Origin of the sequence: Streptomyces sp. NPDC001502 (genome assembly GCF_042894785.1) — a bacterium.
Taxonomy (GTDB): domain Bacteria; phylum Actinomycetota; class Actinomycetes; order Streptomycetales; family Streptomycetaceae; genus Streptomyces; species Streptomyces kutzneri.
In genome coordinates this window covers 452,907-502,157 of sequence record NZ_JBIAVW010000002.1, presented here as the reverse complement: position 1 = coordinate 502,157, position 49,251 = coordinate 452,907, and the positions used below count along the sequence as shown (strand labels likewise).

Genomic DNA, 49,251 nt, shown 5'->3' with positions numbered 1-49,251 from the left:
GGTCCCCGCGCGGTGGGCCTGGCCGCGGAGCGGGCGGCCTACGCTGGGGCGGGTGAAGGTGCCCGGGGGGGGGGCCCCGCCCCGGGGGGGGGGCCCGCCCCCCGGGGGGGGGGGCCCGCGGGCGGCGCGGGGGTCGGTGGTGGAGGACATCAGGAGAGGGCCTTGTCCCACTTCTCGGCGAGGGTGGCCTTGGCCTTGTCGAGCTCTTCGGAGGCGGGGAAGGCCGGGGTGCCCTGGACCTGCGGGAGCTTGGCGACGGCGGCCTTGTCGGCGGTGCCGTCCTGGGTCATGCCGGGCAGCAGGACCGGGCGGGCGTATCCCCCGAGCCAGAGGTTCTGGCCCTCGGCGCTGTAGAGGAACTCCAGCCACAGGCGGGCGGCCGCCGGGTTCGGGGCCTCCTTGTTGATGGCCTGCGAGTAGTACTGGGCGTAGACGCCGTCGGTGGGGACGGCGACCTTCCAGTCGACGCCCTTGCCCTTGAACTGGTCGGCGTAGCCGGCGTTCAGGTAGTCCCAGTCGATGGAGATGGGCGTCTCGCCCTTCTCGACGGTGGCCGGCGTGGACTCGACCGGGATGAAGTTCCCGCTCTTCTTCAGCTGGCCGAAGAAGTCGATGCCGGGCTGGATGTCGGCGAAGGAGCCCTTGTTGGCGAGGGAGGCCGCGTAGACGCCGCCGAAGGCCGAGCCGGACTTGGTGGGGTTGCCGTTGAGGGCGACCTTGCCCTTGTACTCGGGCTTGAGGAGATCCGCGAAGGTCTGGGGGCAGGTGGGGATGCGGGCGGCGTCGCAGCCGATGGAGACATAGCCGCCGTAGTCGTTGGTCCAGCGGCCGTCCGCGTCCTTCTGGGCGGCGGGGATCTTGTCCCAGGCGGTGACCTTGTACGGGGCGAAGAGGTTCTCGGCCGCGCCGCTGCGGGCGAAGGCGATCCCGAGGTCCAGGACGTCGGGGGCGCGCTTTTGGCCCTTGCGGGACTTGACGGCGGCGATCTCGTCGGAGCTGGAGGCGTCCGGGTTCTCGCTGTTCACCTTGATCTTGTACTTGGCCTCGAAGGCCTTGATGATCTCGCCGTAGTTCGCCCAGTCCGGCGGCAGCGCGATCACGTTGAGCTCGCCCTCCTTCTGCGCGGCGGCGGCGAGGGCCTCCAAGGAGCCGAAGTCGGCGACCGAGGTCGCGGCGCCCGGCTGCACGCCCTTCTTGGCGCCGTCGGCGCCGCCGGACTTCTGGTCGGGGGCGGCACCACATGCGCTGAGCGTGGTGAGTACGGCGGCGCTGAGCAGAACGGCCGCACCGCGACGGGCGGAGGAACTGAGCACGGTCTCTCCCGGAGACGAAGGTGGGTTCACTTGTCTGAACAAGTTGGCTCCAGTTCGCCCGGGCCCGCTGTACGGACGGTGAACGGCGCCTGTCCCCGGGAGCACAGCTCGAAGAAGAGAGAAGAATGACCGGAAGAAGCCGTGACAGAACCTGTTGCAATGATCATGGGAGACCGGTGCACAGCGATTCCGGCACGGCACCGCCGGCACACGGCGATCAGGGGGCGAAGGGCATGAGTACGAGCGCGGGAACGGCCAGGTACCTGGAGATCGCCGAGGCGCTGCGGCGGGAGATCCTCTCGGGCGAGCTCCCGGTGGGGGCGCACCTGCCCTCGGAGAGCGACCTGGCCGCACGCTGGTCCGCATCGCGCGGGACGGTCCGCCAGGCGGTCGCCACCCTCGCCGCGGAGGGGCTGATCGGCTCCCGCCAGGGCGCGCGGCGCATCGTCCTGCGCCGGGAGCGCCGGCACAGCTTCGGCGAGCTGAACAGCTTCGCCCAGTGGGCCGAGGGGCTCGGGCACCGGGCCGCCAGCCGCTTCCTGGCCCGCACCCGCAGGCCCGCCACGGCCGAGGAGGCGGACCGGCTCGCGCTGGCCCCCGGTACGGAGATCCTGGCCGTACTGCGGCTGCGGCTGCTCGACGGGGAGCCCACCATGGTGGAGCGGACCGCCTACGCCGACTGGGTCGCGGCGGCCGTCGAGGCGCTGCCGGCGGACTGCCGCTCCGTCATGGACAGCCTGGCCGAGGGTTCGGGGGTCACGGCCCACTACGGCGAGCACCTCATCGACGCGCTTCCGGCCGGCAGCGAGGACGCCCGGCTGCTGGAGATCCGGCGCGGCAGCCCGCTGCTGCGCCAGCGGCATGTCTCCGCGACGGCAACCGGCCGCCCGATCGAGTGGTCCGACGACCGTTACCGGGCCGGCAGCGTGACCTTCAGTGTGAGCAACTCTTCGGTAGCAACTCCCTTGGAGCGGCGCGTCGGAGACCAGTGACGGCGTCAGCCGGCGGCGCGCGCGGTCTCGGCGATCGCCCCGGGCAGCCAGTCGGTGACGCGGCCGAAGCCGAAGCCCAGGGCCGAGGCCCGGCCGTTGTCCATGGCGTAGGCGCGGTCGAATGAGAAGGGCGAGGCGGCGGCGCCCGCCCCGACCACCCGGTACCGCGGCCGTTGCCCGATCTGCGCCGCGACCGCCTCGCAGAGCGCGATCACGTCGGGCGCGCCGTGCGAGGCCGCGTTGACGGGTCCGGTGAAGGTCTGTTCCGCCGTCCAGTGCAGGAATTCGGCCATCTCGTGGTGATGGATGAACGAGGTGGCGTACGGGGCTTTGTGGACGTCGACGGGGGTCCTGGCGCCGATCCGCCCGACGTAGTGCGCGAGCCGCCCGGTGAACTCCGCCGCGCCGCCGCCGAGGACGTGCGCGGCGCGCACGCTGACGTACGGGAAGGCCGGGTCCCGCAGGAAGACGGCCTCGGCCTGCCGCTTCCCCTCGGCGTAGACGTACGCGGGCCAGGGCCCGGGCGCGCGGCCCGCCGCCCCGGCGAGCGGCAGCAGCGCGGGGTCGAGCGAAGCCTCGGTGACCGGGCCGGGGACGGAGCCGGAGGCGGGGGTGGCGCCGGGGGCGGGGGTGGCGTTGGGGGCGGGCGTGGCGTTGGGGGCGAGGGTGGCGCCGGGGGCGGGGAGACCGGCGGGGAGCGTGGCCGGGTCGTAGACCTCCATCGTCGAGGTCATGACGTAGCGCCCGGTCCGCCCGGCGAACACCCGCCGGGCGACGGCGGCCTGGAGCGGTGTGTAGCAGACCTGGTCCACGACCACGTCGAAGTCGCGCGGGCCCAATGCCACCCGCAGCGCTTCCTCGTCGTCGCGGTCGGCGACGAGAGCGCCCACGCCGGACGGTGGTGCGCCGGAGCCCCGGTTGAGCACGGTCACCTCGTCGCCCGCCTCGCGCGCCCGGGTGACCAGGGTCTTTCCGAAGTACCGGCTGCCGCCGATGACAAGAATCCGCTTCATGCGTTCGACTCTGCCGTTGTACCGTCCCCAGCGGTACTGACCAGCTGCTGAACGCGTCGTAAGGAAAACTGATGATCGATGTGCAGCGGCTTCGTGTCCTTCGGGCGGTGGCCGAGCACGGCAGCTTCAACCGGGCGGCCGGTGCGCTGATGTTGACCCCGTCGGCCGTCTCGCAGCACATCGCGGCGCTGGAGCGCACGGTCGGCCACCCCGTGGCGGTGCGCAGCACGCGCGGGGTCACCCTCACCGAGCCCGGGCGGCTGCTGGTGGAGGCCGCCGAGTCGATCTCCGCCGAGCTGGACCAGGTCCGCCACGCGATCGACCGGCTCACGGCGGAGCGGCCTCGCCTCACCGTCGCCACCTTCACCAGCGGGGGCCGGCACCTGCTGCCCGCTGCGCTGGCCCGGTTCGTGGACGCGCATCCGGAGGTGGAGCTGACGGTGCTGGAGAGCGAGCCGGAGGCCGCGGCGGCGATGGTGCGCTCCGGCGCGGCCGATCTCGCGCTGGCCTACCACTTCGACGGGCCGCCGCCCGTGCGTCCGGGTGAGCGACCGGGACTCGACTGGGTTCCGCTGATGGAGGATCCGCTGTGGCTGGTGCTGCCGCCCGGCCATCGCCTCGCGGACCGGCCGTCGGTCGGCCTGGCCGAACTGGGGGCCGACCGCTGGGTGCTGGGCTGCCTCAAGACGGAGGCCTACCTGCGCCGGTACGCGGAGCTGGCCGGTTTCGGCCTCCGGGTGGCGGCCTCCACCACCGACTACTTCTTCGCGCAGACCCTGGTCGCGGCCGGGGTCGGAGTCTCCCTGGTCCCGCATATCTCGCTGACCACGGCAGGGCAGTTGACCGCGATCCGCGTCGAACCCCCGCGTCCCGCCCGGCACATCGGACTGGTCCTGCCCCGGCGGCGACGCCCGCACCCCCATGCCCAGGCGCTGGCCGCCGCTCTGACCGCTGCAGCCGCCTCGCCCCACACACCGACCGGAGAGCGCCCTTGAACCACCTCCTGTGCGGACTGGCAGCCAATCCGGCGCTGCCGCCCGAACTGGTCGACCGACTGCTGACGCTCGCGCTGAAGGAGGCGGGGGCCGAGCCCGAGTGCGAGCGGGACTACGCCGACGAACTGCTCCGCGATCTGGCCGGCCGCACCGATCTGCGCCGCGACCAGGTGCGGGCGCTCGCCGCGTACGAGGAGGGCACCGCTGTGTCCCTCGCCTACCACGGGACGCTCACCGCCGCCGACTTGGATCCCGTGTCCACGCCGTACGCGGCCGTCGCCCTGATCGACGAGGGCCGCGGGCACCCCGAGTGGCCCCGCCTCCTCGCGGCGCACCCGGACTCCGGGATCCGCTGGAAGCTGGCCTCCTGCCCCGGCCTGCCGCCCGACGTCGTGGACCTGCTCGCCGCCGACCCGGATGTGGAGGTCGTGGTGGAAGTGGCCCTCTGCACGGACTCACCCGTGACCGCCCGCCTCGCACTCCACCCGGATCCCCGGGTCCGCTGCGCGGTGGCGTCCAACCACGCCACCCCGCTCGAAGCCGTGGTCGCCCTGGCCGAGGACCCCGAACTGACCCTGAGATGGGCACTGTCCGAACGAACCGATCTGCCACAGGCGCTCTACGCCCGGCTCGCCGCCGACCCGCTGCCCGGGGTCCGGGCCGCGTACGCCCGCAACCCCGGCATCGGCCAGGAGCTGATCCGCGTCCTGGCCGCCGATCCGGAGAACCAGGTGCGGCGCGCCGTCGCGGAGCATCCCCACGTGCCGCTCGACCTGCTGACCGAGCTGGTGGTCGGCGACCGGGCCGCGTGGAATGCGCTGCCGCGGATCGCCGCCGCCACGCCCGCCGAACTCACCGAGCTGGCCGGGTCCCGCCACGCGGCCGTACGGATGCTCGTGGCACGGCGGCGCGACCTGCCCCCGCATCTGCGCGACGCGCTGGCGGTCGATCCGGCTGCGGCCGTGGCCAGGGCCGTCGCTCCGCACCCGGGCCTGCCCGAGGAGCTGCTGCGCTCCATGGTCGCGCGGCACGGGGCGCAGGTCCTCGCCGCGGTGGCCGCCAACCCGGACGCGTCCGGCCCGCTGCTGGAGTACCTGACGCAGCATCGGCCGGGCGTGCGGAGCGTGTTCAAGGAGGTCGCCAAGCACCCACACGCGACCGGCCCGGCCTTGCTCGCCTGCCTGGCGGACCGTACGTCCCGGCCGCTGGCCGCCGCTCACCCGGCGCTGCCGCCCGAGGCCATCACCGGGCTGCTCGCCGACGAGGACCGATGGGTGGCGGAGGAGGCGGCGGGCAACCCCTCGCTGCCGCGTGCCGTGATGGTGGAGCTGATGCCCTGACGGTCCGTCGGCCGGGTCACCCCGCCGGCGCCGGAGGGGGTCCCGGACGCGGAGCAGCGACCGAGCCGGGGGTCACCAGGCCCGTCTCGTAGGCGAGGACGACGGCCTGGGCCCGGTCGCGCAGCGACAACTTCGCGAAGATGCGGGCCACATGGGTCTTCACCGTGGCCTCGCTCAGCGTGAACTCGCGTGCCAGCTCGGCGTTGGAGAGCCCCTGCCCCATCAGGGTCAGCACCTCGCGCTCGCGCGGGGTCAGCGCGGCCAGCTCCTGGTGGACGGCGGCCGCCGGGGCCTGGTCCGCGGCGGCCGCGCCCGGACCGCAGCGCTCCACCAGGCGGCGGGTGATCGACGGGGCCAGCAGCGCGTCGCCGGTGCTGACCAGGCGGACGGCGGCGGCGAGGTGTTCGGGGGTCACGTCCTTGAGCAGGAAGCCGCTGGCCCCGGCGGCGAGGGCGGCGTACACGTACTGGTCGAGGTCGAAGGTGGTCAGCATGATCACCCGGCAGTACGGTGCTTCGGCGAGGATGCGCCGGGCGGCCTCCAGGCCGTCCATGTTCGGCATCCGGATGTCGAGCAGCACGACGTCGGGGTGCAGTCGGCGCACCGCGGCGACGGCCTCCACCCCGTCGGCGGCCACGCCGACCACGTCGATCCCGCGGGCCGTCAGGATCAGCCGGAAGCCGGTGCGGACCAGGTCCTGGTCGTCGGCGATCACCACACGGGGCGCGGGCGCGGCAGGCACGTTCGGCACAGCAGCCGCGTCCGGCACGGCAGGCACGTCCGGCGTGGTCACGGCCGCTCCAGCGGAAGCCGGGCGCGCACCCGGTAGCCGCCACCGAGGCGGCGGCGGGCGTCGAGGTCGCCGCCGTAGACGGCGACGCGCTCGCGCAGGCCGAGCAGTCCGCGCCCGGTGCCCTCGGCCTTCGGCCGGTCCCGGCCTCCGGCGGGCGCCGGTGCGGGCGCGTCCCCCGTCAGCACGCTGGGTCCGCGGCCCAGCACCTCCACGCGCAGCGCGTGCTCCTGGTACCGCACGGTCACCTCGGTCCTGCCTCCGTCCCCGTGTTTGAGCGCGTTCGTGAGCGCCTCCTGGATGATCCGGTACGCCGTGACGTCGATCCCGGCCGGGAGCGGGCGCGGTTCCCCCGATATCCGTACGTCCACCTGCAGCCCGGCGAAGGCGAACCGGTCGATCAGCGGGCTGAGCCGGGCGAGGGTCGGCTGCGGCGCCAACCGGGTGGCGGCCGAGGCCTCGTACGGTGCGTCGGCGCCGTCCTGGGCGGGGGCGAGCAGGCCCAGCAGGTGCCGCAGTTCGGTCATCGTGTTCCGCCCGGCCCGCTCCACGGCGCCCATCGCCGCCGCGGCCTCCTCGGGCAGGGTGGCGAGCACCTCGCGGGCGGCTCCGGCCTGGACCACCATCAGGCTCACGTTGTGGCTGACGATGTCGTGGAGCTCCGCCGCGATCCTGGCCCGTTCGGCGTCGACGGCACTGCGGGCCGCGCCCTCGCGCTCCCGCTCCAGCAGCCAGCCACGCTCCTCCAGCGCCACGCGGTGGCCGCGCCGGGCGCGCAGCAGGGCCACGCCGAGCGCGCCGGCCACGGCCGCCGCCACGCAGGCCGCGACCACGGCGATGACCAACCCCACCCCGAACTCCCCCGCCCCGTAAGCCTGGACGCCATTGTGCCGGACGGTCGGCATACATCCCCAGGATGACCTGCCCGTACGGTTACATCCGGGGGCCGACGCCCCGCCCGCGGGCTCCGCCTTAGGTTCGGGCCATGACAACTGATCATGACACTGGGCGGCAGGTCGTCGTACGGCTGGACCGTGTGCACAAGGAGTACGGCGACGCGAAGGCTCTGGACGGTCTGTCACTGGAGATCCGGGCCGGGGACGCGGTGGCCGTGATGGGCCCGTCCGGCTGCGGCAAGTCCACGCTGCTCAACATGGTGGCCGGGCTCGACCGGCCGACCTCGGGCACCGTCGAGGTGCGGGGACAGGACCTGGGCGGGCTGAACGAGACCGGGCTGGCGCTCTTCCGGCGCCGGCACATCGGCATGATCTTCCAGTTCTTCAACCTGATCGACGACCTGCCGGTCCTGGACAACGTGGCGCTGGCCGCCCAGCTGACGGGCGCCCCGGCCCGGCAGGCGCGCCGCCGGGCCCTGGAACTCCTCGACGAGCTCGGTGTGGCGGACCGCCGCAACAACTATCCGGCGACGCTCAGCGGTGGTGAGCGCCAACGGGCCGCCGTGGCACGTGCCCTGATGAACCGTCCGGCGCTGCTCCTGGCCGACGAGCCGACCGGCGCCCTCGACAGCCGGGCGGGCGAGCAGGTGATGGACCTGCTGATCGACCTCAACCAGATCGGCCAGACCCTGCTGATCGTCACGCACGACCCGCAGTTGGCCACCCGGTGCGCGAGCAGGCTGGTCGAGGTCGCCGACGGCCGGGTCGCCCGGCAGAGCGCGCTGGAGGCGACCGCGTGAGCGCCGTGTGGCGGGCCTCGCGCGCGGCAGTGAAGCGCCGCAGGCTCCAGACGTTCGTCATCGGGCTCGTCGTGCTCTGCTCGACCACGACCGTCCTCCTCGCGCTGGGACTGCTCGACGCCGCCTCCAGCCCCTTCGACAAGGCGTACGCCGCCCAGCGCGGCCCGCACACCGTGGCGACCTTCGACACCGAGAAGGCATCGCCGGAGCAGCTCGCGCGGACGGCCCGCCGGCCCGGGGTGGAGGTCGCGGCCGGGCCGTTCGAGCAGAGCGTCCTGGACGTTCCCGCAGGCTGGCTGTGGATGGCTGGCGGCTCCCTCACGGTGGTGGGCCGGGCCGGCCCGGGGGGCCCGGTGGACCGGATCGAGCTCCTGGAGGGCCACTGGGCGACCGCGCCCGGCGAGATCGTCGTCAGCTGGAATTCGAACGGCTCCCCCGGACCCCGGGTACTGGGAACCAAGCTGGAAGTGCCCGGCTCCGCCCCGCTGACCGTCGTCGGGGTCGCGGCCGGCGTGAGCAGGTCGGCGGGCGCCTGGGTCTCGCCCGAGCAGATGACCGCGCTGCGTCCGTCCGCCGCGCAGATGCTCTACCGCTTCACGCACTCCTCGACGGACGCCGAGCTGGCCGCCGCGCTGGCCGGGGCGACCACCGAACTGCCCGAGGGGGCGGTGACCGGCGCGCAGACCCATCTCGCCCTGCAGCAGGCCTTCTCGGCCCTGGCCGATGCCTATCTCCCCTTCATGACGCTGTTCGGTGTCCTCGGCCTCCTGGTCTCCGCCCTGATCGTCGGGAACGTCGTCAGCGGGGCGGTGGTGTCCGGGTACCGGCACATCGGCGTGCTCAAGGCCCTGGGCTTCACCCCGAACCAGGTCGTCACCGTGTACCTGACGATGACGGCCGTACCCGCGGTCGTCGGCACCGTCCTCGGCACCCTGCTCGGCAACGCGCTGGCCGAGCCCGTCCTCAGGGTCGCGTTCTCCGGCGTCGAGACCGGCCGGGCCGCCGTCGGCGACGTCGGTGCGTGGGTGTCCGTCGTCTGCCTGCTGGGGATGCCCGCCCTCGTCCTGCTCACCGCCCTGGTCCCCGCGCTGCGGGCGCACCGGCTCCCCGCCGCCCGGGCGATCAGCGCCGGTGGCGCCCTGCGGACCGGGCGCGGTCTGCGCGTGCAGCGCCTGCTCGGCGGCACCCGGCTGCCGCGCCCGGTCAGCCTGGGCCTGGGCCAGCCGTTCGCCCGGCCCGCCCGCACCCTGCTGACCATGGCGGCCATCGTCCTCGGCGTCACCACGGTGACCCTGGCGACCGGGCTGACCAGCACGATGCTCGCGTTCGGCGAGGCCGGCCGGGGCGGCGGCGGTGCCCGGATCCATGTGGAGGCCGGCGGGCCGCTCAACGACCGGCCCGCTCCCGTGCTCGGTGACGGCCCGACCGAGGACCGGCTGAGGTCCCTGCCCGGTGCGACGGGGGTACGGGCCCGCGGGCTGGCCCAGGTGAGCCTGGTCGGGCAGGTCCGGCCCGTCTTCGCCAACTTCTACCGCGGGGACGACCCCGCGGCTCCGGGCCGGATCGCCCGGGGCCGGGAGGCGAGGGCGGTCGGCGAGATCACGGCCGGGCCCGCCTTCCTGACCCAGAACGGGCTGAAGGTCGACGACCGGGTCACCCTGGCGATGAACGGCCGGCAGGTGGCGGTGACCGTCGTGGGTGAGCTCGTGGAGGGCGACGCGCGGGCCCTGGACGCCACCTGGCAGACCTTCCTCCGGCTGTCGCCGGAGGCCGGCGCGGCCGAGTACGAGGTGCGCCTGGCGGCCGGGGCCGACGCAGGGGCGTACGTGGCGGCGGCCGAGGCGATCGACCCGGGCCTGCGCGTGTCGGTGCTGGACGGCCGGAACGCCGGCACCATCACCGTCGTCGCCTTCTCGTCGGTGTTCACCGTCCTGCTGAGCATCGTGGCGGCGCTCGGCGTCTTCAACACGGTCCTGCTGAACGTCCGGGAGCGCCGCCGGGACCTCGGCATGCTCAAGTCGATCGGGATGACCCCGCGGCAGGTCGTGGCGATGACCGTGACCTCGGTGGCGGGTGTGGGCGCGGTCGGCGGGCTGCTCGGCGTCCCGCTCGGGCTGGTCGCACACCGGCTGGTCGTGGACCACGTCGGGGTGGTCACCTTCCCGGAGTCGATGAAGGACGTCTGGGACGCCCCGCTGCTGGCCGGCCTGCTGCTGGCGGGGGTCGCGATCGCCGTCCTCGGCGCGCTGGTCCCGGCCCGGTCGGCGGCCCGGATGACGATCGCGTCGGCCCTGCACACCGAATAGGGCCGTGCTCCGGGGCGGGCTGTCCGTTCGTCCGTTCGCGTCCTCGGTGACCGGGCGGGTAGTTTCCGAAGCCATGCGAACACGTCCGGTCGGTGCGCCGCCCCTCACGCTTGCCCTGGTGGTGTCCTGATGCCCCGTCCTTCTGACAAGGCCCGGCGTCTCGTGGTGGACGGGGACACGTACACGTGGTCGGTGCGGCACGCCCACCACCGGCCGGCCGGCGGCCCGGCCGAGGACTGCCGCGAGACCGTCACCGTCCACCTCGCCGGGGCCCCGGGGTGCCTGCGCGTCGTCTTCCGGAAGAGGGAGCCCGGACGGTATTCGCCGAGCGGCTATCTGGGGCAGTCCGGAGAGGTCGCCCGGATGGACGGCGGCAGCCTGAACCTGTACGAACCGGGAACCGCCCTGGCCCTGATGGCAGCGGCCCGGGCCCAGGGGTGGCGGCCCGCCGGTGCCTCGATGGAGTTCGACGGCTGGACCCTCTTCGACGCCGCGGTCGCGGCACGGCCGTCCGCCTGAGAGGGCGGTGGCCGACGCCGTCCGCCTGAACTCCCTGTGAACTCCCGCTGACGCCCCGCCCCCCGGCCCGTCCCGAGTGAATTCGTCACTTCCCCGGGCCGGGGGTCGTTAGGGCCTGGGGGTTGACTCGGGGGCGAAGGGATGACGGAATGCGGCAGTTTCCTCTGGAGATGCACCACATGGCACCCGGCCGGGTGGTCGAGTGGCGGCTCAGGTCCACGGCGGCGGAGGCCGCAGACACGGGTGACCCGGTGGGCAGGAAGGCGTCCTTCAACCAGGACAAGCACTTCACCGTCGCCGAGGAGAGCAGGGCCGCCGACGACCCGGTCGCGTCCTGGGTCGCGGTGACCTTCGAAGTGACCGGGCCGCTGGACGAGCAGGCGCTGGCGCAGTCCCTGCTCTCCTTCGTGCAGCGGCACGAGGTCCTGCGGTGTGCGTTCCGCCGTCTGGCGGGCGAGGTGGCCTGTGAGCCGTTCGACCCCGCCGGACTGTCCCTCGAACCCCGGCAGGTGGGCACCTTCGAGACCTCCGGCCTGCTGCGCGACTTCCTCGTCGAGCGGTTCAAGCGGAGCATCGACACCCTCTCCTGGCCGCTGTTCATCATGGGTGCGGTGGAGCGCGAGGACTCCGCGACGGTCTACCTCGCGTTCGACCACATCGTCTGCGACGGCATGTCGATGCCGATCGTGGCCCGCGAGGTGTCGACCGGCTACGAGGCCCTGTGCCGCGGCGAGCGCGTCGAACTGCCGCCCGCCCCCAGCTACCTCGACTTCGCCGAGGAGCAGCGCCGCCGCTACCTGTCCATCGACGACCGCGACGAACGCCTGGATTACTGGAAGGCGTTCATGGGGCCGGCCGGTGAGTTCTTCCCCCGGTTCCCCCTCGACCTCGGTGTCGAGCCGGGCCGGATGTACCCGATCGTCAACGAGGCCTCCACCCTCCTGGACGCCGCCGAGGCCGAGGTGTTCGAGAAGACCTGCCTGGCGGCCGACGGCAAGCCGTTCATGGGGGTGCTCGCCTCGGTCGCCGTGTGTCTGCGCGAGGCGGGCGGCCCGGGCGTCTACCGCGGCCTGATGCCGGTCAGCGAGCGCGGCCGGGAGACCTGGGCGCATTCGGTGGGCTGGTTCGTCAACACGCTGCCCATCGAGTTCGATGCCTCGCCCGGCCGGGACTTCGCCCAGGTCATGGCCTCCGTCCGGGCCGGTTTCAGCGAGATGATGAGCCATCTCGACGTGCCGTTCGTACGGGCGTGGGAGTTGCTGGCGCCCGAGGAGTTCGCCGCCCGGTCCTGGCCGTACCCGGTGAACTTCTTCTCGTACATCGACATGCGCAAGTGCCCCGGGGCCGAGCGCCACGACGAGTGGCGGCCCACCACCCACGTGTGGTCGGCGCGCGCCAACGGGGCCTGTTCGTGGTTCCAGCGGGACGCGGAGGGGCTGCACATGAACTCCCTCTACGTCGACACCCCGGCGGCCCGCCGGACCATGGGCGACTTCCAGGAGGCGCTGCGCCTGACCGTCCAGGAGATCGCCCGGTCCGGCGGATTCCGCCGGCCCATCGCGCTGACCGCACCGCGGCGGCCCGTGCGGACCCCGCTGGACGTGGCCGCGTTCGCCCGCCGCGGCTGAGCCGCGCCCCGGGGTCAGACCGGCCGGGCCGCCGCCCGCAGACCGGCCGGCGAGGTGCGCCGCAGCACGGCGATCCCGACGGCGAAGGCCCAGTAGACGAGGAGGGCGGCCGTCAATGCCGTGTTGCCCCAGCCCACGGCGCTGTAGAAGCGGGCGGCGTCCGTCCCGAAGAACAGTGAGGGGACGAAGGCGAGGTTGACGGCCGCGATGGCGTGGGCCGTGTACCCGGTCCAGCGCGGCAGGACCCCGGCGCGCAGGATCGCGTACCCGGCGGCGGCCAGGAGGACCGCCGTCAGCAGCCGGGCGGCCGAACCGTGCAGCAGCATGTTGGCGTGGGCGAGCGGGCCGTCCACGGTCGGGTCGAGGCCCCCGCCGGGGTGCTCCAGGACGATGCCCGCCTCGACGGACGCGGCGACCAGGGTGATGGTCACATAGGCCAGCCCGGCGCCGAAGACCACGCCGGCCGGCCAGTCGAAGGCGGGGCCCGCGCCCCGGATGACGTGGCGCAGGCCCGCGAGGAAGACGAGGAGGGCCGCGCAGGTCAGGAGGTTGAGGAGGATCCGGGCCAGGACGTTTCCGGCGGGGGGTGGTCCGGAGTGGACGAAGTAGAGCGGTACCGCGACGGCGGCGAGTGCGCCCGCCGCGACGCCGCAGATGCCCGTGAGTCGTAAGACGTGGTTCTCGTTCATCGGTTTCCCTTTCCCTCTGGTGCGGGTGAAGACTTCTCGATGCCGTCGAGCAGGCGCGCGATGCCGCAGGCCACGATCGGGGCGACGGCGCCGTCCTCCTCCTCGTCCAGACCCGGCTCGCCCGCGAGCGCGCAGAGCGTGGGGAAGTTCCCCGGGTCGAGGCGCTCGGCGAGGACCTGTCCGTACGAGGCGGCGCCGGCCGGGTCGAGTTCGAAGGCGATCCGCGCCAGGTCGCGCACGGCGCCGGAGACGAAGGTGGCGAGCGGGATCAGCTCGCCGCGGGCGGCGCCGGAGCGGGCGAGCGGACTCAGCAGTGCCTCGAACCAGGCGAGTTCGTTCGGTCCGACCGGGGCGCTGACCGTCGGGACCCGCACCAGCCACGGGTGGCTGCGGTACGTCGACCAGAGCGCGTCGACCCAGGCTTCCACCTCGCCGCGCCAGCCCGCCCCGGTGGCTGCGGGCGGGCGGCCGCAGGCGGCGTCGGCCATGGCCGCAAGCAGATGCTCGCGGCCGGGCACGTGCCGGTAGAGGGCCATCGCCGTACAGCCCAGCTCGGTGGCCACGCGCTGCATCGACAGCACGTCCAGCCCGTCGGCGTCGACGACGGCGACGGCCGCGTCGACGATCCGGCGCGGGGTGAGGCGCGGGCGGCCCTCGGCCGTCCGCTCGGCGTCGACCCGCCACAGCAGGTCGGCGACGGTGGCGAGATCGGGCGGGGCGGCTGATCCGCCCTGCCCCCGGGGCTCACGGGGCATGGGGCCCCTCCTCTGCGACGAGAGCGGGAGGTGGGATGTTTATGGCCTACACAAAATATATGACATAAACATCCGGGGCAAGGGGGTGCCGGGACCGGTCCCCCCGCCGGGTCAGAGCCGGGCCGCGCGGCCCAGCAGCAGGGTGCGTTCCTGCGCGTTGCGCGTGAGGGAGGCCGCCCGCTCGAACTCCGCGCGGGCCTCCTCGGTCCGGCCCAGCCGCTCCAGCAGGTCTCCCCGTACGCTCGGCAGCAAGTGGTAGGCGCTCAGAGCCGGTTCCCGGGCCAGGGCGTCGACCAGCGGCAGGGCCGCCTCCGGCCCCTCGGCCATCGAGACGGCCACCGCCCGGTTGAGCTCCACCACCGGGGACGGGACCAGCTGGACGAGCCGCCCGTACAGCGCGGCGATCCTCGGCCAGTCCGTGTCCTCGTAGCGGACCGCCGCCGCGTGGCAGCCGGCGATCGCGGCCTGGACGGAGTACGGGCCGTTCCCCGCCCGGCCCAGCGCCCGGGCGCCGCGGTGGATGAGCAGGCGGTTCCACCGGGACCGGTTCTGGTCGGCGAGCAGCACGGGTTCCCCGTCGGGGCCGGTGCGGGTGGCGATCCGGGAGGCCTGGAACTCCAGCAGCGCGGCCAGGCCGTGCGCCTCGGGTTCCTCGGGCATCAGGGCGGCCAGTACGCGGGCCAGGCGCAGGGCGTCCTCGCACAGGGCGGGGCGGACCAGGTCGTCGCCGGCGGTGGCCGCGTACCCCTCGTTGAAGACGAGGTAGATGACCTCCAGGACCGAGGAGAGCCGCGCCTCGCGGTCGGCGCCGTACGGGACCTCGAAGGGCACCCCGGCCTTGGCCAGGGCCCGCTTCGCCCGGACGATGCGCTGGGCGACGGTCGCCTCGGAGGCGAGGAACGCGCGGGCGATCTCCTGGGTGGTCAGTCCTCCCATCAGGCGCAGGGTGAGCGCGATCCGGGCCTCGGTGGCGAGGACCGGGTGGCAGGAGGTGAAGATCAGGCGCAGCAGGTCGTCGTCGATGTCCTCCGGGTCGGCCGGCTCGGCGGGCGGTGGCACGTCCTCCAGGGTCCGGCCGACCTCCGCGAGTTTGCGCGCGTACGTCTCCCTGCGGCGGACGAGGTCGATCGCGCGGTGCTTGGCGGTGGTCATGAGCCAGGCTCCGGGCCGGTCCGGGACCCCTGTCCGCGGCCACTGCTCCAGCGCCGCCACGAGGGCGTCCTGGGCGATCTCCTCGGCGATGCCGACGTCCCGCACGACGCGGGCGACACAGGCGATGATCCGCGCGGACTCGATCCGGAACACCGCTTCGACCGCCTGGGCCGCACTCACTGCCGTCACGGCCACCCATCAGAGCAGCCGTGACGGGGCAGGGCAAACGCGGCGCGGGCGCGCCGGGATCACATCTCCTGGATCTCCCGGACCTCGGCGCTCACCTTCCATTCCACCGGGTGGATCTCAAGGAACCGCCGGGTCCACTCGATGGCCTCGGCCTTGTCCTTGCACTGGGTGAGGGAGTAGCCGCCGACGACCTCCTTGGTCTCGGTGAAGGGGCCGTCGGTGTAGCTGATCCTCCCGCCGGACCAGCTGAGGCGGGTCGCTTCGGAGGTGGGGAGCAGCCCGGCGGTGTCGAGCATGACCCCGGCCTTGGTGATCTCCTCCAGCAGTGCGCCCATGCGCTGCTCGAACTCGGGCGGGAACTCGTCGCTGGGCAGGTCCTGCTCGTCGATGCGGATCATCGTCAGGAAGCGCGGCATGGTGACTCCTCGGTCAGGAGGGCGGGGACTCTCCCCGCCTCTCACCCCTGCGTCGAACGGGAGACGCCCGGATCGACAGCCTCCGGGAAATTCTTCGAAGATTTTCCCCGGGCGGCCACCGCGGTCCCCCGTCCGGCCGCCCCGCAACCGGCTACTCACGAGTAGGATCGCGGGCCCGGACACCTTCGAGAGGATCCCCCGATGCCCCGCGTCTCCTCCCCCCACCTGCTGGCAGGCCTCCTGGCCACGATGGCGGTCGCCCACGCGGCCGCACCCGGGAAGTTCGACGCGACCATCCCCCGTTCGCTGCCGGGCAGCCCGCGCGCGTGGACGTACGGAAGCGGGGTGGCCGAACTCGCCCTCGCCGCCGGGGTCGCCCATCCGCGCACCCGCCGGGTGGCCGCGCTGGCCACGGCGGCGTTCTTCGTCGGCGTGTTCCCGGCGAACGTGAAGATGGCCGCCGACGCGCGCCACGCCTCCCCCGCCGTCCGGGCCGTGACGCTGGGCCGACTGCCGCTGCAGATACCGCTGGTGCTCTGGGCCCGCAAGGTGAGCCGGAACGCCTGAGGCCGCCGAGCCGGTCGTCGACCGGCCGCCGGACCGGCCGCCGGACCGGCTCCCGGGATGGCCCTTGCCGTCAGCGGCTGTCTCCCGTCCAGTCCCAGCGGCCCGGGTCCCCCGCGCGGCGACGGTAGTGGGCGCGGCCGCCCGCTCCGTAGCGCCCTATCTCCGTGGGGAGCCTGGCCTCTTCGGCGAGCTGGGGCGCGCTCCAGCCGGTGATGTCCAGGAGGAGCCCGTCGAGCGGCCCGCCGACCAGCTCGCCGTACGTGTGTCCGGGGCGCGGTCCGGGGTCCGGGTCCTCGTGGTCGGCGCCGTAGACCCGACGCCGCAGCATCCTGTCGTCCATACCGCTCAGCTTCACAGCCACCACTGACAACGGGCCCGGCGGCCGCGGGCCGGTGCGGCGGCGATGATGGGGGCCGCCCTCCCGATCGGGGGAGGCGTACGAACGAGGAGCGACACGCATGGCACGTCGGGTGCACCAGCCACTGGAGGACCAGGAGTTCGACTTCATCCTCTCTATGACGACCGGGCCCGTTCTCGCGTACTTCTGCGGCACCTGGCCCAAGGCCGCCGAGGCGTGCCGCGCGATGGACGCCGTCGTCGGGGAACTGACCGAGGAGTACGGGACGCGGTTCACCGCAGTCCGCACCGACATGACCCGCTGCCCCGGGCCGACCAGGCGTTACGAGGTGACGGGCGCGCCGACCGCCGTGCTCATCAAGGACGGCGAGGCGGTCGCGAGCCAGGCGGGGCCGATGACGCGCGAGGAGTTCCGGACGTTCCTGGACGCCCACCTCTGAGGGTTCTGGGACTTCCGGCGCTTCTGGGGCCTCTGGCGCTTCCGGGGTTCCTGAGGTTCAGAGCAGGGCGACGGCCCGGCGTTCCAGGGCGAGGGAGCCGTCCACCAGGCCGGCGAGCTCGTCGAAGAGGGCGCGCCGCCCCGGGGCGTCCGTACCGGGGCCGGCCGTGCGCGCCAGTTCCGCGAGCCGGGACCAGTGGCCGGCCGAGTCGCGGAACAGAGCCGCCGCCTCCGGCCGTCCCGCGAGGTCGAGGAAGTCCGCATAGAGCGGGCGGGTGGCGCCGGGGGCGGTCCACTCCTCCTCCAGGCACGCGTACAGCCGCCGGGTCCCCGTGAGGAAGGCCTCCGGGGAGCCGAAGCGGCGCTCCCAGCCGGTCCGGGTGCGGACGTCGCGCAGCTGGGCGGCGAGCTTCTCCATCCCCGAGAAGCCGAAGTTGACGTCGAACCGGTTGCCCAGCACCGGGCCGGTGAGGCGGGCCGCGGTGGCGGCCACGGCCCCGTCGATGTCGGGGGCGCCGGCGGCGGGTCCGGTGGGTACGAGCATCCGGTGCCGGCCCTTGCGATGGCCGGTCCAGGCCTCGCCGAACTCCCGCTCCGCGATCCGGTACGCGGCCGGGGCCCCGTCCTCGACGTACAGGCTGTCGCCCTCGTACCCGGCGAGGACCACGGTGTACGGATCGGCGCCGCCCATCTCGTCCGGGGCACCGCCGTGCCAGGGGAGCCGGGACCGGTCGACCGAGCAGAACACCGGCCGTCCGGCGTCGAGGGCGGTGTGTACGCGGTCCCAGCGGGGCCGCGAGCTGTGGGTGACCTCGTAGGGGACGCGGAGCCGGTCGAGGGCGGCCTCCACCCAGGGGTCGGGGTGGGCTTGCGCGACGATCGTCGGCAGGGGCGGGTGCCCGGCGTACTCGAAGACGAAGTACATGAATCCGATCCCGCCCGCGAGGCCCGCGACCAGTTCCTCCTCGTGCACGCTGCCGAGCGCGTGCCGGACGAGGGAGCTCTCACGGTGCCGCCCGGTGCCGAAGTCCGCGTAGAGGAGTCCGGTGGGCTTCGGCCGGGGTGACTGCTCGGTCATCGGGCCAGCGTAGCCGCGGGGTCCGACAGCCGGACTTCCTGTACAGTTGTCCAGGAAATACCGACTGGTATACCGCCCCGTACATCGACCTGAGAAGTGGAGGCGGCCATGCACACGGTCGCATCGATCCTGATCGGCCTCGTGGCCGCGCTGCACGTGTACTTCATGGTCCTGGAGATGTTCCTGTGGCAGCGGCCCCCGGGCCGCGCGCTGTCCGGCTTCGACGCGGACACCGCCCGCCTCACCGCACCGCTCGCCGCCAACCAGGGGCTCTACAACGGCTTCCTCGCCGCCGGACTGGTCTGGTCGCTCGTGATCGACTCGCTCGCCACCCAGATCTTCTTCCTCGTCTGCGTGATCGTCGCCGGGATCTACGGGGCCGCGACCGCCAACCGCCGGATCCTCGTGGCCCAGGCCCTGCCCGGCGCCCTCGCCCTCGGCGCGGCGCTCCTGGCCGCGTGAGCCCCGAAGACCCGCGTGCGGAGGACCCGCGGACGGCCCGGACGAAGGGGCGGCTGCGCGAAAGCCTGCTGGCCGAGTGCGCCGACCGGCCGCTCGCCGAGGTCAGCGTCTCGGCGGTGGTCCGCCGGGCCGGCGTCGGCCGCGCCACCTTCTACCTGCACTACGAGGACCTCACCGCGCTCGCCGTGGACGCCTGCGCGGACGTGGTGCACGCGGCGGTCGACGCCCTGCACGCCTGGCAGACCGGCCCGTCGCCGCTCCCCCCGGCCCGGCCGCCCGCCGCACTGGCCGACTTCCTGGCGGATGCGGCCGACCGGGCGCCGCTGTACCGGACCCTGCTCCTCCCGGGCGGCGGCGGCCCGCTCGGGAGGCGCCTGCACCGGGAGCTGCGCGCCCGGGCCCGCGCGGAACGGGCGGCGGTGGGCGCCCCGCACCCCGAGCTGGTCGCGTCGGCGGTCGCGGCCGCGTTCACCGGCGTCCTCGCGGACTGGCTGCACGAGGACATCCGGGCGGATCCGGAGGCACTGGCGGACCACCTGTGGCGGCTGCTCCTGGCCCTCCACCGAGCGATCGGGCCCGACGGCGGACCGAAGGCGGACCCGACCCGGTAGCGGGGCCGCCCGGACCCGGTGGCCGGCCGCCCGGACCCGGTGGCCGGCCGCCCGGAACGCGCGAAGCCCCGACGGGCGGACCGGCGGGGCTTCGCGTCACGGGCTCGGCCCGCGAAGTGGACTACCTGAGGGGAACCACCTTCTCAGCCTGCGGACCCTTGGGGCCCTGGGAGACGGAGTACTCGACGCGCGCGTTCTCCTCCAGCGACTTGAACCCGGTGGTCTCGATCGCGGAGAAGTGCACGAACACGTCGGGGCCGCCGTCGTCCTGCTGGATGAAGCCGAACCCCTTCTCCGAGTTGAACCACTTCACGATGCCTGTTGCCATCTGGCTGATCCTTCACAACGTTCCACTGCGGGCCGCACACGCGGCCGTCTCGATCCTGCCCAACGGTCCGCCGGAGCACACGCTGAACGCGGCCAACCGGGGCGCGGCGCACATTCGAACTTCCGGTCGCCTTGTCCGCGAAAAGAGGGATCGGCCCCGTGCGAAGCCCTTCGAGAGGCGCCCGGGGCGGGCCGCCGCGGCCGGACCCGGGCGCCGGTCACGCGCCGCTGTCCGCAGCGGGCAGCGATGCGGCGGATCGAGGACGGGGGGCCGCCGCGAGGGCTCGCCGCGGCCCGCCGACGCGGCAGCCGAGGCAGTCGGCATGCCCCGCGTGGGCACGGGTGTCCCGGGTGCGCCAGTCCCAGTCGGCCTCCGGCCGGGGTCCGCTCGGCTTGCCCCACCCGGCGAGGTGCAGCAGCCAGGTGACGATCCCGGCCGCGGCGACGACGCCGAGACCGATCCAGATCCCGGGGGTCCAGGCCGCGCACACGGCACCGCCCGCCCCCGCGAAGCCCAGCAGGGCCAGGGTGGTTCCGGTCCAGCCGGCCACCGTGTGGCCGAGGTCTACGTGGCCGTGCGCGCTCATGGTTCTCCCTGGTCGGACCGACGGCAGTACGCTCGGAAGCGGGAAGCTTATTTCGCGAGGTAAGCATCTCACTAACTAAGTAACTTAGATCCTAAGGAGTCTTTGGGTGCAGGGCAAGACCCGCCCCCCGGCCACGGCCGGCGAGGCGATTTCGCGCATGGACCAGTACGTCGCCCTGGGCATCGTCGGCCAGCAGGAGGTGGCGCAGCTGCTCGGGCTCAACGTCACCGATCTGACCTGCCTGGGCCACATCCTGGGCGCCGGGGACACCCCGCTCGCCGCCGGTGACCTCGCCGGACTGCTGGATCTGACCACCGGAGCCGTCACAGGGGTGCTCAACCGCCTCGAACGCGCCGGATACGCACGGCGCGTCCCCGACCCGGCCGACCGGCGCCGGGTCCGGGTGATGGCCGACCCCACGGCCGCCGCGCGGGTCGTCGCCGTGTACCAGCCGATGTACGACCGGCTGGCCACCCTCTTCGCCGACTACACCCCCGACGAGATCGCCGTGATCGCCGACTGGTTCGGCCGTGCGGCGGTCGAGATCCGCGCGCACTGTGCGCAGGTGCGGTCCGGGGAACTGACCGCCGAGGGGGCTTAGGCCCCGCTGGTACCATGGGCGGTTGACCATCTACTTCTTTTCCCCTCCTTACTCTCTGTTTCGAAAGGTCCTGCATGAGGAACCCGTCAGCTCATGGGCGCTTCGGTGTGAAGGGCGGTGCCAAGGCCGGTGCCCGGACCCCCGCCAAGGCCCCCCGGACCCTCGGCCCGCAGGGTGAGTTCACGATGCACGCGCCGAAGGAGCCGGCGCTGGCGCCGGTGGAGTCCTTCGCCGAGCTCGACCTGCCCCTTGAGCTGGTGGAGACCATGGCCTCGCTGGCCGTGACGGAGCCGTTCCCGATCCAGGCCGCGACGCTCCCGAACGCGCTGGCCGGCCGGGACGTCCTCGGCCGCGGCCGGACCGGCTCGGGCAAGACCCTCGCCTTCGGCCTGGCGCTGCTGGCCCGTACGGCGGGGCAGCAGGCGGACCCGAAGCGCCCGCTGGCGCTCGTCCTCGTACCGACGCGCGAGCTGGCGCAGCAGGTGACCGAGGCGCTGGAGCCGTACGCCGCGGCTCTGAAGCTGCGCATGGCCACCGTGGTCGGCGGGCTGTCCATCGGCCGCCAGGTGAGCTCCCTGCGCACCGGCGCGGAGGTCGTGGTGGCCACCCCCGGGCGGCTCAGCGACCTGGTGGGGCGGCGGGACGTACACCTGGAGCGCGTGAAGATCACCGTGCTCGACGAGGCCGACCAGATGTGTGACATGGGCTTCATGCCGCAGGTCACCGAGATCCTGGACCAGGTGCACCACGCGGGACAGCGGATGCTGTTCTCGGCGACCCTGGACCGCAATGTCGACCAGCTGGTCCGGAAGTACCTGAAGGACCCGGTCTCGCACTCCGTCGACCCGCAGGCGGGCGCGGTGTCCACGATGGACCACCACGTGCTGCACATCCACGCGGCCGACAAGGTCTCGGCGGCGACCGAGATCGCGGCCCGGGACAACCGGGTGCTGATGTTCCTCGACACCAAGCACGGGGTCGACCAGTTCGTGAAGCACCTGCGGGCCATGGGCGTGCGGGCGGAGGGCCTGCACAGCGGCAAGTCACAGCCGCAGCGCACCCGGACCCTGGCGCAGTTCAAGAGCGGGGCCGTCACCGTCCTGGTCGCGACGAACGTCGCCGCGCGCGGCATCCACATCGACGACCTCGACCTCGTGGTCAACGTCGACCCGCCCGCCGACCACAAGGACTACCTGCACCGCGGTGGCCGCACCGCGCGCGCCGGCGAGTCCGGCCGCGTCGTCACCCTCGTCACCCCGAACCAGCGCCGGGACATGGTCCGCCTGCTCTCCGACGCCCGGATCCGGCCGACGATCACGCAGGTGCGCTCCGGGGAGGCGGCACTGACCCGCATCACCGGCGCCAGGGCCCCCTCCGGGGTCCCGCTGGCGGGCTCCGCGCCGACCGACGCCAAGGGCAAGCCCTCGGGCTCGGACCTGGCCTTCCGCGGCATGGGTACCCGCCCGGGCCGGGGCAAGGAATCCCGCAAGACGATCGAAGCCCGCCAGCAGGCCGAGGCCCGCCGGGCGGCCCGGGTGCGCCGGGGCGCCTGACACGCGTACGCCGCACCACACCCCCGGACCGGTTCCGGTCCGGGGGTGTGGTGCGTCAGCCCTTTCGGTGTCAGCCCTTTCGGTGTCAGCCCCTGCGGCGGCGGTTCCGGGCCACGATCGCGCGGGTGACCACGGGCGGGAGCAGGTCCTTGGCCAGCTTGCGCCAGCGGACGCCGGGCCTGCGCGCGGCGGCGGGAGCGGGGACCGGCGCCGGCTCCGGTTCCGGCTGCGGCGCGGGGTGCAGCGGCTGCGGGGACACGGGCGCGACCACGCCCTGGTCCGCAATGCGTACCAGGGGGCGGCCGTCGATCACCTCCACGCCGTGCCAGAGGTCCGTGCGCTCCTCCAGCCACGCGAGCAGCGCCGTCTGGTGGGGCTCCGGGTCGCCCCAGGTCGCGTAGAGCTTCGAGGGCGAGATGCATATGGGGTGCAGTTCTCCCGTGACCACCGCGGTCCAGACGGCGGCCGCGACGCCGGGGGTGTGCTCGGAGCGGTAGTCGTCGAAGGCCACCACGGCATCCGGGGCCGCGACGATACGCGAGGACGCGAGGTCCGTGGCGACGTGCTCGTAGAGGTGCGAGGCGTCGATGTGCACGAACCGGCAGCTCGCCGGCTTGACCTCGTCGGCGACGACCGAGGTGGGGGCCTGGATCAGCGTCGGCAGCGCCTCGTGGAAGGCCAGGTAGTTCGTCTCGAAGCCGCGCCGCGTGAGCGTGGGGTAGGACTCCCGGTTCTCGGCGATGTTGAAGTCGTCCGTCGCGGGCGAGTCGAAGAGGTCGCAGACGGTGAATTCCTCACCGGGCCTGAGGTACCGGCCGAGAAAGATCGCGCTCTTCCCCATGAAGGCGCCGAGCTCCAGCAGGTCGCCCGGCTGCCCCTCGTCGCTGTTCTGACGCGTCAGGAACCAGTCGAAGAGCGCCTGGTCGTACGCCGAGAACCAGCCTTTGACCTCGTCGTACGTGGTGGGGACGAGCGGGGCCTGCTCACCGTCAGGGGTCGTGACGGAAGCTTGTGAAACGTGCGACACGGAGAGTCATCCTCCAGCGAAGTGGCATCGGTCTTCACGCTGATACCCGGCCGGGTAACGGCACCCTAAACCCTGAATGGGCGTGTGACGAGTGGTGAGCGGGATTGGCCGGTGATTCCTGCGCGGCCTGTACGGCGTACCCGTGCGGTCCGCTTGGACCGCGGTCCGGCGGCGCAGCCGCTCGATGGCGGCGGTGGCGCCGGTGGCGGCGGTGCTCGGCGGCGTGGCGCCGCCGGAAACGGTTCTCTCCCTTGTCGGGCGGCAGCTCCAGCAGTTCTTCCGGCGGCTGGAAACCGGAGCGGCGGTAGAGGGCTGCCGCGATCCGACGGCCAGACGATCAGACGATCAGGGTGTCGAATCCGGCGCTGCGTGCGTGCAGTTCGAGCGCCTTGAGGAGCGCCGAGCCGCTCCCGGATCCACTGCTCGGCCCCTTTCTGGGGCCGCGCCGGAGCCGGCGGCTGCCCTTCGTGGTCCTCCAGCTTGAACATCCGGCGCAGTTCCGCCAGTTGGCGCGCACCGGCGGATCGGCCCGGTCACCCGAGGGGCTTCCCGTCGGGCTCGTCCTCGTCGACGACGCCGCGCCACCTGCGGTCGTCGTCGGCGCTCCGGCGGATGCGCAGCTGCCGCCGCTCGTCCAGCGCGGCGAGAGCCGGATGGAACTCCGTACGGACCCGGTCCCCCAGCGGGTCCTCGCATGCCGTGCGCGCGCGGACCGCCCGGCCCGCGCCCTCGGCGAACCAGAGCGCCGCCAGGCACCCGGCGGCCACCACGGCGGCGAGCCACCCCAGGACGCCGTGCGGGCGGACCAGCACCAGCAGCACGCCCACCACGATCCAGAAGTACGCCATCAGGATGATGCCCACGCAGCCGCAACAGGACGCCGTCCACCCGCCCTCCTCCGGATCCAGCGGAATCCGCGGGATCCGGGGCAACAGGGCGTCCCATGCGCTCGCGTACGCGCTGCGCCGCGCCTGGAACTCCGTGTCGTACCGGTCGATCCAGCCGATCGACACCGGCTCGGGATCGTAGCGGCGTACGGCTTCCAGCAGGGCGGCGGGCAACGGGTGGGCCGGTGGTGTCCGGCCGGGCTCGCGGCCCTCCTCGGTCAGGCGGGCCGCCCCGGCCCCGTCGATGTCGAGGTACCCACCGAGCAGCAGCTCGGCAGCCGCCGCCTCGACCCCCTCGGACCTCAACGAGGCGGCGTGGCAGGACTCAAGGCCCAGGGCGGCGACCAGCCCGAGGATCGCGCGCCGCATCCGCGCCCGACACCACCACCGCAGGCCGATGACCGCGTACACGGCGGCGGCCACGTGAACGCGGATACGGCGACGACGAGTTGGAGCACGTCCCGAGGCTACGTCCGCGAACGCCGGGGCGGACACGTGGTTTCCGGCACCCCGCTCGGGTCGGCCCCGATGCGCACGGTGGCCGGGTCAGACCGGTTCCTCGACCAGCCCGAAGCCTTCAGGGAACTCCCGCAGGAAGTCACGGCGCGCGGGATCGTCCTCTTCCCTGGCCATCTTCCCGAGCAGATCGAGGAACTCGCCGCGCTGGTCGCCCGACAGCCGGCTCATCACGTGGCCCACCCACTCCAGCATTCTGACGGCGTCGTCCTGATCCATCTGCTCGTCGTCGCAGCCCTCGATGAAGCGCAGAACATCGACCAGGGCCTCCGTCAGAGCACGGGTCAGCGACGGGTACACGGGCATGGATACGGCCTCCCACCAGGCGGATTGCAGCAGTGCGGCCATCTCACCACACCCCACCGACAGGGCCCCTGTCCGGGCGCGGGCCATGGACAGGGGGGAAGCGGCAGTGTTCCGCCGCCGGTTCAGACCGCGGTGCTGCGGCGCAGACGGTCGGCGGCCGCGTTGCGGACGCGGCGGGTGCGGGCGTCGGTGGCCAGCAGGGTCAGGGCCTCGTACGAGGTCAGCAGGCGGGCGGCGGTGCGCTGGCACCAGTCGGAGGCCGCGGTGAGCTCCTCGGCGGACCAGGGCTCGCCGCGGGTGACGGCCTTGAGCAGGATCCACTCCCGCAGCCGGCGCTCGGGGAAGGCCCGGCCGGCGAGGGCGGCGGACATGGCCCGGGCCCAGGCGGGGAACTCCTCGTCGGCGAGCAGCTGTACGGCTCGCCGGTCGAGGTGGGTGACCACCGCGCTCTCGGCCATCACCCGGTCGGGATCGCGCAGCACCTCGGCCACGACTTCCGCCTCGCTCTGCGCGCCCGGGCCCGGCGCCGCGGCCAGGGACTCCAGGTGGCGGGCGTAGCGCCAGTGCTCGGGGGGCTCGTCGGCATCGGGGCCGTTCATCGGGTCCCGCGCCGGTATGCCTGTGGCGGGCCGCTGCTGGTCGTTTCCTCTCCCCATGGCACCCATTCCACACGATCTCCCCGAGCGGCCGGTCGTCAGGGTGCCGTCAGGGCTTGTTCAGGGGTGCGGGGCCAGCATCAGGGCCTCCGCACCGACCGGTCGGTAGCCCGCGGCCTGGAAGGCCCGGATGCTGCGCGCGTTGCCGGTGGCCTGCTGGGACCAGACCGGCTGCCCGTCGGGGACGAGGTGGCGGGCGGCGCGGGCCAGCTCCCGGCCCAGTCCTCGGTGGCGCACGCCCTCGTCGACCTCGACCGCCGCCTCCCAGCGTCCCGCGACGCCGCGGCCGAGGACGAGGACTCCCCCGGCCGCCGACCAGACCCGTACGTCGTCACGGCGGCGCAGGGCTCTGCGGACGCGGGGGTGGTCGGGGTCGGTCGTCTCCACGAGCTCCAGTGCCGGTGCGCCGGGCAGCGGGCCGGCGACGGTGAGCAGGTCGATCGTGTCGGTGCCGCGTCCCGTGCGGTCGAGCAGGGCGGCCAGGAACCGGGGGTTCATGGTGGCGGCCAGCGCGTCGCAGTCGAGGGCGGCGAGGGTGGTGTGGACCCAGTCCGGGTCCTGGTCGGTGAACACCACGGAGTGCGCGGTGAAGGCGATGACGCCCGCGTCGCGCCGGTGTTCTTGCGGGACCACGGTCGTGCGGCCGTCAGGTGGCGGGAACCGCCCCTCGGCCGCCGCGTCCAGGATCTCCGTCAGCGTCCGTCCCATGACCGTCAGACCTGCTCGAAGTGGAAGGACTTGATGAAACAGTCGCGGGGCTGGCCGATCGCGAAGAAGACGCAGTCCACCAGCGACTGCGAGGTGAGCGGGTCCTTCGCCGTGCGCGGCGCCCCCTCCCAGGACTGCGACAGCGGGTCGTGGTTGTCGAAGTCGGGCGGGTAGAGGGAGATGACGCGGACGCCCTGGTCTCGCAGCCTGCGGGAGAGGATCTCGGTGAAACCGGCCTGGGCGCTCTTGGCGGCGTAGAAGGCCGCGTGCGCGTCGGACCGGTGGTGGCCGGTCTCCCCGCAGCCGGAGACCATGGTGACGATGTCCGGCTTGGCCGACTTCAGGAGCAGCGGGAGAAAGGCCCTGGTGGCCAGGACGGTGCCGGTGGCGCCGGAGGCGAGGGTGTCGGTCACGTCCTCGTCGGAGGCGGACAGCAGGTCCGTGCCGTGCTGGTAGCGGGAGCCGTTGTTGACGAGCACGTCTATGTGGTCGGTGCGGGCGGCGACCGCGGCGGCGAACTCCCGTACGGACGCGGGATCGGTGAGATCGCAGGCGTAGGCGTGGACACGGTCCGCGTCGTGGCCCTGGGCGCGGATCTCCTCGCGGACGCGTTCGGCGGCTTCGAGGGTGCGGGCGGAGAGGTGGACCTCGGCGCCCCCGCTCGCGAAACGGAGGGCGAGGGTGCGCCCGAAGTCGCGTCCGGCGGCGGTGACGACGACGCGGTGGTGCTCCAGTGTCATGTCTGCGCTCCTGATTCGTGGTCTGTACACATGATCTCAGGTGCGGTGCGGGGCAAGCCGGTCGGGCCGGGGGAACAGCGGAGAGCCGGGCCGTTCGGGGCGACCGGGGGCGCGGACACGGACGCGTACCGGCTCTCCGCGCGACGCCTCAGACCTCGCCCTCCTCCTGCTCGGCCTCCGGCAGCGGGGCCCCGGTCTCCAGCAGGGTCTTGAGGCTGGACGCGAGCATCGGCCAGGCCCGTGCGCACATGCCGATCAGCGTTCCGCCGGGTTCGAAGTCCTCGTGCAGGATGGTCAGCCGGGCGAGGGTGTCTCCGACGGGCTCGATCTCGTACGTCACCTTCGTACGGCGCTCCTTCGCCAGTTCGGCCCGCAGTTCCTCGCCGATCCCGACCGAGGCCGCCCACTGCGGGGTGAAGGTGTGCCAGGTGTAGGAGAGCAGGCGGTCCGGGACGCAGCCGAGGACCACCTGTTCGGGGTCACTGGTACGGGCCCCTCGCTCGACCCAGTCCATCGGCGAGCCCACCGCCCAGTCGGTCTCGAAGCTCAGGCCCCAGTACCGGCGGGTGAAGGCGGGCTCGGTGAGGGCCTGCCAGACCCTGTCGGGGTCGGCCTGGATGTACAGGGTGTAGGTGATCGCGCTGTCGCTCATGGCCCCATGCTGCGGGACCGCGGACCGAGGACGCCGGATTTCCCGATCATGGCGGTGGCCGCGGGGCGGGGCCGTGCGCCCGCCCGCGCCGCCCCGGCCCGCGGTCACTCCACGTGGAAGGCGAGCCCGCACAGCCCGAGGCCGGAGCGCGCCGCGGCCCGCCAGGCACGCAGCGGGCCGTCCAGGACGCTCTCGCGGAGCTCGGTGTCCAGCCAGACCTGCCGCTGCGCCCGCTCCCGCTCCCCGGGAGCGAATCCGAGAGCCCGCTCCACCGCGGGCAGCGCCGCGCGCACCTCGGCGGCGCTCAGCACGAAGTTGCCGCACCAGCCGGGCAGCAGGGCCGCGCGCTCGGGGCCGACGGCGTGGAACAGCGCGCTGACCGGATACGCCTTGCGCTGCACGGACACGAACATCAGCTCTTGGTCCGGCTGCCGGTCCCAGATGTCGTCCACGAACGCGAACTCGCACAGGTCGTCGACGTGGCGGCCGGGGCGGGTCAGGTCCTGGAAGGAGCGGATCGCCTCGTCCTCGGCCGGGGTGCCGGTCCACCAGGTGCGGTGGTCCGGGAGCGGGGCGCGCTGCCAGGCCGCCCAGCGGCGGCGGGCCCGCGGGCACGTGCGGTCGGCCTCGATGGCCGCCGCCGTCCGCGGCGCGAGGTCCGCGATCACGGAGTCCTCGTGGCAGCTGATCGACCAGGCGCTGGTGAATCCCATGCCGTCGACCGTAGGAGGCGCCACCGACATCTCAGCGGAGCGCGGCCTCCCCGGGGAGTTCCGTGGGCGGGGTGCGGGCGGGGACGGGGAGGCCGAGACGGGTGCGGGCGGCGCGGACCGCCGCGAGTTCGTCGTCGCCGGCCCGCCCCCAGTCGCTCAGTTCGCGGACCTGTTCGGGCGTGGCCAGCAGGCGTGCGTACTCCGGGTCCGCTCCCGCGGGGAGGCCGGTGAGGCGGGCCGTGGTGCGGGCGTGGACGCCCTGCTCGCCGTGCCGGTAGCCGAGCGGGACGGCGTCCTCGGCGGTCGCGGCCGTCGGGGGCGGGAGGTGGGCGGCGCCGGTGGCCCGGGAGATCAGCAGCAGGACCCGGCCGTCGGGGGCGAACAGCCAGGCCGACAGGTCCCGCACGGGCAGCCGCTCCGGGACCGGACCCGGGTGCCAGGCACCGTGCTGCGGGATCCGCCGGGTGCGCAGGACCCCGAGCCGGTCGAGGGCGGTCGGCGCGGTGGGGCGGCCGTCCTCCAGCAGGGCGGTGCCGGAGCCGTTGACGCGGGCGCGCAGGGCGGACAGTGCGCGGCGGGCGTCGCCGGGATCCATCAGGGCGGGCAGGTCGGCCGGTTCGGCGAAGTGGATGCCGGTGATCTCCTGGGCCGGGAGGCGGACGGCCTCGATCCGGTCGGGGGTCCAGGTGCCGCCGTCGTAGACGTGCAGGATCTCGCCGGGGAAGCGCATCTCGGGCGGGAAGCCGGGGGTGTCGGCCGGGATCCAGTCCACGGCGAGCCCGCGCGGGTAGCGGCCGTCGACGCCGAGCTCCTCGCGCAGCTCGCGGGCGGCCGCCGCGGACGGTGCCTCGCCGGCGTCCACGGCCCCGCCGGGGAGCAGCCGGTCGGCGCGGTAGTCGACGCTCTGGACGAGGATCCGGCCGCGGGTGTCGGTGACGAGGACGACGGCCGCGGTCCACACGGCGGCCCGCGAGGCCCCGTACTCCGCCGGGGTCATCCAGGTCCCCGTCCGCTCCCGCTCGTGTTCCTCGATCGCGCTCTGGTCGGTCAGCTGCGGCATCGGACTCCGTTCACCGTGGGTGGACCTGCCGGCCTGTGCAACAGCGGGCACGGCTCCCGGGTTACGGCGATCCGCCCGCCCTCGGCGACCCGTCCGCCCCCGCACCGGCACCCCCGCGCCTTTGCCACCCCTATACCTCCTTATTACTTGGTTATGTACTCCCTGGTACGTTCCGGATGCGGACTGGCGGCGTGAAAGCCGCCGGTCCGACCAGTCTTCGCGCACCGCACGCACCGCACGCACGGCGCGCACCGCACGCACGCCCGAGCCGCCCGAACCGCCCGGACCCAGGAGAGACCCACACATGCGACGCGCCTCCCCCACGGGCACCGGCACCCCGGCGGACCCCGCGTGAGGGGCCTCGGCGCGGGGGCGGCGGCCCCGGCCGGGGGGTCCGGCGGCCGGCTGGCCGGGGTCGACGCCGTACGCGGCCTGGCCGTCCTCGGCATGTTCGCCGTGCACGTGGGCCCCAGCCCGGAGCCGGAGGGCGCCGGCTACCTCCTCGTCGCGGCCGACGGACGCGCACCGGCCCTCTTCACCCTGCTCGCCGGCTTCTCCCTGGTCCTCGCCCAGCGCGGGCTGGACCCGGCGCAGCGCCCGCAGGGCTGGGCTGGGCGCTGGCGCCCCCTGCTGATCCGCTGCGCGCTGCTGGCCGTACTCGGCGTGTGGCTGGCCTCCCTCTGGCCCGGGATCCTGGTCATCCTGGCCTTCTTCGCCGTGTACTTCCTGGCTGCCGAGCCCTTCACGCGGCTGTCCACCCCGGTGCTCACCGCCGTGGCGGGCGCTTCGGTGGTGGCGGGCCCGCTGCTGTCGTTCCTGCTGGGCCCGGTGTTCGGTTACGAGGCGTCGGGGCGCGGACTGGTCCCCGAGGCCGCGGACCTGGCCAGTTGGTCCGGGCTGGGCGCGGTGCTGCTGGAGCTGCTGCTCACCGGGGCCTATCCGCTGGCCACCTACTTCCCGTACGTGCTGGCCGGGATGGCGCTCGCCCGGCTGTGCGACGTGCGGGAGCGGCCGGTGGCCCGGCGGATGGCGGTGTGGGGCACGGTGGCCGCCCTCGCCGGATACGGCTCCGCATGGCTCGCGAGCCATGTGTTCGGCGCCCGGCAGCGGTTGCTGGAGGCGATCGCCGTGCACCATCCGGAGGCCCTTACCGCGGCCGATCCCGTCCGGGAGGTGCTGCAGGGTCAGTACGGAGCCGTGCCCAGCACCTCCTGGTACTGGCTGCTGGTGGCCGATCCCTACAGCCAGACCCCGCTGGAGACCCTGGGCAACGCGGGCGTGGGCTGCGCTCTCATCGGCCTGTGCGCGCTCGCCGCGCGGCACGGGGTGGGCGCGCGGCTGCTGCGGCCGCTCACGCTGCTCGGGGCGATGGCGCTGAGCGCGTACGTCGTCCACGCGCTGGTGCTGGCCGGTCCGGCGCACGGCGCCGCGTCCTGGTCCGCCTGGCTGGCCTTCAGCGGCGCGGCCCTGGCCCTGACCTGGGCCTGGCAGCGGATCTGGGCCGAGAGCCCGCTGCGCCGGGGCCCGGTGGAACACCTGCTCCGGCTGGCCACGCGGGGGCGTAGCCGGGCCTGAGCGCGCGCCGTCACCCGTCCGTGTGACGGGTTCGGCTCGCGCGGCGCCGGTACGGCAGGCTGGGCGGATGCAGCTGCGTCTCGCCCTGCCCCTGACCCTTGCCGCGCTCGTGACGGCCACCGGGTGCGTGACGGTGCACCCCGCCGCTCCGCCGGACGCCCAGCGGCAGGCGCACGGGGCGGCGGCCCGTACGCAAGGCCCGCAACCGACGCCCCTCGCACTGCCGTTGAGCCCCCTCCCGACCTCGCCCGAACCCGCCTCCCCCGCGCCGCCCGCACCGCCCGCACCACCCGCTCCGCGCCTGGTCCCGGAGGCCGGGCCGGCACCGGTACCGGTACCGGCCGCTGCCGAGCGGCCGCGTCGCCCGCGCCGGGCCGACGCGAAGCCTCCGCGCCCCCGGCGGCCCGCCGGGCAGGCGAAGCCCGCGGCCCCGGCGAAGCCCCGCAAGCGGCCGCCGACGGTGGCGGCCAAGCCCCGGCCGGAGCCGCAGGGTTCGTACGACATGGCCTCCCTGTGCGAGGCGGCCAAGGGCACCGTTCATCCGTCCATCGTCGCCCTCTGTCACTGAGGGCGGCGGGTGCCCGGGGGCATCCGGGCCGGCTCCGGGCTCGGGTCATGTCGGGGCGGCCCACGGCGATACCCTCGGAGCCGCGGAACGGACGACACGGGGAGCCAAGAGCATGTACGACGCGGGGCCGTCGGCGGTGGATGCCGTGCGGGCGCTGAAGGAGCTGGCGCGGGAACGGCCGGACGAGCTGGAGCTGTTCGAGGGCTTCACGGACGCGGAGCTGGACGGCTGGGCCGTGGCGGTGCCCGAGGAGGTGCGGGGCGTCCTGCGGGAGATCGGCGGCCTGGAGACCGAGGACCACGAGTACCGCTTCGGGCCGCGCGGCCGCGAGGTGTTCGCGGACGGCTGCTGGACCCTGGGTGAGACGGATTTCGGCGAGGGGTCGCTGATCGTGGGGGTCGGGGCCGCCGGCTGGGGGCCCGTCGTGGCCGTCAACCCGTGGGGAGCCGACCCCGATGTCACCGTCGAGGCACCGGACTTCACCGCCTGGCTCGCCGGGTTCGCCGAGCGGATCGCGGACGGGGTGGTGGACCGGCCGAGGGGGAAGTTCTCCGTACCGGCCGCCTCCACCGTCGAACTCGCCGAGGGAGGCGAGGGAGATGAGGGGGATGAGGCGGGCGAGGGGCCCGACCGCGAGCTCGCCGCGCTCGTCGGACGCGGCGACCCGCTCACCGATCTCGTCGACCTGCACCGCCTGCCGGGCTATCCGTGCGCCGTGGACTGGGAACCGTACTTCTCCACCTTCCACAACACGGCCGACACCGGAAGCAGCGAGGTCCAGTTCCAGATCGTCGGTGAGGGCCGGGCCCTCCTGCTGCGCAGCGTGGTCAGCGGCGACTTCCTCGGCCGGGCCGTGCGCCGCCACCGCGTGCCGGCCGATGCCGCCCGGCGTGCCGTGGCCGAGCTGCGGGACCTGGCCGACGGCTGCCCCGGCTTCGTCGTGCTCGACGCGGGCTGCGCCGACTCCGTCATGGACGGCTGGGCGGTCCCGGTCCCCGAGGAGGTCCGGACCGTGCTCCGGGAGATCGGCGGGGTGGCGATCGCGGGGCTTGCGGCGCTGCGGCTGCTGCCCGGGGCGCCCGAGCACGCGGTGGACCCCGAGCTGCACCGCATGCTGGGCGGCGACGGTTCGTACTGGCCGCTCGCCCGGATCAGCCACGGGCGCGGCCACGCCCTCGCGCAGGTCCGCATCGACCCGGCGACCGGCCGGTGGGGGTACGTCGTATCCGTGCCCGGCGACGGCGAGAGCCTGCGGGAGTACCCGGAGCTGGCCCTGCTCGCCGAGTCGCTGCCGGACCTGCTGCTGACTCTCGCACGGCTGGCCCGGCGGGCCGCGGCGGGCCCCGACTTCGCCGCGCGGATGGCCCGGGACACCCGGTGGCTGTTCCCCAACACCGGGGAGCCGTGGCCGCGGCCCGCCCCGGTCGGCGAGTGGGCCGGTTCGGCGGACCCGCTGCTCGCGGCGGCCACCGAGCTGCCGGACGGGACGCACGCCGCCGACCTGCGGGCCGTGCCGATCCCGAGCGACCTGTGCTTCTACCGGGCGGCCGGCTGGCCGTACGCGGCCCGGCTGGAGCGGCTGCACTTCGCGGCGGCCGGCCAACTGGCCGCCGCGGTGCCGGTGTCTGCGCCCGCGCCTGTGCCGGTCTCGGGCTGACGGCCGCGCGGCCCCCGGGGACCGGTTCATCCGACCGGCCCCGGCCCGCCTGCCCGGGTGTGGCGGGCGGGTTCGCTTGGATGGGCCGGGCCGGGCCCGACCGGAGCCCCGTACAGCCCTCCACCCCCAGGGAGTCGCCATGACGAAGATCGTCCTCTTCGGCGCGACCGGCACCGTCGGATCCCGGGTGCTGCGCGAAGCACTCAGACGCGGCCACGAGGTCACGGCCGTCGTCCGCGATCCGGCGAAGCTCCCGGACCCGGTGAGCCGGGCCGGGGCCGAGGCCGGGGCTCTCGTGGTTCAGGTGGTGCGCGGCGATGTCCTCGATCCGGCGTCGGTGGCCGCGGCGGTGGCCGGGCACGATGTGGTGGTCAGCGCCTTCGGCCCCGGCCGCGGGGACCCGGCCGCCCTCGTGACCGCCGCGAAGTCGCTGATCGGCGGGGTACGGTCGCTCGGTGCGAACGTTCCCGCGCCGCGGGTGGTCATCGTCGGCGGGGCGGGCTCGCTGCGGACCCCCGGCGGCCCGCTGGTCCTGGACGAGGCCGGTGTCCCGGCGGCCGTCCTGGCGGTGATGCACGCCCACGGCGAGGTCCTGGACTTCCTGCGCACGGTGCCCGTGGAGCAGGTGCGCTGGACCTGTCTGAGCCCGCCCGAGCACATCACGCCGGGCGAGCGTACGGGCACGTACCGGCTGGGCCTCGACGGCCTGGTGGTCGACGAGGAGGGCCGGAGCCGGATCTCGACGGAGGACTTCGCCGTCGCCCTGGTCGACGAGATCGAGCGCGACGCGCACGCGGGCCGGCGGTTCACCGTCGCCCACTGAGCGGCCGGGAAGGCGTGCGGTGGGCGTGCGGTGGGCGTGCGGAAAGGCTTATTGGGTGGATGCGTCCGGTCGGGTTACCTACTGTGACGGGGCACCCGATGTCGAGCAGGAGCGGATCATGCGCATCCACTATCCCCGTACGCCGCACCTCCCCTGGTCCCCCGGGGCGGCGGCGGATGATGTCCGGGCGCTCGGACTGGCGGGGTTGGCCGGGCACGAGGTCGTGGTGACGGAGAAGCTCGACGGGGAGAACACCACCCTGTACGCGGACGGCCTGCACGCACGCTCGCTCGACTCGGCGCACCACCCCTCGCGGGCGTGGGTCAAGGGCCTCCAGGGCCGCATCGGCCCCGGGATCCCGGCCGGGTGGCGGGTGTGTGGGGAGAACCTCTACGCCCGGCATTCGATCCCGTACGAGGACCTGGACAGCTGGTTCTACGGGTTCTCGGTGTGGGACGGGGAGCACTGCCTGGACTGGGACCGGACCGTACGGTTCCTGCGTGGCCTGGGCGTGCCCACCCCGCGCGTGCTGTGGCGGGGCACCTTCGACGAGCGCGCGCTGCGCAGGCTGAAGCTCGACACGGCGCGCCAGGAGGGGTACGTCGTACGGACGGCGGCCGGCTTCGCGCGCGAGGACTTCGGTCGGTGCGTGGCCAAGTGGGTGCGGGGCGGCCATGTGCAGACGAGTACGCACTGGATGTTCGCGCAGGTCGTGCCGAACGGGCTCGGGCCGACAGCCCCGTTGTGGGCGGTGCGCTCGGGGGCCGAGGCCGATGTGCCCGGGCTGTCCGCCGCCCTCGGGATGAGCGGGACCGACGCCACCGACGCCACCGGAGCCGCCGACGCGGACGAGGTCGCCGAGGTCGCGGCGCGGATCGACGGGGCGGGGCGGACCGGGGAGGACCGGCTGGCCGGTGTCCTGGCGGCCGTGCTCCGCCGTGAGCCGCGGGCCCGGATCGCGGCCCGGATCGCGGCGGGCCCGGGCGGGATGGAGCTCGCGCGGCGGGTCGCCGACCTGGTGGGGCTGTACCCGTACCTGCAGCGGCCGTTCCCGGACGAGGACCGGCGGGCCGGGCTGGTCCGGATGGCCGCGGCGGCCGATCTCGGTGTGCTGCACGCACTCGCCGGGGGGCTGGCGGACGGGTCGGCGGCGCGGGAGTGCGCGGAGTGGTCCGCGCTGTGCGCCGAGGAGGCGGGGCTGCTCGGCCCGGATCCGCTGGAGGCACTGCGGGCCGGGCTCGGCGAGGCGCTCGCCGGGCTGGGCGCGGAGGCCGCGGACCGCTGCTGGGCGGAGGCCCGGCGCGCGTTCGCGCAGGGCAGGATCTCGGGTTCCGCGGTGGAGGAAGCCGTGGCGGCGACGTGGCAGTGGCGCGAGGGAACGTTTCCCCGGTTGGTGCAGCTGTGCGGGCCCTCGGGCAGCGGGAAGAGCACCTTCGGCCGCGAACTGCCCGGTGTGGACGCGTACATCAGTCTTGACGATCTGCGCACGGCCAGGGGTTCCCGTGCGGACCAAGGGGCCAACGCCGAGGTGTTGAGCGAGGGCCTGGACCGGCTCGACGCGGCCCTGGCCCGCGGCGGGACGGTGGTGTGGGACGCCACCTCGCTCACCGGCCAGCAGCGGGGCCTGGCGGGCTCGGTCGCACGGCGCCGTGACGCGCTGGTCACCCACGCCGTGGTGCTGGTGGAGGAGGCGGAGCTGGTGCGGCGCAACGGCGTGCGCCCGCATCCGGTGCCGCCGCAGGTGCTCACCTCGCAGGTGCGCCGGTTCAGCCCGCCGTACGCCGGTCAGGCGCACCGGACGTGGTACATCGGTGCGGCCGGGGTCGTCGAGGACACGGCGGGCGGCCTTACGGCCGGACGCGCGGACGCCCGACAGGCACAGGGACAGGGACTGGGACGGGGACAGCACTGATGCGTACCAGCGAGGAGCTCTACCACCGGGTCCGCTGGGACTCCCGGTTCGATCCGGCGCGGTTCGTGCTCGGACTGCTCCAGCGCGGGGCCGCGCCGAAGCGGGTCCCGCTGCCCTCCTTCGTGCCCGGCGGCGACATCCCCTGGCACCGGGTGCTGTTCGTCGAGGCGGACGGTGAGCTGGTGTGGGACCGCGCCACGGGCGTGGACCGCATCGATGTCACCGCGGCGGGCCGGGTCCGCGATCCGCGGCTGCTGCGAGCCCCGTTCTTCACCGCCCGGACCCCGCACGCATGGGATCCGGCCGGCGGCGGCGCCTGGCGGCCCGCCGAGCCGGTGCCCGGGGGCGGCACGGCCTCCGCCGTGTCCTCGGTGCGGCTGCTGACCTGGAACACGCTCTGGGACCGGTACGACGCCCCGCGCATCTCCACCGCCCGGCGCAGGCCGCTGCTGCTGGCCGATCTCGCGGCCGCCGACGCCGATGTCATCGCGCTGCAGGAGGTCGAACCCGAGCTGCTCGGCATGCTGCTGGCGGCGCCGTGGGTGCGGGCCTCGTACACCCTCGGTACGGATCCGGGCGGCCGGGACGTCGCCGAGTGCGGGCTCCTGGTGCTCAGCCGGCTTCCGGTGCGGGAGGCGGGGATGCACCTGCTCCGCGCGCACAAGGCGGTCACCGCCGTCACCGTGGACACCGCGGCCGGCCCCCTGGTCGTCGCGAACACCCACCTGACCAGCGACCACACCGAGAACGGCGACGTCCGGCGGGTCGCCGAACTGACCCGGCTCGCCGAGGGGCTGGGCGGCATCGAGGCGGGGGTGGCGCTGCTGGGCGACTTCAACGACGGCCGCCACGGCGTCGAGGGTCCCGCGGCCGCGCTCGGCATGCGGGACGCCTGGAGCGACGTCCACGGAGCGGCGGACGACACGCCGACCTTCGACCCGGTGGCCAATCCGCTGGCCGCGGTGGGCTCCCTGTCGGGCCGGCCGGGCCGGCTGGACCGGATCCTGCTGCGGTCCACGACGGCGCGGGTGGCCCGGGCCGCGCTGCGCGGCGACGCACCGGCCCCGGAGGGGCTGTTCATCTCCGACCACTTCGGTGTGGAGGCGACGGTGGAGTTCGGGGAACGGGACGGCGCGCCCGCGCGCCTCGGCGTACCGGCGACGGCGCGGACGGCGGTGGCATGGCTTCCGCCGCCCCTGCCGGAGGCGGTACGGGAGCTGCGCCACGCGCTCGACCCGCAGGCCGGGCGCTGGCCCGCGCACGTGAACCTGCTCTTCGGCTTCGTGCCGGAGTCCTCCTTCGCCGAGGCGGCACCGATCCTGGCAGAGGTGGCCGCCGCGACCGGGCCGTTTCCCGTCCGGCTGGAGGGTGTGCACAGCTTCGGACACCGTGAGGACGCCACCGTCTGGCTGGACCCGGCGGCGGCCGGTGAGGCGCCGTGGCAGGAGCTCCGGCGCGCGCTGGCGGAGCGGTTCCCGGGCTGCCGGGGGCGTACGGGTGACCACCACGGCTACACCCCGCATCTGACGCTGGGGCGCAGTCAGGACCCGCAACGCGCGGTCGCGTCCTTCGCGGCGCGGCTCGGCGGCCCGCTGGCCGCGCGGGTCGGGGAACTGGCCGTGCTCTCGCGGCGCGGGGACGGGCCGATGCGGGTCCGGGCGACGGTGGCACTGGGGACGGGCGAGGTCCGCTGGGAGCCGGAGACGGGGACGGATCCGGAGACGGAGACGGAGACGGAGACGGCAACGGAGACGGAAACGGCGGACCGGACCGGGCCAGGGCCAAGGCGGCCCTTGCGGCCAAGGCCCGTGATCCGGGAGGAGGACGCCGAGTCGGTCACCGCGCGCGTCCGGGCCGCCCTCGGCGACGCGCAGGTGCACCTGGCCGGATCGCGCCGCATGGGCTGTGCGCTTCCGGAGTCGGACCTGGACCTGGTGGCGGTGCTGCCGGGTCCGGCCGATGTGGCCCTCGTACGGGACCGGGTGGCGGCGGCGCTGCCCGAGGCGGGGCGGCTGCGTGAGGTGGCGGGGGCACGGGTGCCGGGGCTGCGGTTCCGCGTCGGCGGGCTGTCGGTGGATCTGGTCACGGTGGCCACCGACGGGCCGGCTCCGGCGCACGCGGTGGCACGGCGGGCCGAGCTGGGCGAGGCGGCCGCGCTCGCGCTGAGCGCGGTCAGCGACGCCGATGCCGTACGGGAACGGGTGGGGGCGGATCGGCAGGCCGCGTTCGCCGGGCTGGCGCGGCAGGTGAAGGCGTGGGCCCGGGCCCGGGGGCTGGACTCTGCGCCGTTCGGCGGGCTGCCGGGGCTGGCCTGGGCGGTTCTCGCGGCGCGCACGGTGGAGGAGGCCGGGGCGCTGTCGCCCGATGCCCTGCTGCGCGAGTTCTTCGGCAGCTGGGCCGCCTGGGACTGGCGTGTGCCCGTGTCGCTGTCGGCGGCGGGCCCGGACGAGGCGGAGGAGGGGCCGGACGCGGTCACGGTCCTCACCCCCTCGGAGCCGGTGCGCAGCTGCACGGCCCAGGTCGGGCCGGGCCTGCGCGACCTGCTGGTCCAGGAGTTGTACACGGCCTGGGAGCTGCTGGAGTCCGGCCCCGCGGACCGCGGGTGGGCCCCGGGGCCGCCGCCGCTGCACCGTCGGCACGCCGCCTGGGCGGTGGTGACCGTACGGACGGCCTCCGAGGGCGGGTTCGAGGAGACCCTGGGCCGGGTGCGGGGGCGGCTGCGGGCTCTGCTCGGCGCGCTGGAGGAGGCCGGTGTGACGGACGCGCACGCCTGGCCCCGCCCCTTCGCGTCGGGTCCGGCCCTGGCCCGCTACGCGATCGGCCTCGGCGCCGCTCCCCCGGACGCGGCGCGCCTGGCCGCCCTGGCCGGCCCCTGGCGGACCGGCCTGCCGGGGGTCGAGGTCTCGTGGGCGGCCGGCGGCGAGGTGCCGGACCTGGTGTGAGGGCGAGGGGAGAGGGGTGACGGAGAGGTGTCGGGGGGTCGTACGCCGCGTGGGTCAGATCTCGATGATGATCTTCCCTGCCGTGTGCCCGCCCTGGCTCAGCTCGAAGGCGGCCGCCAGCTCGCCCAGCGGGAAGGTCGTGGCGACCGGCACCTTCAGCTTTCCGCTGTCGGCGAGCCGGCCCAGTTCGGCCAGATCGCTGCCGACCGGGCGGACCCACATCCACTCGCCGCCCGCCCCGAGCACACTGGGGTCGGCGATGGAGGCGTGCCGGCCGTCGTCGTGGAGCACCTCCCGGGTGACGGCGCCGACGCCGCCGACGAAGTCCGCGACGACCGTGGGCCCGTCGGGTACGAGGGCCCGTACGCGCGCGGCGAGTCCGTCCCCGTACTCGATGGGTTCGGCGCCGAGTTCGCGTACCCGGTCGTGATTGCGCGGGGAGGCGGTGCCGATGACCCGGGCGCCCAGTGCGCGGGCGATCTGCACGCCGAAGGAGCCGACCCCGCCCGCCGCGCCGTGGATGAGGACGGTGTCGTCCTTGCCGGTGCCGAGGCGGGTGAGCAGCTGGTAGGCGGTGAGCCCGGCGAGCGGGAGTCCGGCGGCCTCGGCCCAGTCGAGCGAGGAGGGCTTGTGCGCGAGGGCGCGGACGGGCACGGTGACGAACTCGGCGAAGGTCCCGCCGTGCACGTAGTCCTTGCGGGCGTACGCGATGACCTCGTCGCCCTCGGCGTATTCGGGGGTGTCGATGCCGACCCGCTCGACGGTGCCGGACACGTCCCAGCCGGGGACCACCGGGTAGACGACGTCCATCAGGGGGTCCAGCCCGCCCGCCATGATCTTCCAGTCGACCGGGTTCACGGCGGCGCACTTGACCCTGACGAGGACCTCACCGGGTCCGAGCTTGGGCATCGGCAGCCGGGTCTCGGAGAGCACCTCCGTCCCGCCGTACGTCTCGTACGCCATCGCCCGCATGGTTTCCTGGCTGCTGCCGCCCGACTGGGACATGTACCCGACCTCTCCGTGTGCTGGTGGAACCCGCCCCCGGCCCATCCCACCATGCACGAAGCGCCCGCCCCACGAAGCGGGGCGGGCGCGGCGCGGCGCGGCAGGGCGCGAGGGGGCTCACTCGTACTCGGTGCCGCCCTTGCGGGTCAGGTACGCCGGGCTGACCGCCTTGGCGATGGCGCGGCCGCCCACGACCGGGCTGTACCGTTCCGCCGACGGCCGGATGACGACGCCCTCGCGCAGGTGCGCGGCCTTCCCCGAGACGGTCTCGCGGCCGGTCGCCAGCTCCAGCACCTTGTCGAGGTCGTACGGGCCCTCGTACAGCCGCGGTACCAGCGGAAGCTCACCGTCCGTCAGTACGGCGGCCGGGTCCAGCCAGCGCGTCTGCCCGTCGATCTCGGCGGAGACGTCGAAGACGGCGTATCCGGGTGGCGTGTCGGCGGTGCGGACGTCGGTCCCGTACGAGAGGTCCTGGACGCCCTTGCCGTACACCTCGCCGAAGATCCCGACCCTTGTCGCGCCGAGGCGGTCGGCCAGGGCCGCCGCGACGGCCGCCACGTCGTGCCCGTGTACGGCCCGCCAGTAGAGGTTGCGCTCGTCCTCCTTGAGCGCCAGCCCCTTCGAGCCGAACCCCTTGGAGGAGACGAAGGACCGCTCGCCCTCGACCACGTACGTGAACAGGCAGGCGGTGCCGTGGAGTTTCTCGGTGAGGACGACCGGCTCGCCGGGTTCGAAGATGTGCGGGTAGCGCTGGAGGTTCTCGATGTCGACCCACGGCATCAGGTCGGCGGCGGCTTCGACGTCACCGCTCATGGTCGTGGGTATGGGCGGGGCCCATTTGGTGATGCCGAGCAGTTCCGTGAAGTCCGTCCCCTCCTCGGCCGCCCGGGCCAGGTCCACGCCGGCGAGCGCGCGCGGCCTGCACACCAGCCCTTGCGAGAGTTCGCCGCGGAGCCGGACCGCCTTGACCCGGTCGGCAGAGCCGCCGGCGAGCCGTCCGGTGAGGCCGAGCTCTTCGATCAGATCCGCCGGAAGCACGGCCTGTTCGGGGATGTAGACCGCGAACTCGCCCGTGCGGTAGGCGCCCTTGGCGATGACGGCGCGGTAGAGGCCCACCTGGGCCAGTTCCAGCGCATCCGCGTTCGGGTGCTCATGGACGGTCAGTTCTTCGGCGGTGACGCGCAGGGTCGACATGGGACGGCTCCAACAGTGGTCAGGGACACGGACGACGCCCGGTGGTGCGGCGCGTCGGTGACGAACACTCTGCTTCCCGCCATTTCCGCTGGTCCAGCGAATATCACGGTGTTAGCCTGCCCGCCCCGCCCGTGCGCCCCGGCGCCCTTCGCTCCCCCGTTCGTTCCGCGTTTCACGTTCCGTGTTCCATGTCCCGCAGGAGGCACCCATGTCAGCTCGTCCGGTCACCGTCGTCACCGGCGGCAGCAGGGGCATCGGCGCGGCAACCTGTCTGCGGCTGGCCTCCGGCGGGCACGATCTGGTGCTCGGTTACACCCGCGACGCGGCGGCGGCCGAGGCCGTCGCCGAGCGGGTACGGGCCGCCGGGGCCCGCTGTGTGACCGTGCGCGGTGACATCTCCCAGGAGTGCGCCGTCGAGCGGCTCTTCGACATCGCCGGCGCCGAACTCGGCAGGGTGACGGGGCTGGTGAACAACGCCGGGGTGACCGGCCCGCTGGGGCGGCTCGCCGATGCCCGCACCGAGGACCTGCGGCGGGTCGTGGAGGTGAACCTCCTCGGGTACCTGCTGTGCTGCCGCCGGGCCGCCCGCGACATGGCGGAGGCCGACGGCGGGGCGATCGTGAACGTCTCCTCCACGGCCGCCACCCTCGGCAGCCCCGGGGAGTACGTGCACTACGCGGCGACCAAGGCTGCCGTCGACGCGCTCACCGTGGGGCTCGCCAAGGAGCTGGGCCCGGACGGGATCCGGGTCAACGCCGTGGCGCCGGGCATCATCGAGACCGACATGCACGCGGCGATGGGCGATCCCGACCGTCCGGCGAAGGCCGCGGCCGGGATCCCGCTCGGCAGGCCCGGCCGGCCCGACGAGATCGCCGGGGCGATCGCCTGGCTGCTCTCCGCGGACGCCTCGTACACGACGGGCACCGTGCTGCGGGTCTCCGGCGGCCGCTGATCCGCGTGGTCCGCGGCGGTCAGCGCATCGCCGCCTGGGTGGCCGGGCCGTAGACGCCCGGCGGGTCACCCTTGAGGGAGCGGTCGCGCTGCAGCTGGCCGACGCCGCGCTTGGTCTGGTTGTCGTAGACCCCGGTGACGGAGACGTACGTGAACCCCTGCCCGCGGAGCAGCTCCTGCAGGGCGCGCACCTCGGGGCCGCTGTCGCCCATCCGCAGCGTTGCGGACGAGCTCGGCGGGCTCGGGACCGAAGCGCTGGGCGAGGGCGGCGGTTTCGGGCCCTGGCTCGGGGACGCGCCCGGCTCCCGGGAGGGAGAGGGCGAGGCCGAGGCAGAGGCGGAGGGAGACGGTGCGGACGGCGTCGGCCCGGGGGCGTCGGCCTCGGCGACGGACCCCGGGCTGCGCCCGGGGAGCATCGGTACGGACAGCTCGGCGGGCGCCCCGGCCCGGGGCGGCTGCGGGTCGGGGTCGCCCAGCAGGAGCACCAGGGCGCCTGCCGCGGCGAGCGCCAGCAGGGTCAGGACGGCGAACGGAAGCCGGCTGCGGTGACCACGGACGGCGCCCCGGGCGGCAGCCGGGACGGGAGCGGATACCGGAGCGGGAACGGTGGCGGGAACGGTCGCGGGAACGCCGGGTTCCTGGACGTGCGCCGGGCCGGGGAAAGCGAGGGGGCCGGTCTGCGGCCAGGCGGGCGCGGTCGACCGGGGCGGTGGGCCCGAGGGGGCGACGTACGGGCGTACGAGCAGGTGGTCGTCGGGGACGATCCCGCTCTCATCAGGGTCCTGGCGCATGGTGGTCTCCCGGCGGGGACGGGGGCCGGCGCGGCGGTGCGGTGCCGGCCCCCACCCGGTCCGTCAGGCTCCGTGCCGCCGGGCGGCGGGAGCCGGGGCCGCGCCGGCGGCAGCGGGAGCGCCGGGCGTGCCGAGTGCACTGAATGTGCCGAGTGCGCCGTATGCGCGGTGTGCGCGGTGTGCAGCAGAGCCGCCGATTTCGGCCGGGTCGATCGACGGGCGAACGGATATGGGCATCTGGCGTATCTCCGAAGTGCGGCTCAAGCTGTGATTCTTGATCGGCGCACTCTTGCCCTCCGGCGGGGGCCGGGTCAAGCCGGGTGTCCGATCCGCCCCCGTCCATCCGATCTGTCGGGCAGAGCCGCTCCCGCCGCGCCCCGCCATCAGCCGAGGGTGCGGGAGGTGCGGCGGATCGCCGTGACCCACACCGTGGCGGCGGCCGCGAGCATCAGGGCGGCCCCGCCGAGCGGGGCGGCGGGTGCGGAGATGCCGTCGACCGCGAGACCGCCGCACAGCGCGCCCGCCGCTATGGCGAAGTTGAACATGGCCACCATCAGCGAGGACGCGGACTCGGGCGCTTCCGGGGCCGCCTTGATCATCCAGCCCTGCACGCTCACCGAGACCCCGCCGTACGCGAGTCCCCAGGCCAGCAGCAGTGCGGTGCCGACGGCCGGTCCCGGCAGGACCGCGATCAGCGCGAGGATGACGGTGAGGGAGGAGCTGACCACGAGCAGGGTCCGGTACGCGTCGCGAGCCCCGGCCAGGAAGTTCCCCGCGACGCCGGCGACGCCGTAGCCGAGCAGCAGGGTGCTGATGTACCCGGGGTCGACGCCGGAGACCTCCTGCAGGATCGGCCGTACGAACGTGTAGGCGGCGAACTGCCCGGTCACCACGAGGAAGGTGACGATGACCCCGGCCCGCACGGCGCGGTTCTCCCGGAGCAGGGCGGGGAGTTCGGGAAAGGTGATGTGCCGGGTCGCCGGCAGCGGGGGCAGCAGCACGAGCAGGGCGGTCAGCGTGACGAGGCCGAGGGCGCCGACCGCCGCGAAGGCGGTGCGCCAGCCGCCGAGTTCACCGAGCAGGGTGCCGGCGGGAACGCCGAGCACGGAGGCGGTGGGGACACCGCCGAAGACGAGCGCGGTGGCCCGGCCGACCTGGTGCCCGGGGACGAGGCGTACGGCGAGTCCGCCGGCGATGGCCCAGAATCCGCCGACGCTGACGCCGACGAGCAGACGGGCCGCCAGTACGACGGCGAAGTCCGGGGCGAGGGCGGCGGCGAGGTTGGCGGCGGCCATCAGGCCGATGAGCACGCACAACACGAGCCGCCGGTCGAGCCGGCCGGCGCCGACGGTGACCAGCGGCGCGCAGAATCCGGCGACCAGCCCGGGCGCGGTGACCATCAGGCCGGCGGTCCCGTCGGACACGCCGAGGGCGGCCCCGACGGGGGTGAGCAGCCCGACCGGCAGCAGCTCGGAGGTGATCAGGCAGAAGATGCCGAGCGAGACGGCGCAGACGGCCGCCCAGCCCTTCCACGGAGCGGCACCGCTCCCCGGTGCGGGTCCGGTTCCCGGTGCGGGTCCGGCTCCCGGCCCGGCTATGGACTCTGGCCCCCTGGGCGGGCCGGACACGGGGGGCGGCGCGGGATCGTTGCCGGGCGCGGCAGCTGAGGTCATGGATCGGTACTCCGTACGGACGATCGGCGGGCAGGACACGGCGGCACGGGGAGCCGGGGGTCGCGCCTCCCCCTTCACCCGTACTGCCGTTCCAATTTCCCACACGCCCCGGCCATTCCCGCCGGGCCGGTGTCACCCGCACGCGTGAGAGGGGAACCCGGCCGGCCGGGACGTACGGCAAGGTGGTCGGATGCAGTTACGCCGGGCCGTGCCCCTCTCCCTCGTCGTGCTCCTCGCCAGCACCGGCTGTGTCTCCGTCGGACCGCGGGATCCGGCTCCGGCTCCCGTACGGGGATCCGTACCGCCGGCCGAGGCGCCCGGGATCCCGCCGCCCCTGGCCCTGCCGCTGGGTGCCCTGCCCGGGGCCGCCGCATCCGCTCCGGACGCGGCCCAGGACCCGCACGCGGACGCGGACGCGGACGCGGCTGCGAGCCCGGCCCCGAAGGCGGCTCCGGAGCCGCAGCCCTCACGCGGGCGGGCCGCGCAGGCGCCGCCGCCCCGGCGCAAGCGGGTGCCCGGGCCGGCGACGGCCCATCCGCGGCGGCGACCGGCCCCGCCGCCCCGCCTGGACCAGCTGTGCGCGGCCGCGGAGGACGCGGGCGCGGTACCGCCGTCCGTCGTCGACCTGTGCCTGCGGCAGTACGGCCGCTGACCGGCACGTCCGTCTCCGGTGCGACGCTTGACCCTCCCCCTGTGTCAGACCTTGTAGTGGAGAGCGTCATGTTCACCATCGGAGACTTCGCCAAGCACGGGCGGGTGTCGGTCCGCATGCTGCGTCACTACGACGCCCTCGGACTGCTGCGCCCGGCACGTGTCGACCCCTTCACCGGCTACCGCTTCTACGAGGCCGGGCAGCTCGCCCGCCTCAACCGGATCATCGCGCTCAAGGAACTCGGCTTCTCCCTCGACCAGGTGGGGACGATCCTCGGCGAGCGGGTGGGTCCGGAGGAGCTGCGTGGCATGCTGCGGCTGCGGCAGGCCGAGCTGGAGACCGCCATGGCCGCCGCGGCGGCCCGGCTGGTCCAGGTCGAGGCGAGGCTCCGGACCATCGAGAACGAGGGAACCATGCCTGCCGACGACATCGTCGTGAAGAGCCTTCCGCCCGTCCGGCTCGCCGAGCTGACCGGCACGGCCGGGAGTTACGAACCGCAGGACATCGGCCCGGTCATCGGGCCGCTCTACGACGAGCTGTGCCGCCGGATCGAGGAGGCCGGGGTCGTCCCGACCGGCCCCGGTACCGCCTACTACGAGCACGTGCCCGGCACGGGCTCCGCGGCGGCGGTCCTCGTCCACGCCGGACTGCCGGTGGCGGCTTCGGTCCGCGCCGAGGACCTCGGGGGTGAGGTACGGATCGTCACGCTGCCGGCGGTGGAGCGGGCCGCGACCGTGGTGCACCGCGGCTCGATGGACGGCGTGCTGCCGACGGCGCAGGCCCTGGCGCGGTGGATCGACGCGCACGGGCACCGCTCGGCCGGGTACGGGCGTGAGCTGACCCTGGCCTGCCCGGAGGACCCGGACCAGTGGGTCACCGAACTCCAGGAGCCCCTGGCCGCCACGTCCTGACACCCCCACCACACCCCTGGGGAGCCGTGGGTCCTCAGGGGCGGCGTCCGCAGGCGCGGGCGCACCGCAGGGCGGTGTCCCGCCGGACCGTGCGCAGCCTGCGCACCGTGGTGTGGCCGCGCCGCTTCCACTCGCCCCGGGGCAGCGCGGCCCGCTGGCCGCCGCCCGCGATCAGGGCGTTGACCGGGGTCATCGGGTCGGCGGCCATCGCCTTGGCGAACAGGACGCCGACCACGAGCGGGACCAGGGCCACGGCCAGGGCCGAGCCGGCGGTGGTCACGTGCTGCATGCGCGGGCGGGCGGCCCGGCCGCTCGGGGCGTCTGAAGTCATGTCCCCATTCGACCAGCGGCGCGCCGTCGGGGAATCGGGGTGGATACTCAGGCCGTTGGGTGTGAGGTACTCAGACGCTCGGGACGGGTGGTGGGTGATGGCGGTACCCGGGCAGGGTTTCGAGCCCGCGACCGGCGACGGCCCGGCAGCCGACCCCGGCGGGCGTCAGGCGGAGCTGCGCACCGCGTACGAGGGGCTGCTGCAGATCCGCCGTCTGGTGAACGGCCCGGCGGGCACGGCGGTTCCCGCGCCGTGGGAGGTACGGCAGCTGCCGCGCGCGGTGGCCCTCGTACTGGAGGCGGCGGGGATCGTGCCGTCGGCGCTGGACGCGCAGGGGCGGCGTACGCGGACGGGCTACCGCGTGGCGGCCGGAGCGGAGCCCGGGCGGGCGGAGGTCACCTGGCTGGGCCCGGCGGGCGGCGGCGCGGCCGGTGAGGAGCAGGAGCGGCTGACGGCCTGCGTGGCCGTGCTGGAACGGCTGGGCTGGGTGTGCCTGCTGTACCGGGGGCCTCGCCGGCGCCGCTTCCTGGAGGTGGAGCCCCCGGGCGGGCCGGGAGCGCCCTGAGGGTCCGGCGGGCCGGGCGGGCGCCCGCTCAGCCGAGGGTGAGCAGGACGACGTCCACCTCGTGGCCGCGGGCCTCGGCGAAGTCGCGGGTGCGGCCGGTGACGGTGAACCCGCACTTCTCCAGCACCCGGATCGAGCCCGCGTTGTCGGCCACCGCCCCGGCATGCAGGGGGCGGGTGTCCTCCAGCCGGATCAGTTCGGTCAGCGCCCGGGTGGCGATGCCCCGTCCCCAGTGCTCGGGGCCGATCACGTACGTCACCTCGCGCTCCTCGGGCGGCCCGAACACGGCGGCGTGACCGGCCACGACCCGGTCGGCCAGCACGGTGCGCAGGATCACGGCGGGGTCGTTGCGCACCTTCGCCCAGTGCGTGTCGAAGTGGCCCCGGTCGTAGTGGTACTTCCTGGTGATCGCCGCCATCTGCTGGAGGCCCGGGTGCGTCAGCTGCTCCCAGAAGACGGCCAGGTCGTCGTCGATCGTCTCGCGCAGCTCGACTTCCATGTGCGCTCTCCCTCTCCCCGGTGCCCGATCTTGACGGCCCACCCTACGAGGTGCGCGGGGCGGGCGGGCCCGGTCCCGCGTCAGGAGTAGCGTCCGGCCAGCGCGGCCACCGTCTCGGCGAGGGCGCGGCGCAGTTCGGGCGGGCCGAGCACCTCGGCCTCCGTGCCCAGGCGCAGCAGGTCGCCGACGGCAACGGCCTGGGACTCGACGGCGATGCGCAGCCGGACCCAGCCGTCCGCGTCGGCCGGGCCGGCATCGGCGAGCGCCCTGGTGCCCGCCGCCCCGAACTGCATGGGCAGCAGCCGCTGTCCGCGCGGGGACAGCCGAATGTCGGCGGTCTGCTGGTGGAGTACGGAGTCCAGGCGGCTGGTGGACTCCTGCCAGTACGAGGCGAGTTGGAATCCGGCGGGCCGTTCGAAGCGCTCCGGCGCGGTGTCCACCGTCAGGAACCGGGAGACCCGGTAGGTCCGCACGGCTCCGTCGGCATCGGCGACATCGGCAACATCGGCGACGAGGTACCAGATGCCGCTCTTGAGGACGAGGCCGAGCGGATGCAGCTCGCGCCGTACCTCGCCGCGCCAGCGGCGGTAGTGGGTGCGCAGCACGTGCTGGTCCCAGACGGCCTGGGCGATCTGCGCGAGGTGCGGGACGGGGTCGGCCTCCCGGAACCAGGCGGGCGCGTCGAGGTGGAAGCGGTCCTGGATCCGGCGGGCCCGTACGGCCAGTGCGGTCGGCAGCGCGGCCTGGAGTTTGAGCTGCGCGGCGGCCAGATCGGCGCCGAGGCCGAGCTCCTGCGCGGGTCCCGGGGCGCCGGCCAGGAAGAGGGAGCCGGCCTGGGTGTCGGTGAGGCCTGTGAGGCGTGTGCGGTAGCCGTCGGCCAGCCGGTAGCCACCGGCGGGGCCGCGGTCGGCGAGGACGGGGACGCCCGAGGCGCCGAGCGCGTCGATGTCGCGGTGGATCGTGCGCACCGACACCTCCAGCTCTGCCGCGAGGGCGGGGGCGGTCATCCGGCCGCGGTTCTGCAGCAGCAGGAGCAGGGAGAGAAGCCGGTCGGCACGCATGGCGTCATTGTCCCCCGTACCTGACAGAAGGTGTCAGGTACGGCTGCCAGCCTGGGGGCACGCCGGGCGGAGAGACCGTCCGGCGGGCCGAGAGGACCGTCATGCCCACGCCCGTAGAGACCGGTGGCCGCTTCACCTTCGCCAACTGGGAGGAGAGCCCCGTCGGCGCGGTGGACGCCGTCCCGCGGCTCGCCCACGCCCATGTCAACAACGCCTTCACCGGCGGGATCGCGGCTGCCGAGACCGCCTGCGATTACACGATCGCCTACACGGGGGAGAACCTCGGCTCCTACAGCGGGATGGAGTTGGTGTCCGGCAGCCTCGACGGCCGCAAGGGCAGTTTCGTGCTGGAGGAGCGCGGCAGCTTCGATGCCGGCGGCACGGTCTGCCGGTTCGAGGTGGTCCCCGGCTCCGGCACCGGAGACCTCGCGGGACTGACGGGCTCCGGAGGCTTCACCTACCACCACGGCGACACCTCCGTCGCGTACACCTTCACCTACG

At 74.3% G+C, this 49,251-nt stretch carries 52 protein-coding genes (1 of these 52 cut by a window edge); 24 read left to right on the top strand and 28 right to left on the bottom strand.

What is annotated here, in order from left to right:
• Positions 1 to 149: 149 nt before the first annotated feature.
• Positions 150 to 1,313, bottom strand: a complete 1,164-nt coding sequence (locus ACFY0D_RS04700; RefSeq protein ID WP_390796939.1) for an ABC transporter substrate-binding protein — start codon at positions 1,311 to 1,313, stop codon at positions 150 to 152.
• Between the two features lie 233 nt (positions 1,314 to 1,546).
• On the opposite strand from ACFY0D_RS04700, the gene ACFY0D_RS04695 reads away from it, so the two are divergent.
• Positions 1,547 to 2,305: a GntR family transcriptional regulator gene (locus tag ACFY0D_RS04695; protein ID WP_390796938.1), complete on the top strand. Its 759-nt coding sequence runs from the start codon at positions 1,547 to 1,549 to the stop codon at positions 2,303 to 2,305.
• 5 nt (positions 2,306 to 2,310) lie between these two features.
• Here ACFY0D_RS04695 and ACFY0D_RS04690 read toward each other — a convergent pair whose 3' ends face one another.
• Positions 2,311 to 3,318, bottom strand: a complete 1,008-nt coding sequence (locus tag ACFY0D_RS04690; RefSeq protein ID WP_390796937.1) for a reductase — start codon at positions 3,316 to 3,318, stop codon at positions 2,311 to 2,313.
• 71 nt (positions 3,319 to 3,389) lie between these two features.
• Here ACFY0D_RS04690 and ACFY0D_RS04685 point away from each other — a divergent pair, with 71 nt between their 5' ends.
• Positions 3,390 to 4,313: a LysR family transcriptional regulator gene (locus tag ACFY0D_RS04685; protein WP_390796936.1), complete on the top strand. Its 924-nt coding sequence runs from the start codon at positions 3,390 to 3,392 to the stop codon at positions 4,311 to 4,313.
• Entirely contained in the window at positions 4,310 to 5,653 is a 1,344-nt protein-coding gene (locus tag ACFY0D_RS04680) for a hypothetical protein (RefSeq protein WP_390796935.1), read from the top strand. Before ACFY0D_RS04685 ends, ACFY0D_RS04680 begins: the two co-directional genes overlap by 4 nt.
• 16 nt (positions 5,654 to 5,669) lie before the next feature.
• Here ACFY0D_RS04680 and ACFY0D_RS04675 read toward each other — a convergent pair whose 3' ends face one another.
• Together ACFY0D_RS04675 and ACFY0D_RS04670 are read right to left on the bottom strand one after the other, a co-directional pair.
• A complete protein-coding gene (locus ACFY0D_RS04675; protein ID WP_390796996.1) occupies positions 5,670 to 6,395 on the bottom strand; it encodes a response regulator in 726 nt (241 codons plus the stop codon).
• Positions 6,396 to 6,442: 47 nt separating this feature from the next.
• A complete protein-coding gene (locus ACFY0D_RS04670; protein ID WP_390796934.1) occupies positions 6,443 to 7,294 on the bottom strand; it encodes a sensor histidine kinase in 852 nt (283 codons plus the stop codon).
• Positions 7,295 to 7,428: 134 nt separating this feature from the next.
• On the opposite strand from ACFY0D_RS04670, the gene ACFY0D_RS04665 reads away from it, so the two are divergent.
• The 4 genes from ACFY0D_RS04665 (at position 7,429) to ACFY0D_RS04650 (ending at position 12,592) form a co-directional block, all read left to right on the top strand.
• Positions 7,429 to 8,139 carry an ABC transporter ATP-binding protein gene (locus tag ACFY0D_RS04665; protein ID WP_390796933.1) on the top strand — a complete coding sequence of 237 codons (711 nt, stop codon included), beginning with the start codon at positions 7,429 to 7,431 and terminating at the stop codon, positions 8,137 to 8,139.
• A complete protein-coding gene (locus ACFY0D_RS04660) occupies positions 8,136 to 10,445 on the top strand; it encodes an ABC transporter permease (protein WP_390796932.1) in 2,310 nt (769 codons plus the stop codon). Before ACFY0D_RS04665 ends, ACFY0D_RS04660 begins: the two co-directional genes overlap by 4 nt.
• A 129-nt stretch (positions 10,446 to 10,574) precedes the next feature.
• Positions 10,575 to 10,964 (top strand): hypothetical protein, encoded by a 390-nt coding sequence (locus tag ACFY0D_RS04655; RefSeq protein WP_390796931.1) that lies wholly within the window; start codon positions 10,575 to 10,577, stop codon positions 10,962 to 10,964.
• 149 nt (positions 10,965 to 11,113) lie between these two features.
• The gene (locus tag ACFY0D_RS04650) at positions 11,114 to 12,592 is read left to right on the top strand and encodes a condensation domain-containing protein (protein WP_390796930.1); all 1,479 of its coding nucleotides are present in this window, start codon (positions 11,114 to 11,116) and stop codon (positions 12,590 to 12,592) included.
• Between the two features lie 14 nt (positions 12,593 to 12,606).
• Here ACFY0D_RS04650 and ACFY0D_RS04645 read toward each other — a convergent pair whose 3' ends face one another.
• The 4 genes from ACFY0D_RS04645 to ACFY0D_RS04630 all read right to left on the bottom strand — a co-directional run bounded on the left by ACFY0D_RS04645 (position 12,607) and on the right by ACFY0D_RS04630 (position 15,793).
• Positions 12,607 to 13,281 carry a hypothetical protein gene (locus ACFY0D_RS04645; protein WP_390796929.1) on the bottom strand — a complete coding sequence of 225 codons (675 nt, stop codon included), beginning with the start codon at positions 13,279 to 13,281 and terminating at the stop codon, positions 12,607 to 12,609.
• Positions 13,278 to 14,036, bottom strand: a complete 759-nt coding sequence (locus tag ACFY0D_RS04640; protein WP_390796928.1) for a TetR/AcrR family transcriptional regulator — start codon at positions 14,034 to 14,036, stop codon at positions 13,278 to 13,280. Before ACFY0D_RS04640 ends, ACFY0D_RS04645 begins: the two co-directional genes overlap by 4 nt.
• A 111-nt stretch (positions 14,037 to 14,147) precedes the next feature.
• Positions 14,148 to 15,368 (bottom strand): RNA polymerase sigma factor, encoded by a 1,221-nt coding sequence (locus ACFY0D_RS04635; protein WP_390796995.1) that lies wholly within the window; start codon positions 15,366 to 15,368, stop codon positions 14,148 to 14,150.
• Positions 15,369 to 15,436: 68 nt separating this feature from the next.
• Positions 15,437 to 15,793 carry a YciI family protein gene (locus ACFY0D_RS04630; RefSeq protein ID WP_390796927.1) on the bottom strand — a complete coding sequence of 119 codons (357 nt, stop codon included), beginning with the start codon at positions 15,791 to 15,793 and terminating at the stop codon, positions 15,437 to 15,439.
• Between the two features lie 201 nt (positions 15,794 to 15,994).
• Between ACFY0D_RS04630 and ACFY0D_RS04625 the strand changes: the two genes are divergently transcribed.
• The gene (locus ACFY0D_RS04625) at positions 15,995 to 16,360 is read left to right on the top strand and encodes a hypothetical protein (protein ID WP_390796926.1); all 366 of its coding nucleotides are present in this window, start codon (positions 15,995 to 15,997) and stop codon (positions 16,358 to 16,360) included.
• A gap of 70 nt (positions 16,361 to 16,430) precedes the next feature.
• On the opposite strand, the gene ACFY0D_RS04620 is transcribed toward ACFY0D_RS04625, so the two are convergent.
• Positions 16,431 to 16,700 (bottom strand): hypothetical protein, encoded by a 270-nt coding sequence (locus ACFY0D_RS04620; RefSeq protein ID WP_390796925.1) that lies wholly within the window; start codon positions 16,698 to 16,700, stop codon positions 16,431 to 16,433.
• Between the two features lie 118 nt (positions 16,701 to 16,818).
• Here ACFY0D_RS04620 and ACFY0D_RS04615 point away from each other — a divergent pair, with 118 nt between their 5' ends.
• Entirely contained in the window at positions 16,819 to 17,157 is a 339-nt protein-coding gene (locus ACFY0D_RS04615) for a thioredoxin family protein (protein WP_390796924.1), read from the top strand.
• A gap of 57 nt (positions 17,158 to 17,214) precedes the next feature.
• Here ACFY0D_RS04615 and ACFY0D_RS04610 read toward each other — a convergent pair whose 3' ends face one another.
• A complete protein-coding gene (locus tag ACFY0D_RS04610; protein ID WP_390796923.1) occupies positions 17,215 to 18,234 on the bottom strand; it encodes a BtrH N-terminal domain-containing protein in 1,020 nt (339 codons plus the stop codon).
• Between the two features lie 108 nt (positions 18,235 to 18,342).
• On the opposite strand from ACFY0D_RS04610, the gene ACFY0D_RS04605 reads away from it, so the two are divergent.
• A complete protein-coding gene (locus tag ACFY0D_RS04605) occupies positions 18,343 to 18,696 on the top strand; it encodes a DUF1304 domain-containing protein (RefSeq protein ID WP_189742572.1) in 354 nt (117 codons plus the stop codon).
• Entirely contained in the window at positions 18,693 to 19,307 is a 615-nt protein-coding gene (locus tag ACFY0D_RS04600; protein ID WP_390796922.1) for a TetR/AcrR family transcriptional regulator, read from the top strand. The genes ACFY0D_RS04605 and ACFY0D_RS04600 overlap by 4 nt, the downstream gene beginning before the upstream one ends.
• A 121-nt stretch (positions 19,308 to 19,428) precedes the next feature.
• On the opposite strand, the gene ACFY0D_RS04595 is transcribed toward ACFY0D_RS04600, so the two are convergent.
• Together ACFY0D_RS04595 and ACFY0D_RS04590 are read right to left on the bottom strand one after the other, a co-directional pair.
• Positions 19,429 to 19,635 carry a cold-shock protein gene (locus tag ACFY0D_RS04595; protein WP_033213830.1) on the bottom strand — a complete coding sequence of 69 codons (207 nt, stop codon included), beginning with the start codon at positions 19,633 to 19,635 and terminating at the stop codon, positions 19,429 to 19,431.
• A 217-nt stretch (positions 19,636 to 19,852) separates the two neighbouring features.
• Positions 19,853 to 20,221, bottom strand: a complete 369-nt coding sequence (locus ACFY0D_RS04590; RefSeq protein WP_390796921.1) for an HGxxPAAW family protein — start codon at positions 20,219 to 20,221, stop codon at positions 19,853 to 19,855.
• A gap of 106 nt (positions 20,222 to 20,327) precedes the next feature.
• On the opposite strand from ACFY0D_RS04590, the gene ACFY0D_RS04585 reads away from it, so the two are divergent.
• The gene (locus ACFY0D_RS04585; RefSeq protein WP_390796920.1) at positions 20,328 to 20,822 is read left to right on the top strand and encodes a MarR family winged helix-turn-helix transcriptional regulator; all 495 of its coding nucleotides are present in this window, start codon (positions 20,328 to 20,330) and stop codon (positions 20,820 to 20,822) included.
• Between the two features lie 74 nt (positions 20,823 to 20,896).
• Positions 20,897 to 22,375, top strand: coding sequence for a DEAD/DEAH box helicase (locus tag ACFY0D_RS04580; protein ID WP_390796919.1), 1,479 nt, complete (start codon positions 20,897 to 20,899; stop codon positions 22,373 to 22,375).
• An 85-nt stretch (positions 22,376 to 22,460) separates the two neighbouring features.
• On the opposite strand, the gene ACFY0D_RS04575 is transcribed toward ACFY0D_RS04580, so the two are convergent.
• The 9 genes from ACFY0D_RS04575 to ACFY0D_RS04535 all read right to left on the bottom strand — a co-directional run bounded on the left by ACFY0D_RS04575 (position 22,461) and on the right by ACFY0D_RS04535 (position 29,640).
• Positions 22,461 to 23,402 (bottom strand): class I SAM-dependent methyltransferase, encoded by a 942-nt coding sequence (locus ACFY0D_RS04575; protein WP_390796918.1) that lies wholly within the window; start codon positions 23,400 to 23,402, stop codon positions 22,461 to 22,463.
• Between the two features lie 533 nt (positions 23,403 to 23,935).
• A complete protein-coding gene (locus ACFY0D_RS04570) occupies positions 23,936 to 24,712 on the bottom strand; it encodes a hypothetical protein (RefSeq protein WP_390796917.1) in 777 nt (258 codons plus the stop codon).
• Positions 24,713 to 24,835: 123 nt separating this feature from the next.
• Complete coding sequence (locus tag ACFY0D_RS04565; protein WP_390796916.1) at positions 24,836 to 25,153, bottom strand: hypothetical protein; 318 nt, start codon at positions 25,151 to 25,153, stop codon at positions 24,836 to 24,838.
• An 80-nt stretch (positions 25,154 to 25,233) separates the two neighbouring features.
• Complete coding sequence (locus tag ACFY0D_RS04560; protein WP_390796915.1) at positions 25,234 to 25,767, bottom strand: hypothetical protein; 534 nt, start codon at positions 25,765 to 25,767, stop codon at positions 25,234 to 25,236.
• A 60-nt stretch (positions 25,768 to 25,827) separates the two neighbouring features.
• Positions 25,828 to 26,475, bottom strand: a complete 648-nt coding sequence (locus ACFY0D_RS04555; RefSeq protein ID WP_390796914.1) for a GNAT family N-acetyltransferase — start codon at positions 26,473 to 26,475, stop codon at positions 25,828 to 25,830.
• 5 nt (positions 26,476 to 26,480) lie between these two features.
• On the bottom strand, positions 26,481 to 27,215 hold the full coding sequence (locus ACFY0D_RS04550) for an SDR family oxidoreductase (protein WP_390796913.1): 735 nt from the start codon (positions 27,213 to 27,215) through the stop codon (positions 26,481 to 26,483).
• A gap of 148 nt (positions 27,216 to 27,363) precedes the next feature.
• The gene (locus ACFY0D_RS04545; protein ID WP_390796912.1) at positions 27,364 to 27,867 is read right to left on the bottom strand and encodes an SRPBCC family protein; all 504 of its coding nucleotides are present in this window, start codon (positions 27,865 to 27,867) and stop codon (positions 27,364 to 27,366) included.
• A 104-nt stretch (positions 27,868 to 27,971) separates the two neighbouring features.
• Positions 27,972 to 28,580 (bottom strand): hypothetical protein, encoded by a 609-nt coding sequence (locus ACFY0D_RS04540; protein ID WP_390796911.1) that lies wholly within the window; start codon positions 28,578 to 28,580, stop codon positions 27,972 to 27,974.
• A 31-nt stretch (positions 28,581 to 28,611) separates the two neighbouring features.
• The gene (locus tag ACFY0D_RS04535; protein WP_390796910.1) at positions 28,612 to 29,640 is read right to left on the bottom strand and encodes an NUDIX domain-containing protein; all 1,029 of its coding nucleotides are present in this window, start codon (positions 29,638 to 29,640) and stop codon (positions 28,612 to 28,614) included.
• 351 nt (positions 29,641 to 29,991) lie between these two features.
• Here ACFY0D_RS04535 and ACFY0D_RS04530 point away from each other — a divergent pair, with 351 nt between their 5' ends.
• The 6 genes from ACFY0D_RS04530 to ACFY0D_RS04505 all read left to right on the top strand — a co-directional run bounded on the left by ACFY0D_RS04530 (position 29,992) and on the right by ACFY0D_RS04505 (position 39,117).
• Positions 29,992 to 31,215, top strand: a complete 1,224-nt coding sequence (locus tag ACFY0D_RS04530) for a DUF418 domain-containing protein (RefSeq protein ID WP_390796909.1) — start codon at positions 29,992 to 29,994, stop codon at positions 31,213 to 31,215.
• A 67-nt stretch (positions 31,216 to 31,282) separates the two neighbouring features.
• On the top strand, positions 31,283 to 31,783 hold the full coding sequence (locus ACFY0D_RS04525; RefSeq protein ID WP_390796908.1) for a hypothetical protein: 501 nt from the start codon (positions 31,283 to 31,285) through the stop codon (positions 31,781 to 31,783).
• Positions 31,784 to 31,895: 112 nt separating this feature from the next.
• Positions 31,896 to 33,440 (top strand): hypothetical protein, encoded by a 1,545-nt coding sequence (locus tag ACFY0D_RS04520; protein ID WP_390796907.1) that lies wholly within the window; start codon positions 31,896 to 31,898, stop codon positions 33,438 to 33,440.
• Positions 33,441 to 33,579: 139 nt separating this feature from the next.
• Positions 33,580 to 34,263: an NAD(P)-dependent oxidoreductase gene (locus ACFY0D_RS04515; protein WP_390796906.1), complete on the top strand. Its 684-nt coding sequence runs from the start codon at positions 33,580 to 33,582 to the stop codon at positions 34,261 to 34,263.
• A gap of 118 nt (positions 34,264 to 34,381) precedes the next feature.
• A complete protein-coding gene (locus ACFY0D_RS04510; RefSeq protein WP_390796905.1) occupies positions 34,382 to 36,175 on the top strand; it encodes an RNA ligase family protein in 1,794 nt (597 codons plus the stop codon).
• Positions 36,175 to 39,117 (top strand): poly(A) polymerase, encoded by a 2,943-nt coding sequence (locus ACFY0D_RS04505; protein ID WP_390796904.1) that lies wholly within the window; start codon positions 36,175 to 36,177, stop codon positions 39,115 to 39,117. Before ACFY0D_RS04510 ends, ACFY0D_RS04505 begins: the two co-directional genes overlap by 1 nt.
• Positions 39,118 to 39,171: 54 nt before the next feature.
• On the opposite strand, the gene ACFY0D_RS04500 is transcribed toward ACFY0D_RS04505, so the two are convergent.
• A complete protein-coding gene (locus ACFY0D_RS04500) occupies positions 39,172 to 40,089 on the bottom strand; it encodes an NADP-dependent oxidoreductase (RefSeq protein ID WP_390796994.1) in 918 nt (305 codons plus the stop codon).
• A gap of 150 nt (positions 40,090 to 40,239) precedes the next feature.
• A complete protein-coding gene (locus ACFY0D_RS04495) occupies positions 40,240 to 41,316 on the bottom strand; it encodes an RNA ligase (ATP) (RefSeq protein ID WP_390796903.1) in 1,077 nt (358 codons plus the stop codon).
• A 208-nt stretch (positions 41,317 to 41,524) separates the two neighbouring features.
• On the opposite strand from ACFY0D_RS04495, the gene ACFY0D_RS04490 reads away from it, so the two are divergent.
• A complete protein-coding gene (locus tag ACFY0D_RS04490; protein WP_390796902.1) occupies positions 41,525 to 42,268 on the top strand; it encodes an SDR family NAD(P)-dependent oxidoreductase in 744 nt (247 codons plus the stop codon).
• Between the two features lie 19 nt (positions 42,269 to 42,287).
• Here the strand turns inward: ACFY0D_RS04490 and ACFY0D_RS04485 are convergent, their stop codons facing one another.
• Positions 42,288 to 43,058: a peptidoglycan-binding protein gene (locus ACFY0D_RS04485; RefSeq protein ID WP_390796901.1), complete on the bottom strand. Its 771-nt coding sequence runs from the start codon at positions 43,056 to 43,058 to the stop codon at positions 42,288 to 42,290.
• 383 nt (positions 43,059 to 43,441) lie between these two features.
• The gene (locus tag ACFY0D_RS04480) at positions 43,442 to 44,731 is read right to left on the bottom strand and encodes an MFS transporter (RefSeq protein WP_390796900.1); all 1,290 of its coding nucleotides are present in this window, start codon (positions 44,729 to 44,731) and stop codon (positions 43,442 to 43,444) included.
• A gap of 190 nt (positions 44,732 to 44,921) precedes the next feature.
• Here ACFY0D_RS04480 and ACFY0D_RS04475 point away from each other — a divergent pair, with 190 nt between their 5' ends.
• Together ACFY0D_RS04475 and ACFY0D_RS04470 are read left to right on the top strand one after the other, a co-directional pair.
• A complete protein-coding gene (locus ACFY0D_RS04475; RefSeq protein ID WP_390796899.1) occupies positions 44,922 to 45,383 on the top strand; it encodes a hypothetical protein in 462 nt (153 codons plus the stop codon).
• Between the two features lie 68 nt (positions 45,384 to 45,451).
• Complete coding sequence (locus tag ACFY0D_RS04470) at positions 45,452 to 46,294, top strand: MerR family transcriptional regulator (protein WP_390796993.1); 843 nt, start codon at positions 45,452 to 45,454, stop codon at positions 46,292 to 46,294.
• Between the two features lie 34 nt (positions 46,295 to 46,328).
• Here the strand turns inward: ACFY0D_RS04470 and ACFY0D_RS04465 are convergent, their stop codons facing one another.
• A complete protein-coding gene (locus tag ACFY0D_RS04465) occupies positions 46,329 to 46,625 on the bottom strand; it encodes a hypothetical protein (RefSeq protein WP_390796898.1) in 297 nt (98 codons plus the stop codon).
• A gap of 97 nt (positions 46,626 to 46,722) precedes the next feature.
• On the opposite strand from ACFY0D_RS04465, the gene ACFY0D_RS04460 reads away from it, so the two are divergent.
• Positions 46,723 to 47,190: a hypothetical protein gene (locus ACFY0D_RS04460; RefSeq protein WP_390796897.1), complete on the top strand. Its 468-nt coding sequence runs from the start codon at positions 46,723 to 46,725 to the stop codon at positions 47,188 to 47,190.
• Positions 47,191 to 47,218: 28 nt separating this feature from the next.
• On the opposite strand, the gene ACFY0D_RS04455 is transcribed toward ACFY0D_RS04460, so the two are convergent.
• Together ACFY0D_RS04455 and ACFY0D_RS04450 are read right to left on the bottom strand one after the other, a co-directional pair.
• Positions 47,219 to 47,689 carry a GNAT family N-acetyltransferase gene (locus ACFY0D_RS04455; protein WP_390796896.1) on the bottom strand — a complete coding sequence of 157 codons (471 nt, stop codon included), beginning with the start codon at positions 47,687 to 47,689 and terminating at the stop codon, positions 47,219 to 47,221.
• A gap of 80 nt (positions 47,690 to 47,769) precedes the next feature.
• Positions 47,770 to 48,750 (bottom strand): helix-turn-helix transcriptional regulator, encoded by a 981-nt coding sequence (locus ACFY0D_RS04450; protein WP_390796895.1) that lies wholly within the window; start codon positions 48,748 to 48,750, stop codon positions 47,770 to 47,772.
• A 101-nt stretch (positions 48,751 to 48,851) separates the two neighbouring features.
• Here ACFY0D_RS04450 and ACFY0D_RS04445 point away from each other — a divergent pair, with 101 nt between their 5' ends.
• A protein-coding gene (locus ACFY0D_RS04445) for a DUF3224 domain-containing protein (RefSeq protein ID WP_390796894.1) crosses the window boundary here: on the top strand, positions 48,852 to 49,251 show its 5' portion. The gene runs 26 nt beyond the window's last position; the window shows 400 of its 426 coding nt (coding positions 1-400); the start codon lies at positions 48,852 to 48,854; its stop codon lies off the right edge, out of view.

Coding starts and splice junctions, on each gene's coding strand:
- ACFY0D_RS04490 (WP_390796902.1), top strand. CDS start 41,525: ATGTCAGCTCGTCCGGTCACCGTCGTCACCGGCGGCAGCAGGGGCATC.
- ACFY0D_RS04650 (WP_390796930.1), top strand. CDS start 11,114: ATGCGGCAGTTTCCTCTGGAGATGCACCACATGGCACCCGGCCGGGTG.
- ACFY0D_RS04550 (WP_390796913.1), bottom strand. CDS start 27,215: ATGACACTGGAGCACCACCGCGTCGTCGTCACCGCCGCCGGACGCGAC.
- ACFY0D_RS04520 (WP_390796907.1), top strand. CDS start 31,896: ATGTACGACGCGGGGCCGTCGGCGGTGGATGCCGTGCGGGCGCTGAAG.
- ACFY0D_RS04560 (WP_390796915.1), bottom strand. CDS start 25,767: ATGGGGAGAGGAAACGACCAGCAGCGGCCCGCCACAGGCATACCGGCG.
- ACFY0D_RS04555 (WP_390796914.1), bottom strand. CDS start 26,475: ATGGGACGGACGCTGACGGAGATCCTGGACGCGGCGGCCGAGGGGCGG.
- ACFY0D_RS04685 (WP_390796936.1), top strand. CDS start 3,390: ATGATCGATGTGCAGCGGCTTCGTGTCCTTCGGGCGGTGGCCGAGCAC.
- ACFY0D_RS04565 (WP_390796916.1), bottom strand. CDS start 25,153: ATGGCCGCACTGCTGCAATCCGCCTGGTGGGAGGCCGTATCCATGCCC.
- ACFY0D_RS04615 (WP_390796924.1), top strand. CDS start 16,819: ATGGCACGTCGGGTGCACCAGCCACTGGAGGACCAGGAGTTCGACTTC.
- ACFY0D_RS04475 (WP_390796899.1), top strand. CDS start 44,922: ATGCAGTTACGCCGGGCCGTGCCCCTCTCCCTCGTCGTGCTCCTCGCC.
- ACFY0D_RS04605 (WP_189742572.1), top strand. CDS start 18,343: ATGCACACGGTCGCATCGATCCTGATCGGCCTCGTGGCCGCGCTGCAC.
- ACFY0D_RS04515 (WP_390796906.1), top strand. CDS start 33,580: ATGACGAAGATCGTCCTCTTCGGCGCGACCGGCACCGTCGGATCCCGG.
- ACFY0D_RS04535 (WP_390796910.1), bottom strand. CDS start 29,640: ATGCCGCAGCTGACCGACCAGAGCGCGATCGAGGAACACGAGCGGGAG.
- ACFY0D_RS04460 (WP_390796897.1), top strand. CDS start 46,723: ATGGCGGTACCCGGGCAGGGTTTCGAGCCCGCGACCGGCGACGGCCCG.
- ACFY0D_RS04485 (WP_390796901.1), bottom strand. CDS start 43,058: ATGCGCCAGGACCCTGATGAGAGCGGGATCGTCCCCGACGACCACCTG.
- ACFY0D_RS04495 (WP_390796903.1), bottom strand. CDS start 41,316: ATGTCGACCCTGCGCGTCACCGCCGAAGAACTGACCGTCCATGAGCAC.
- ACFY0D_RS04625 (WP_390796926.1), top strand. CDS start 15,995: ATGCCCCGCGTCTCCTCCCCCCACCTGCTGGCAGGCCTCCTGGCCACG.
- ACFY0D_RS04610 (WP_390796923.1), bottom strand. CDS start 18,234: ATGACCGAGCAGTCACCCCGGCCGAAGCCCACCGGACTCCTCTACGCG.
- ACFY0D_RS04590 (WP_390796921.1), bottom strand. CDS start 20,221: ATGAGCGCGCACGGCCACGTAGACCTCGGCCACACGGTGGCCGGCTGG.
- ACFY0D_RS04630 (WP_390796927.1), bottom strand. CDS start 15,793: ATGCCGCGCTTCCTGACGATGATCCGCATCGACGAGCAGGACCTGCCC.
- ACFY0D_RS04525 (WP_390796908.1), top strand. CDS start 31,283: ATGCAGCTGCGTCTCGCCCTGCCCCTGACCCTTGCCGCGCTCGTGACG.
- ACFY0D_RS04465 (WP_390796898.1), bottom strand. CDS start 46,625: ATGACTTCAGACGCCCCGAGCGGCCGGGCCGCCCGCCCGCGCATGCAG.
- ACFY0D_RS04620 (WP_390796925.1), bottom strand. CDS start 16,700: ATGGACGACAGGATGCTGCGGCGTCGGGTCTACGGCGCCGACCACGAG.
- ACFY0D_RS04480 (WP_390796900.1), bottom strand. CDS start 44,731: ATGACCTCAGCTGCCGCGCCCGGCAACGATCCCGCGCCGCCCCCCGTG.
- ACFY0D_RS04450 (WP_390796895.1), bottom strand. CDS start 48,750: ATGCGTGCCGACCGGCTTCTCTCCCTGCTCCTGCTGCTGCAGAACCGC.
- ACFY0D_RS04595 (WP_033213830.1), bottom strand. CDS start 19,635: ATGGCAACAGGCATCGTGAAGTGGTTCAACTCGGAGAAGGGGTTCGGC.
- ACFY0D_RS04505 (WP_390796904.1), top strand. CDS start 36,175: ATGCGTACCAGCGAGGAGCTCTACCACCGGGTCCGCTGGGACTCCCGG.
- ACFY0D_RS04645 (WP_390796929.1), bottom strand. CDS start 13,281: ATGAACGAGAACCACGTCTTACGACTCACGGGCATCTGCGGCGTCGCG.
- ACFY0D_RS04500 (WP_390796994.1), bottom strand. CDS start 40,089: ATGCGGGCGATGGCGTACGAGACGTACGGCGGGACGGAGGTGCTCTCC.
- ACFY0D_RS04580 (WP_390796919.1), top strand. CDS start 20,897: ATGAGGAACCCGTCAGCTCATGGGCGCTTCGGTGTGAAGGGCGGTGCC.
- ACFY0D_RS04470 (WP_390796993.1), top strand. CDS start 45,452: ATGTTCACCATCGGAGACTTCGCCAAGCACGGGCGGGTGTCGGTCCGC.
- ACFY0D_RS04540 (WP_390796911.1), bottom strand. CDS start 28,580: ATGGGATTCACCAGCGCCTGGTCGATCAGCTGCCACGAGGACTCCGTG.
- ACFY0D_RS04690 (WP_390796937.1), bottom strand. CDS start 3,318: ATGAAGCGGATTCTTGTCATCGGCGGCAGCCGGTACTTCGGAAAGACC.
- ACFY0D_RS04695 (WP_390796938.1), top strand. CDS start 1,547: ATGAGTACGAGCGCGGGAACGGCCAGGTACCTGGAGATCGCCGAGGCG.
- ACFY0D_RS04510 (WP_390796905.1), top strand. CDS start 34,382: ATGCGCATCCACTATCCCCGTACGCCGCACCTCCCCTGGTCCCCCGGG.
- ACFY0D_RS04545 (WP_390796912.1), bottom strand. CDS start 27,867: ATGAGCGACAGCGCGATCACCTACACCCTGTACATCCAGGCCGACCCC.
- ACFY0D_RS04640 (WP_390796928.1), bottom strand. CDS start 14,036: ATGCCCCGTGAGCCCCGGGGGCAGGGCGGATCAGCCGCCCCGCCCGAT.
- ACFY0D_RS04665 (WP_390796933.1), top strand. CDS start 7,429: ATGACAACTGATCATGACACTGGGCGGCAGGTCGTCGTACGGCTGGAC.
- ACFY0D_RS04455 (WP_390796896.1), bottom strand. CDS start 47,689: ATGGAAGTCGAGCTGCGCGAGACGATCGACGACGACCTGGCCGTCTTC.
- ACFY0D_RS04655 (WP_390796931.1), top strand. CDS start 10,575: ATGCCCCGTCCTTCTGACAAGGCCCGGCGTCTCGTGGTGGACGGGGAC.